Source organism: Saccharospirillum sp. (assembly GCF_039982735.1).
Lineage (GTDB): Bacteria > Pseudomonadota > Gammaproteobacteria > Pseudomonadales > Natronospirillaceae > Saccharospirillum.
In genome coordinates, this window is record NZ_JBDWXV010000008.1 from 57,672 (window position 1) to 114,991 (window position 57,320).

Below are 57,320 nucleotides of genomic sequence, written 5' to 3' on the forward strand. Positions count from 1 at the left end.
GGGTCACTTGGCCCTGAGTATCGCGCCAGATCTCCGGCCCCGTGCTTTCATAATGGGCACGGGGGTTATCCGGGTTGGCAAACTGATCGAGCACCCGACCCTTGCCTTCCGACTGCATCTGCAATGCCAGATCACGCGCGTACTCCATGCCCTGCTCCTGGGTGACGCTGATGATCTCGGCCCCATAGGCGCGCATGCTCGCACGACGCTCTTCACTGAGGTTTGCCGGCATGATCAGAATCATCTTGTAGCCCTTGATCGCGGCCGCCATGGCCAGGGCAATACCGGTGTTTCCGCTGGTGGCTTCAATCAGCGTATCACCGGGCTTGATGTCACCTCGCTCTTCGGCATGCTGGATCATACTGATCGCCGGCCGGTCCTTAACCGAACCCGCCGGGTTATTCCCTTCCAGTTTGAGCAGGATGGTGTTGGTCGTCTTACCGGCCATGCGCTGCAGACGAACCAGTGGCGTATTGCCGACAAAATCTTCAATCGTCGGATATGAGGGCATTACCTGCCTCCTAGCAAAAAAGTGCGGCTATGATACTGCGTTCGGGCGCCAGTGCGTAATAGCGCCTGCTTTTAACCAGCAACCTCAGCGCTATATCGCGGCTATTATGACACCGTAAATTGCGCGTCAGGCGCGCTCTGGCAGGGGGTTTCAATTGACCGCCTGCAATGGGCCGATTACAGTTCCTTTACTACAAAGACAGGCAGTCACATGATTTCCACGGGTATTCAAAACCGTATCCTCTTTATCGCTCTGGCGCCGGTACTGGTCTTTGGCATCGCCTTTACCGCCTGGTTTACGAAAAACGATATGGACCAGCAAACCAACGCCTTCAATAACCGGACTGAGACAGCGGTTAACCGGTTGGCAGACGCTTTGTCGCTGCCACTGCAGGAAGGCCGTACCGAGCTGGTTCATGCCCTGCTACGCCGTGCCCTGAACGAGCGCGATGCACGTGCCGTGCGCTTGTTTGACCCCTTTGGCAGTGAGTGGCTTGAATCCGGCCCGACTATGCGCGGCCCGGCTTACCCCTATTCCATTCAGGACACCAATCGCCTGACCCGTTACCGCACTCAGTCGACATTGCGCTACCTGATTCCCGTGTACCCGCCAGCCGACTTGCAATTGCGCATGAGCACCTCGGCCCCGACCGGCTGGCTGGAAATTGAGTTCGACTACGCCAACACCCAGGTTGCCCACTACCGGACCTTGCTGATCAACCTGATGATCCTTTCTCTGGGTCTGATCGCTGTGTCCGGTCTCGCTGTGTGGCTCAGCCGGGAAATTAGCCGCCCGGTACGCAACATGATTGCCACTGTAGACGCGATTCGCGAGGGCAACCTGGATGCCCGGGTCGATCTGAAAGCCAATGGCGAGCTGCATGATCTGGAAGTGGGCATTAACTCCATGGCAGAAACCCTGCGTGATGCCTACGAGGAAATGCAAAACAGTGTAGAACAGGCTACCGAAGACTTGCGCGAGACTCTGGAAACCATCGAAATCCAGAACATTGAACTGGACATGGCCCGGCGCGAAGCGCAACAGGCCAACCAGGTGAAAACCGAGTTTCTGGCCAACATGAGCCACGAAATTCGCACACCGCTCAATGGCATTATTGGCTTTGCCCGCCTGCTGGCCAAGTCCAACCTGACGCGCAAGCAGGAAGACTACATCTCCACCATACTGTCGTCATCTCAGGGGTTGCTGACCATCATCAATGACGTACTCGATTTCTGTAAAATCGAGGCGGGCAAGCTGATGCTCGACAACCGCAGCATGAACCTGCGCGAGACGATCGAGGATGTACTCGTGATGCTGGCGCCTGCATCCCAGGCCAAGCAACTCGAAGTGGTCAGCCTCTATTACTCCGATGTGCCCGAACAGCTGATCACCGACCCGCTGCGGCTCAAGCAGGTGTTGACCAACCTGGTTAACAACGCCATCAAGTTCACGCCCAAAGGCAGCATTGTGGTGCGAACCATGATCGAGCAGGCGCAGGGCAATAAACTGATGGTCCGCATCAGTGTCACCGACACCGGTATTGGCTTGTCCAAAGCCGAGCAGAAAGCCCTGTTTCATGCCTTCACGCAAGCCGATTCATCAACCGCCCGTGAGTTTGGCGGTACCGGCCTCGGCCTGGTCATTTCCAAGCGGCTGGTGGAACAGATGGGCGGTGATATTGGCCTGGAAAGCCAGAAAGACGAGGGTTCTACCTTCTGGTTCAACATCAAGGCAGAAGTGGCTCCGGCCATTCAGCAGCCGCCCAAACTGACCGATCTCAGCGGTTTCACGCTGGCCGTTGTAGAACCGCGCGAAATGTCGCAGCTTGCACTGCGCCACCAGGCGGAGCAATGGGGCATGGAATGCCTGGTCATGAAACAGCTCGATGAGTTGCACCAACACCTCAAACAGCCGGATACGGTACGTCCTGACATGGCACTGGTGGACGTTAGCGGCTTTGGCAACGACGATTCCCTCTACCGGAAAATCCTGCACATTGAACGGGAACTGCATTGTCCGACGCTGGTACTGGCCACAACGCGCGATGAAGACATCAGCTACAAATTGCTGGAACAGGGCGCCAAGCATTACCTGTCGACACCGGTGCGCTACAGTCAACTTTACCAGACGCTGGTGACTATGTTGCGTCCGGAAAAAGCCGGGCAAGTCGACGAGAACTCGTCGCTGGCGCTGGGTCTGGTGCGCTCCACAGTCCGGGTATTGGCGGTGGATGATAACCCCGCCAACCTGAAACTGATCATCACGCTGCTGGAGAGCATCGGGGTTCAGGTCGACGGCGCGCGCAATGGCGAAGATGCCGTGAAAGCCGTTCAGAGTGCGCAGTATGACCTGATCTTCATGGACATTCAGATGCCGGGCATGGACGGGAAACAGGCCACACGCCGAATTCGCCAGATGGAGCCCGCCCAGGCTCGCGTACCAATCATCGCGCTGACAGCGCACGCCCTGGCCGAGGAGCGGCAAAGCATGCTCGACAGCGGCATGGACGACTACCTGACCAAGCCGGTTGATGAAGACCAGCTACATCGAACCTTGTTCAAATGGACGGGCACAGCCCTGAGTTATGAAGATACACCGTCCGTTACGTCACCTGCCGACACCGAAGCGCCTGCATCGCTCGATATGGAAACGCTGCATGGATTGCCAGTGGTCGATTTTGTCTCAGGCCTGGAGAAAGCCAGTGGCAAGCTGGGCCTGGCGCGCGATATGTTCGCCATGCTTATAGATAGCCTGGAAAAGGATCAGAGACGCATGAACGCCCTCTATCAGCAAGGTGATTACAAGTCCCTGCTTGAAGACGTTCACCGTCTGCACGGTGCCACTCACTATTGCGGTGTACCGCGCATTCAGATGACCGCCATGTACACCGAGTCGCTGCTCAAACAGGGGCACTATGCCATTCTGGAAGACGCACTGTTTTTACTGAATGAAGAAATCAATGAATTGCAGCACTGGTCGAACGATCATGACTGGGAAAAGGTGCTGGATCAGGCGGTGAAGGTGTACGCCTATCAAATGCAGCAGAAATCGGGCAAGCGCCAGCCCAGCTGACAACACCCTCAGGCAATCACGGCAAAAGCTACTACATAGTCGTGTTCATCAGCCAGGCTGATATGAACCCGTGCCGCACCCAAAGCCTGTTGCTTCACCAGCGCCACCCCGTGCAACTGGGCCCGGGGAGCGCCCAGCTCGTCCGGCAGTATCTCTATGCCCTGAAACGTAACGCCCTGGGCTATGCCTGTACCCAATGCCTTGGCAATGGCCTCTTTTCCGGCAAAGCGATTGGCCAGAAACTTCACCGGTGCACCCCGTCTATGGTACTCGTCCTGTTCGGCGCTGGTCAGTATGCGCTTCAGAAAACGCTCGCCCTGCTGGGCAAGCACCTGCTCGATCCGCTGAATATTGACGATGTCGGTCCCAATGTTCACACCCTGAATCTCTTTAGTGGCACGTTGCAACGCTCAGCATACCCAGTTTTTACTGTGCCAGGAACGGCCTTCGAGCACATGCTGAATTCGGCTGGCATTGATCTCACGGGCCACTGACAAGGCAGGGTCGGATTGCCAGTTATTGTCGGCTATGGCCTGAATCAGACTGCCCGGCAAGTTATCGTCCCGGCTGCCCTGACAAAACCCCCGAGCCGGATCAAAACGATAGTAACTCCCCGGCTCAATCCAGTCACCGGTGTCCATGGTCTGGCGATAATCCAGCCCAAACCCAGTCGCCTCGAGCAGCCGCCGCTCGAAATAGCGCAGTGCAGGCGCCTGTTGCGATGGCTCAGCCAGCAGCAGCAGTGTACTCGCATAGACACCAAAGAAGGCCTCGTCGACCTGAAACCGGGGCACCAGACGCACACAGAGTTCATTGATGTACAACCCCTGAACCAGCGCGGCGCCCTGATGTACGGGTGCCGCCCCCTGATAGCGCCAATCGCCCAGTTGCTTCAACTCAGCAGTGCCGTGTGTTCTGACCAGACAGGGGCAAAACAGAGCAGGACGCGAGCCTCGGCCGACCGCCGTAAACCGACCCTGATTTGGGGTAAGCAACTCCAGTAACCAGTGAGATTCGCGAAACGGACGGGCATGCAGCACGTAGGCGGGCTGAGCTGGCGCACGCCGGCCGATCATGGTTCGTTAAAGTAGCCCAGGCTTTTCAAAGCGCGTTCGTCATCGGCCCAGCCACCCTTCACTTTAACCCAGAGATTCAACATCACCTTGGCGTCGAACAGTTGCTCCATGTCCATACGGGCATCCTGACCCACTTTCTTGATCCGACTGCCTTTGTCACCAATAACAATCTTCTTTTGCCCCTGGCGTTCCACCAGAATCAGGCCGTGAATGTGCAGCACCCGATCTTCAAACTTGAACTGTTCGATTTCAACCGCCATCGAATAAGGCAATTCAGCACCGAGCTGACGCATCAGCTTTTCCCGAATCATCTCGGCCGCCATAAAGCGCTCGGTCCGGTCGGTGATCTGGTCTTCGGGAAAATAGAACAGACTCTTGGGCAGACGCTTCGCGATCTGTTCAACCAGGGTGTCGAGGTTGTTGCCTCTCAGCGCCGATAAAGGAACGACCTCGGCAAAATCGAACTGCTCAGCCAGTCGTTGCATGTGAGGCAACAGGCTTTGTTTGTCTTCAAGGTGATCCACCTTGTTGATCGCCAGAATGACCGGTGCCTTGTTAGCCTTGAGTTTGTCGAGTACCCACTGATCTTCGTCTGTCCAGACCGTTCGGTCGACGACCAGTACGATCACATCGACATCAGCCAGAGCTGAATCGGCGGCCCGGTTCATATATCGGTTGATCGCCTTCTCTTCGCCGCGGTGCATCCCCGGTGTATCGACGAAGATCATCTGTACATCGCCTTCACTGTGAATCCCCATGACCCGGTGACGGGTGGTCTGGGGCTTGCGCGAGGTAATGGACACTTTCTGGCCCAGAACGTGGTTCATCAGCGTGGATTTACCGACGTTCGGGCGACCCACAATGGCCACAAAGCCACAGCGGGTATTCAATTCATAGGGTTCGTTCACTTGGCATGCTCTCCGAGCGCTTTGAGGGCCGCGCGTGCGGCTTCCTGCTCCGCAATACGACGGCTGTTACCGGCACCGACGGTCGGCTGCTCCAGCCCTTCCACTTCACAATCGACGGTAAAGGTCTGATCGTGTGCCTCGCCGCTCACTTCGCGCACACTGTACTGCGGCAAGGGGGCTTTTCGCGATTGCAAAAACTCCTGCAAGCGGGTTTTGGAATCCTTGATGTTGTCGCTCAGGTTCAGTTCCTGCAACCGTTGCTCGAACCACTGAACGATGACACTCTGTGCCGCATCCAGTGATTGATCCAGACTGATGGCACCGATGATCGCTTCAATCGCATCAGCAAGAATACTATCGCGCCGGAAGCCGCCGCTTTTCAACTCGCCGCTGCCCAAACGCAAACACTCACCGAGTTCAAATTCGCGGCCCAGTTCCGCCAGCGTTTCACCTTTTACCAGGTGCGCCCTTAACCGGGACAGCTGGCCTTCTCTTGCTTTGGGGAAACGATCATACAACTGCTGAGCAATGGTGCAGTTAAGAATGGCATCACCAAGAAATTCGAGTCGCTCGTTGTTCTTTCGGGAGAAGCTGCGATGCGTAAGCGCCTGTTGCAACAGCGCTCCGTCTTTAAACTGATAACCCAGCCGCTGGCTGAGTCGTTCAATCATTAATGACACTGGTCAGAGTCCGTATTCTTCATAAAACGTCAGCACGACATCAATGTTGGCGAAGATGTGCACCCTTTTTTCATAGTCGAGGGTGACTTTGGGCTCATTGGAGCGCAAATCGAACGTCAGATCTTTGCGCAGATCGAGCTCAATATTATTAATGCTCAGGTTTTTCGACATCCTGTCTCTGAACTCGGATTCCAGTGCCTGGTCACCGTTTAACTCCTGGGCGGTACGACTGATCATCTGGTCGATGGTGAACTGGTCATAGTAAGGGCCAGATAACTTGATGATCAGAGTGCCGAAAAAAATGACCATAAACAGCAAGATGGCCATTGAAAGAATCGTCATGCCCTGCTCACGTTTCGGAGTCCGCATTGTCATTCATCCTGTATGGGGCAATGCCGTTCGCATTGCCGGTCTTATGGGGCAGGCTGGAACACCGGTTAACGGCTAGCCACTGCTTCGGGGTAAACTCGCGCAGTCTGGCGACTTAGTCAATAGCACCAACGCGCGAGAAGGCCGGATACCAGCCCTTCCAGGTCATCCAGACGGCCACTGCTTCACCGAGAATCGCATTTTCGTCTACAAACCCCCAGGCATTATTGCCCTGGTTATTATAGTCGCTTTGCTCCAGTCGACGCTGCCCTTCCCAGTATCGGGAATCGTGACTTGCGTCACGGTTATCACCCATCACAAAATAATGCCCTTTCGGCACCAAAACGCCTTCGGCGGGCACCCATTCGTGCGGATGCCGACTCGGCCCCGCCTGATTCTGATAGATAAAATGCTCTACATCGCCCAATTGTTCGCTGTACAGCGTATAGCGGCCTTCGTCGTCAGCCGTGCGCTGTTCAAAGGCAAAGTCAATGGCTTCGCCATTGATGCTGAGCTGACGGCGACCGTAATCGTATTGAATCAGGTCTCCTGGCAATCCAACGACACGTTTGATGAAGTTCTTGCTGGGTTCATGCGGCGGCCGGAACACGATGACATCACCACGCTCGGGCCGACTCACCGGAATAACCACGTCATTGGTCACCGGCATGCGCAGGCCGTAAGTGAAGCGGTTTACAATGATGAAATCACCAATTTCCAGTGTCGGCTTCATCGACCCCGAGGGAATCTGAAAAGGTTCAAACAAGAAGCTGCGCAGCACGAACACAATGAGCAATACAGGGAAAAAGGACCGGCTGTTTTCGATCAGCCCAGGCTCTACGTTCAAATCTTCACGAACGTTTTTGAAATCCGTCATGGACAGTTCAGCCGCAGCCAGCACCTTGCGACGGTAAGCCCGTAACAGCAGGATATCTGCCAGGTACACCAGTCCGGTAACCAGCGTCGCTACCGCCAGCAACAAGGCAAAATCAAAACTCTGCTGAATGGTCTGCCAGATCAACGCTAACAGCAGAGCCAGTAGTGCGTAACCCAGCCCACGCTCCAGTATGCTGGGGGCAAACAGTGCCTCCAACTGCTCCCGACTCCAGTCGCTCTGGCCAACCGCGTCCGCCAGGCGTTGCCGCTGCCGGATAAAGATCGCCGCTGCCAACACCACCGTCATAACCAGGCTGGCCCAAAAAAGCACAATCACGTTCATTCCATACTGTCCTTATGCAAAACACTGGCACCAGAGGCCTACAGGGCCGGTCAGCCATCCACTTTCAAAATCGCCAGGAAGGCATCCTGCGGAATCGATACCGATCCGACCTGCTTCATTCGCTTTTTGCCTTCTTTCTGGCGTTGTAGCAATTTCTTCTTGCGGCTGACGTCGCCGCCGTAACATTTCGCGGTAACGTTCTTGCGCAGGGCTTTCACCGTAGTGCGCGCAACCACCTGGTTGCCAATGGCGGCCTGCACCGCCACATCAAACATCTGACGGGGAATCAGTTCCTTCATTTTTTCACACAGCAAACGACCACGACGTTGCACGTGATCCCGGTGCATAATGACCGCCAGGGCGTCCACCCGGTCGCCGTTGACCAGCACATCGAGGCGAGTCAGTTCCGATGCTTCAAAGCGATCGAAGGCGAAATCGAGCGAGGCAAAGCCACGACTGACCGATTTGAGCCGATCGAAGAAATCCATCACGATTTCAGCCATCGGCAAATCGTATTCCAGCGATACCTGCCCGCCCAGGAACTGCATGTCACGCTGCACACCCCGTTTTTCAACACAGAGGGTTATCACATTGCCGACGTGCTCCTGAGGCACCAGAATCGACGCTCTGACAATGGGCTCCCGGAATTCCTCAATGTTGTTAACGGCGGGCAGTTTCGATGGGTTATCAACAAAAACAACCTCGCCGTCTGTTTTCAGAATCTCATACACCACCGTCGGCGCCGTGATGATCAGGTCCAGGTCGTATTCGCGTTCCAACCGTTCCTGGATGATCTCCATGTGCAACATGCCAAGGAAACCACAGCGAAAGCCAAAGCCCAGTGCGTCAGAGCTTTCCGGCTCATAGAACAGGCTGGCGTCGTTCAGGCTGAGTTTTTCGAGGGCGGTACGAAAGTCTTCGTAGTCGTCGGCAGAGACCGGAAACAGGCCGGCATAGACCTGCGGCTTGCTTTTCTTGAAGCCGGGCACGGCTGCGACATTGGGTGTGCTCGACAAAGTAATGGTATCGCCGACCGGTGCTCCGCGAATCTCCTTGATGGAGGCGCAGATAAACCCGACTTCCCCCGCTCTGAGCCGGTTCTTTTCAGCCATCTTCGGCGTAAAGATACCCAGTTTGTCGACCACATGAATGCGACCGGTGCTCTTGATAATGATCTTGTCGCCCTTGTTCAGAGTGCCATGGCGAACCCGAACCAGAGAAACCACCCCCAGGTAGTTATCGAACCAGGAATCGATGATCAGCGCCTGCAAGTCGCCGTCGAGGTTGCCTACCGGTGGTGGTATGCGTTCGATCAGTTGCTCGAGCACGTCCTCGATGCCCAGACCACTCTTAGCCGAGGCATGCACCGCATCGTGAGCGTCGATGCCGATAATCTCTTCAATTTCCTGGGCGACACGGTCGGGCTCTGCCTGGGGCAGGTCCATCTTGTTCAACACCGGTACAACCTCAAGGCCCTGCTCAATGGCGGTATAGCAGTTGGCGACAGACTGGGCTTCAACCCCCTGGGCAGCATCGACGACCAACAGAGCCCCTTCACAGGCAAACAGCGAGCGCGAGACTTCATAGGCGAAGTCAACGTGCCCCGGCGTATCAATGAAATTCAACTGGTACACTTTGCCATCGCGAGCCTTGTAATCGAGGGTCACGCTCTGTGCCTTGATGGTGATGCCCCGTTCACGCTCCAGATCCATGGAATCCAGCACCTGCTCGGCCATCTCACGCTCGGTCAGGCCGCCACACACCTGAATGAAGCGGTCTGCCAGTGTGGATTTGCCATGGTCGATATGGGCGATGATGGAGAAATTACGGATGTGGGAGAGATCACTGCTCACAGAAGCAAATACTCAGCTTAAAAATGGGGTCGCGAGTTTAAACCATTTGACCTGTGAACACCATGACAGCCCCGGCCGAAAGCGACCGGCCGGGGCTTTGATTCACTCGGTGGGAATCGCCAGATAGACGATGTTGGTGCCGCGTAGAATGCGGACCGCTACGGCCCCATTTTGCGGCAATTCACGTACAATGCGGTCGAAGTCTTCTTTGTCGCGGACAAAGGAGCCACCCATCATGGTGATGACATCGCCGGATTGCAGCCCCGCTTCCTGAGCAGGCCCGGCCAGCACTTCTTCAACCAAAACACCATCGCGGTCGCCTGCATCCACCACCAGGATGTTCAGCGAGTTGTCTGAACTCGGCTCCGGAGGCGCTGCCTGGGCCGCTACGCGGGTCTCATCGAGTATTCCGATGGTGACATCAAGGGTTTCCCGCTCTCCGTTACGCAGCACAACAACGTCGACCGTGCTTTCGGGCATAACCTGGCCCACCAGGGGTGGCAGATCGGAATAGCGACGCACTGGCTTGCCGTCGAACTCGAGAATGATGTCATCGGCTCGGATGCCACCTTGCTCGGCCGGACTGCCTTCAAATACCCGGGCGATCAGCGCCCCTTCGGCACGATCCAGACCCATTGACCGGGCCAGTTCAAGATTCTCGTTGAACGGCGGGTACATTTCGACACCCAGCCAACCGCGCTGAACCTCACCATTGTCACGCAACTGGTCAGCAATGTTCATGGCAATATCAATCGGGATGGCAAAGGAAACGCCCATGAAACCACCCGAACGGGTATAGATCTGGGAGTTGATACCAACCACTTCGCCATCCAGGTTAAACAAAGGACCGCCGGAGTTACCCGGATTAATGGCAACATCGGTCTGAATAAAGGGGACGTAACGGTCTGACCCTCCCAGCGCGCGCCCCTTGGCGCTGACGATACCGGCAGTAACCGAATACTCAAAGTTAAACGGTGATCCGATGGCCAGGACCCATTCGCCTACTTTGAGGTCTTCGCTGCTACCGATGGTCACCGCGTGCAGGTCTTCCGCGTCAACTTTCAGCAGCGCCACGTCACTTTGTGGGTCAGTGCCAATCACCTCGGCCGCGTAGGAGGTGCCATTGGTTAGCATCACCCGAACGTCGTCGGCCCCGTCAATGACGTGATTATTGGTCAGAATATAACCATCTTCAGAGAGAATAAATCCTGAGCCGAGCCCCTCTCTTGGCGTTGGGCTGGGTCGCTGGAAATCGAAATTCGGTGGCAACTGATCGCCAAAGAAATAGCGGAAGAATTCCGGTACCTGCTGGTTGCTGTCCGGCTGGGCCGACCGTTCAACCGGTGCGGTTGAGGTGGTGATTTTAACCACTGACGGTGAATGTTCTTCCACCAGTTCGGTAAAATCGGGTAAGCCTTCAGCGATGGCCTGGCTGGCCAAAAACAAAACGCCCACGACTGCGGTAACAATGGATGTCCGTTGAAACATGAATGAGTACTCCACTCAGCTTTGAGTTGAACTGGGATGTTAGGCCTAAGTGTGTCTTATCAAAGCGCCCGGGGTGTTCGTTTTACATGCCATTTACGCCCTGTTAGTCAGGGCGCTGAAGCCATTAGCCGGCTTCCCGGGCGAATACGCCAACCGCTGGCTCTTCAATCGACAAAATGCGCGGCTGTGCGGTCTTGCCCGGATGGGCAAAGCGCCAGCGGGTGATGATCACCGCGAAGGCACCGGCAAGAACGGCCGCCACCAACTGAACCGGCTCAGGCAGGGACAGCCGGGTCGCCACCCATAGCGCTAGAAAAGCGGGCAGTAGTGGCCACAGATACATCCAGACGGCAGCGCGCGACAGGGCATCTTCAGGAATGCCCAGGCGAACCACATCGCCCGGCCGCAAGGCCCGAGACGCCAGGGTGTTGGCGCTGTCGATAAAAAAATGGTTTTTGGCATCCTGACGGTCGGCGCTGCCCCACTCACTCAGCACCGCCTGGCCACATCCCTGACGGGCCTTGCAACTCTTACAGGCGCTGGTTTGCACAACGGATACAACGCTCCCGGAAGCATTTACGTCAATAACCTGTCCACGCTCTTCGACCACAGGGTATCCATCTCTGCCTGATTTAAGTGAGACAGTATAACGATTCAACTGCGCTCAACAAATAACCGCAACGTTAGGGATTACCCGGGAGTGAGTAATCAATCCGAGTTTGGTTATACTGGCGCTCAATGCGCCTGGCCTACTTCGCACCGGGCCACCCCACACTGTCTACGGAGAACGCATCAATGCCTTCACGATTGTCCGCTGATGTTTTGGTTATCGGCACGGGTGCGGCCGGGCTTACGCTGGCTCTGAGCCTACCGCGCGACCTAAACATCTACCTTGTGTGCAAGGGTGAACTGGGCTGGGGCTCGACAGCCTGGGCACAGGGTGGCGTTGCGGCCGTGCTGGATAAAGTCGATTCCGTCGACGATCACGTCGCAGATACGCTAAAGGCAGGCGCCGGGTTGTGCGAGCCCAAAGCGGTGCGCCATACGGTTGAGCGGTCGGCCAGTGCCATCCAGTGGCTGATCGACCAGGGCGTACCCTTCACCCATGAAGACGGCTCTGAAGTCGACTACCACCTGACCCGTGAGGGAGGCCACCGGCACCGGCGCATCATTCATGCCGCCGATGCCACCGGCCGGGCCATATCCGAAACCCTGGTCCGCAACGTTCAGCAACGCGCCAACATTCACGTACTTGAACAGCACATTGCGGTCGACCTGATTACCCACAACAAGACCAAAGGCACTTCCGACGCGCCTGACCGCTGCCTCGGTGCCTATGTTCTGGACCGACGCAACGACCGGGTCGTGACCATAGGCGCCCGGTCTACGGTGATCGCCAGTGGTGGTGCCAGCAAGGTGTACCTGTTCACCAGCAACCCGGATGGTGCCACTGGTGACGGAATCGCCATGGCGTGGCGTGCCGGCTGCCGCGTAGTCAACATGGAATTCAATCAGTTCCACCCGACCTGCCTGTATCATCCCAAAGCCAAGTCGTTTCTGATTTCCGAAGCGGTGCGTGGTGAAGGCGGGCTGTTAAAGTTGCCCAATGGCGAACGGTTTATGCATCGTTTCGACGAGCGCGGCGAACTGGCCCCGCGGGACATCGTCGCCCGCGCCATCGACCACGAAATGAAGCGACTCGGCGCTGACCACCTGTATCTGGACATCAGTCACAAGCCCGCCGCCTTCATTCGCAGCCACTTCCCCACCATTTACGAGCGCTGCCTGAGCTATGGCTACGACATGACCCAGGAACCCATTCCCGTCGTGCCGGCAGCGCACTACACCTGTGGTGGTATTCGCACCGACCTGCATGCCCGAACCGATCTCGCCGGATTGTACGCTGCCGGCGAGTGCGCCTATACCGGCTTGCACGGCGCTAACCGGCTGGCGTCCAACTCCCTGCTGGAATGCATCGTCTTTGCGCAAATGGCCGCCGCTGACATTCTGGACAGTGACCCGTCACCCAATGACCCGGACGACCTGCCGCTCTGGGATGAATCCCGAGTGTCCGACTCCGATGAAAAAGTCGTCATCAGCCATAACTGGGATGAGATTCGCCGTTTCATGTGGGATTACGTGGGCATTGTACGTAGCGATAAACGGCTGGAGCGCGCACTGCGCCGGGTGCGCTTGCTGAAGCAGGAAATTCAGGATTATTACGCCAACTTCCGGGTCAGTTCCGACTTGCTGGAGTTGCGCAATTTGGTGGTCGTGGCCGAGTTGATCATCGAATCGGCCCTGTCTCGCAAGGAAAGCCGGGGTCTGCACTACACCCACAGCTACCCTGAACCCCAGCAGCAGACGGAAATCACTGTGCTGTCACCGGAACGAAAACGCTGAACTCTGAATTCAGGAACAACGCCTGAGTCAAGTTTCGGAGTTCGTGGCGGCCCTAGTACCAATGGTTCGCGCCAGCTGCCTGGGGTACTCCTGTAGGGGAGTACCCCAGGCAGCCACCGTTAGTTCATGTAGCGAACTTCGAAACCTGATTTACAATCTTTCTGGCTCCCGGCGTACAGGGCTGGCCTGAATTCGAAACCAGGCATTGAGACTACGCCAGCTGGGGTCGGTTACGCTGTCGCGCCAGATCATCAGGTCGCGACGGTTTCCGGTATCGGCGCATTCCAGCTCAAAACGAACATAGAGCGCGTTGCGTCGACCGAGCCCGCGCCATAAGTAGCGTTCGGCCCCTGAGGGCATCAACTGATCGTACAGCCAAAGCTCCGCCCCCACCCAACGCAGATAGACCGGCGGCGGTTCCGAGCGAACTGCCACCACCAGGCATAGGCCCAATACCAGGGCAAGCGCACCCAAAGACCAAAACGGCAACGCACTGAAACCCAGCAATAGCAGACACAGGACCAGGGGCGCTGACATCATCAGCCAGCGTAGGCGGGAGGGTTGTAACCGGCACTCAATCGGGTTGGACACGATCCAGTATCTTGCGGACCATGTAGGCCATCTCAGGGTCTTCGGGAGTGGATTTTTCCAGAAACCAGTTCCACAAATCCTGATCTTCGTTATCGATCAGGCGGCGATAAATACGCTGATCGTCCTCACCCAGGGTCGGGTACACCGATTCGGTATAGGGCACCAGCAATACATCCAGCTCGAGCATGCCACGCCGACTGTGCCACCAGAGGCGACGGTGAATCAAAGCCTGTTCTTCTGTCATTTCCACGATTAAACGCCCACACTCAAACCTATGATGAGACGCCGGATACCGGAGGTCCCGATACTCCCTGGGGAGTGAGGCAAGACACCCTTGATGAATCCGGCTGGTGAGGGCAAAGTGTAACAGCAAAGCGAGCGCAAACCGAACCTCTCACCACGCTGGTTTGTCTGGCATGCCAAGAATCATTAACCTTCACTTTCAGGACTCACCACCCACTACCCAGCCAAATACGGACACTGACATCATGCCTCCGGCTACCCAACAGACCACCGAACCCTCTTCGCCAGTCGACACCCCGATTTTTTTCCCGCTTGAACATCTGGCGATACTCGATATTACCGGCACCGACGCCCTGACATTTCTGCAGGGCCAGGGCACCCAGGACTACCTGAAACGCCTGCCACAGGCACCGCTGCCAGGGGCATTCTGCACGCCCAAAGGGCGCGTGGTTGCAAACGTCTGGAACGTTCTGCTGTCGACTGAGCCGACCACCGTCAAACTGGTGATCGAGCGCAGCGCCGCCGACACCCTGAAACGCCACCTGGGCAAATACATCCCTTTCTTTCGCGGATCAAAACTGACGGATGAAAGCCAGGCGCTGCATGGGCTGGGGTTGTCAGGCCCGGAAGCCGAGCACTGGCTAACCCGGGTGCTGGGTGAAGGCAACAATGGTGTCTGGCGTAAGGGCGGCCACTTTGCGTTCAGTCTGCCCGACGGCCGCGCCCAGATCTGGCTATCGGCGCTGGCAGACGATTACGAAACCTTAATGGAACAGATCGAAAATGCCCGGGTGCACCCTTCAGCCGACTGGCAACGGCTGGACATCCTCGCTGGATATCCCTGGGTTAACGCCAGTCTGACCGGTGAGTTCGTGCCCCAGTCGATCGGGCTCGAACAACTCGACGGGATTTCATTCAACAAGGGTTGCTACACTGGCCAGGAAGTGATTTCCCGGCTTCATTACAAGGGACAGAGCAAGCGCGGCCTGCAACGCCTGCGCTGGCAAGGCGATATAACACCGGCCGGGCCAGAGGTCTACACCGCAACGGGTAACGCCGGCACCTGGATCAACTGGGTAGCAGACGGTGAGCAATGCCTGGGACTTGCTATGGTTAAACAGTCTGTCGAGGCCCCGGCACTCTACCTGGACAGTGAGCGGCAGATACCGTTGGAGCTGCTAGACTAGGTGATAAAGAGCCCACAGGCCCGACTGCCTGGCGCAGCATGCCCGTGCTACACTGCCCAACCGATGAACGGCATCCCGGTATCAAGGAAACGTTGGCCCCATGAGCAAACTGTTAGAGACAGTCAAACAAGACATCATCGACGCGCTGAACAACGACCAACTGGTTCTGCCCAGTCTGCCTGAAGTAGCCCTGAAAGTGAGGGATACGGCTGAGGATCCGGATGCGACGATCAAACAACTGACCGACATTATTTCCCGCGACAGCGCCCTGAGTGCCCGCATCATCCGGGTGGTTAACAGCCCCCTGCTGCGCGCCCCGCAGGAGGTCAGGGACTTGTCGATGGCAGTCAGCCGACTGGGCATGAACTACACCTCAAATCTGGCGATTGGCCTGGCCATGGAACAGATGTTTCAGGCCACCTCAGACATGATCGACAAGCGTATGCGCCAACTGTGGCGCCTGACCGGCCAGGTATCGGCTATGGCAACCATACTCGCGCGTCAAACCGCAATCGTGGGCGCCGAAGAGGCGTTGCTGGCCGCACTGGTGCACAGGCTAGGGGCTTTACCCATTCTGACCTTTGCCGAAGAGCGCGATGACCTGATTCTCGATAACATCACCCTGGGTCAGATCATCGATCAATTGCATGGTCATCTGGGTAGCGTCATTCTGGAACGCTGGGACTTCTCGCCTCAGCTCAGCCGGGTACCGCGCGACTATCGCAAATTCGACCGTAACCCGGCCGAGGCTGATCTGACCGACATCATCACCGTCGCTAACCTGATCGTGCTCAAAGACAGCACCAGCGGCTGGTCCCGGATGGACTGGACCAAGGTCTCGGCCTTTGAGCGATTGGCCTTGCCGAACGATCGCGAAGACCCACTCTATGCGGAGTTGGAGCGCGAAGCGGCAACCGCACAGGCCGCTTTCCTTTAGGGAGCCGGCCTGGAGCTTACCTCCAGATCATCCAGTATCTGCAGGGCTTCTTCACGGCTCGCCCCGCAAAACGCCGCCTCGGCCTGAAAGGCCGAGCACACTGCAGGCCGCTCGGGTCGCCCGAACAGGGCACAACGGGCATCGTCCAATAAATGGACGCAGCGTACACCGGCGGGCTTGCCAGCAGGCATCCCATAGAACGCCTGGTTGATCGATGGTGCGATGCAGCAGGCACCGCACCCGGAACGACATTGCATAACCCACCTCTGGTAACATTAACGAATTGATAACCCCACAACCCACTGCAGGAGACTCCGAGGCATCATGGAACTGTACAGCGACACCCTGGGTTCAGGACCCGATCTGGTCATTCTCCATGGCTTGTTTGGCAGTGGCGACAACTGGCGCAGTATTGCCAAATCGTTATCGGAGCAGTACCGGGTTCATCTGCTGGACTTGCCCAACCATGGGCGTTCGCCCTGGGTAAAGCAACAGTCATATCCGGTTTTCGCCAGGGCAGTAACCGACTGGATGTCGTCACAAGGCATCGACAATACGGCCTTGCTCGGTCATTCAATGGGAGGCAAGGTGGCCATGCAAATGACCTTGACCGACGCCCAACCCCAAATCAGCAAACTGATTATTGTCGACATCGCGCCAAGGGCCTACCCGCCACATCATCAGGACATCTTCCGTGCCCTGGCAAACACGGACCCGAGTCAGTTCAAGAACCGCTCAGAGGTCGACGATGCACTGAAAGACGGCATTGAAACCACGGGTATACGCCAATTCATTTTGAAAAGTCTATATCGAAACGACGAGGGTCAATTGGCCTGGCGCTTCAATCTGGAGGCGTTGCAACAACAGTACGACAGCATCGCCAACGAACCCGATTTCGATCATCCCTTTGAAGGACCAACGCTCTTCATCAAAGGCATGAACAGCCAGTACATCCAGACCAGTGATCAGCCCGCCATTACCGAACGTTTCCCGAACGCGACCGCGAAGATCATTGAGGGAGCTGGCCACTGGCCCCATGCCGAAAAACCCGCTGCGTTTCTGAGAATTCTGGAACGATTTCTGGAAGCCGACTAGCTCAAGTTTCGGAGGTTTGATTTTACAGCCAAGTCACGAGCCCGCACCGGGTGCCGGGCATGCCTCTGTGGGGTCGGCGTTAATCCTTCCATGGAGCCTAGGCCGCAGCATCCCTGCTGCGGACTCCCCCACAGAGGCATGCCCGGCACCCAGCGCTAGTCTGTCGAGCGAACTCGGACACTTGAGCTAAAAAGACTTGGAACCGCCCTGCTCCAGGCGGCTCAGAAAGTGGCGCAACCGGATCTGGCCCGCCTCCTTGAACCGCACCTTGCCCGCCCGGGGCCGCAAGCCTTGCTCGTCGTGCAGCTGAGCACAGTCTTTGCGCAACGCTTCCAGATCCGGGTCGTGGCGTATGGGCATATCCAGAAAGAACTGCCACTCATCCTCACCCGCCTCACCTTCCAGCGCCCTGGTAAGCAGTGCCTGAACGCTATCCTGGGTCGGGCGATACACCGGGGCCTTGCCCCAGATCATCGCCAGCGTAACGCCGACAATCACGACGAGCGTGATGGCAAAGACGAGCAGAAATTCAGCCACCTCTACCCTACCCAGACCCGGGCATTGCGGAACATCCGCAGCCAGGGGCCGTCTTCCTGCCAGTGGTCCGGCCGCCAGGAATTAGTGACCGACCGGAATACCCGCTCCGGGTGCGGCATCATGATGGTGATGCGACCGTCGCTGTTGGTAAAACCGGTCATCCCGGCAACGGAGCCATTGGGGTTGAACGGATAGCGCTGCGTTACTTCACCATAATTGTCGACGTAACGCAGGGCGACCAGACCACTGTCGATCGCATCATCGGCATGCGCCTGATCGCGAAACTCGGTCAGGCCTTCGCCATGGGCAACGGGTATCGGCAAACGCGACCCGGCCATGCCCGCCAGGAAAATGGACGGCGATTCGGGAATTTCAACCATGACGGTACGGGCTTCGAATTGCTCCGATTCATTGCGCACGAAGTGCGGCCAGTGGTCTGTGCCGGGCATCAGATCGCGCAAGTTCGACAACATCTGGCAACCGTTACACACGCCGAGCGAGAAGGTAGAGGGGTCGTGAAAAAACGCCTGGAACATGTCGCGAACACGATCGTTAAAGCGGATAGTCTTTGCCCAGCCCTCCCCTGCACCGAGAACGTCTCCGTAGGAGAAACCACCGCAAGCAACCAGACCGCGGAACTCGGTCAGCGAACGACGGCCCGTCAACAGGTCGCTCATGTGAACGTCGACGGTATCAAAACCGGCACGATCAAAAGCGGCGGCCATTTCAACCTGGCCATTAACGCCCTGCTCCCGCAGTATGGCGACTTTCGGGCGTACGCTCGAATTGACAGACCGGGTGACATCGCTGTTCGGGTCAAACGTCAACTGGGCATGCAAGCCCGGGTCGTTGGCGTTCAGCCAGGCATCGTATTCCTGCCGGGCACAGGCCTCGTTGTCGCGCAGGGCCTGAATGCGGTAGCTGGTTTCGGTCCACAGGCGCAGTAAATCCGTTCGCGGTTTGACCAGCACTTCCTCATCGTCATCAGAAAAACGAATGAAATCATCGTCATTGCACTGGCCAATCACCGCCGAACAATCACCCAGGCCTGCCGCCGTCAGTTGCTGCAGGACATCTTCGGTCTGCGCCTGTGCAACCTGAATGACGGCACCCAGTTCTTCGGAAAACAAGGCGGCGGTGACGTCATCACCGGCAAAACGCTCGACTTTGATGTCGATGCCGGTGCGACCGGCAAACGCCATTTCACACAGCGTTGCAAACAAGCCGCCATCGGAACGGTCGTGATAGGCCAGAAGCTTGCCATCGGCAACCAGCCCCTGCATCACCGCCCAGAAGGCTTTCATGTCTTCGCTGTCGTCCAGATCGACCGGCTCAGAACCGACCTTGCGATAGACTTGAGCCAACGCCGACCCGCCCAGACGGTTCTGGCCACGGCCCAGGTCGATCAGTATCAGATCAGTCTCGCCCTTGTCCGTCCGCAATTCGGGCGTAACGGTTTTACGCACATCCTCCACCGGCGCAAGGCCCGACACGATCAGACTGAGCGGCGCGGTGACGGCCTTGGTGCGCCCGGCTTCGTCCCAGGTGGTGCGCATCGACATGGAGTCTTTGCCGACCGGTATGGTCAGACCCAGGTCGGGGCAAAGTTCCAGCCCCACTGCCCTGACGGTGTCATACAGGGCCTGATCTTCGCCAGGGTGGCCCGCGGCTGCCATCCAGTTGGCCGACAAGCGAACCAGCTCCAGCTCGCCAATCGACACGGATGCCAAATTGGTCAGCACCTCGGCTACCGCCATACGGCCAGAGGCCGGGGCGTTCAACAGGGCCAGAGGTGTGCGCTCACCCATGGCCATGGCTTCGCCGGTGTAGCCGGAAAAGCCGGTCGTTGTCACCGCCGCATCCGCTACCGGAATTTGCCAGCGGCCTACCATCTGTTCGCGAGCAACCATACCGGTAATGGAGCGGTCGCCAATGGTGATCAGAAAGCTCTTGCTGGCGACGGCCGGCAAGCGCAGCACCCGCTCGGCCGCTTCATGCAAATCAATGCCCCGGGTCGAGAACGGGCTGGGCTCAAAACTCTGGCGCTCAAACTGACGCTCCATGCGCGGCGCCTTGCCGAGCAGAATATCCAGGGGCATATCAACCGCTTTATTGCCAAAATGCCGGTCATTCAACACCAACTGGCGTTTTTCAGTTGCCGTACCGATAACGGCAAAGGGGCAGCGTTCGCGCTGGCAAATGGCTTCAAATTCGGCCAGTCGCTCCGGAGTAACCGCCAGCACGTAGCGCTCCTGGCTTTCGTTGCTCCAGACCGCAAGAGGTGACATGCCCGGTTCGTCGTTGGGGATATCGCGTAACTGGAAGTCGCCGCCACGCCCGCCGTCATTAACCAGCTCCGGAAAGGCGTTCGACAGACCGCCGGCGCCTACGTCGTGAATAAAGGCCACCGGATTCTTGGCGCCCAGTTGCCAGCAGCGGTCGATCACTTCCTGGCAGCGCCGTTCCATTTCGGGGTTGCCACGCTGGACGGAGGCGAAATCCAGATCTTCATTGCCCTCCGCGCTGTCCATCGACGAAGCAGCACCGCCACCCAGACCAATCTGCATGGCCGGGCCACCGAGCACGATCAACGCCGAATCGGCCGGAATGGCGTCCCATGCCTTGTCGACGTGGTCTTCGCGAATGTTGCCGTATCCGCCGGCAATCATGATTGGCTTGTGATAACCGCGCACTTCGGTACCGTTGACACCGGCCGCCGACATTTCATAGGTCCGAAAATAGCCCAGCAGATTGGGTCGGCCGAATTCATTGTTAAACGCTGCCGCACCCAAGGGGCCATCGATCATGATATCCAGCGCTGAAACAATGCGCCCCGGCTTGCCATACTGACTTTCCCAGGGTTGCACGAACCCTGGGATATTCAGGTCCGACACGCTGAACCCGGCCAGGCCCGCCTTGGGCTTGCCACCGGTTCCGGTTGCGCCTTCGTCACGGATCTCGCCACCAGCACCGGTCGCAGCCCCGGCAAAGGGGGCGATGGCTGTGGGGTGGTTATGGGTTTCAACCTTGAACAGGATGTGCACATTTTCTTCGTGATAGCGGTACTGATGATCAGCATCGGGGTAGAAGCGGCCCGTGCGGAAGCCTTCAACTACGGCCGCATTGTCCTTATAGGCCGAGAGCACACCCGCCGAATTATGCTGATAGGTGTTCTTGATCATCTTGAACAGCGACCAGGGCTGCTCCTCGCCGTCAATCGTCCAGGTCGCATTGAAAATCTTGTGTCGGCAGTGCTCTGAGTTGGCCTGGGCAAACATCATCAGTTCAACATCACTTGGGTCGCGCTCAAGGCGCTGATAGGCCTCAACCAGATAATCCATCTCATCATCAGCCAGCGCCAACCCCAGCGACTGATTAGCCTCGGCCAGCGCTTCCCGTCCACCGGTGAGAATGCCTACCTGACTGAGGGGTTGGGGCTCGTGGTGGCTGAACAACTGAGCTACATCGGGCGTGCCGTACACTACCGATTCGGTCATCCGGTCATGCAGCGCCTGACCAACCTGACGCACCTCGTCCTCGCTCAGAGGGTTATCGGTACGAACGCAAAAACGGACGCCTCGCTCCAGCCGCCGTATGGACGACAGGCCACTGTTTCTGGCAATGTCGGTGGCCTTGCTCGACCAGGGCGAAATGGTACCGAACCGCGGCAATACCCAGATCAGGGCACCGTCGGCCGGTTCGACGTCAACCCGGGGGCCATAGTGCAGCAATTGCTCCAGTGTGCTCTGTTCGCCAGACGTCAGATCATCAGAGATGTCAGCAAAATGCATGTACTCTGCGTAGACATCCCGAATTCGGGCGGCAAGCCCGGCTTCCAGCACAGTCGGCAGGCGGGCCAGCAAGCGCTGACGGCGAAACGTGGATAAAACGGGATTTCCTCGGAGTATCAGCATATCGGGGCCTGTTCTGGATGCGGGCAAAAATCGGCGCGTATGGTAGCCGAAAAACAGGTAAAATGGCACTGCAATCAAAGCCGTATCAAACCCCGGGGACCGCGCTTGTTACTGACCAGACGTTCAATTTTTTCTTTCTGCCAAGCCGCAATACTGGTGCTCTTGCTGGCGGGCATAGGCTTCTGGGTAGCCACCGGTTTCAGCTGGCACAACCACTGGCAACGGGTGCAGGCACGAGACACCCTGATCATCGCCATACGGGAAACGGACGGCGTCTATGTACAGTACGACCAGACCATGGCGGGCCTGGAGTACGATCTAGCCCAACTGTTGGGCCGGCAACTGGGCCTCGAGGTTCAACTGTTCGCGGTCAGCGAACTGCCCGATCTTTATCGTGCACTGGCGGCCGGGGCCGTCGACATGGCGCTCACTGGCACCACCTATAACGCCAGCCAGCAAGATTTTACACCCGGACTACCCTACCTGATGACCCGTGTCGGACTGGCCCGGGAGATGGCCAGTACAGCGCCAGAACTCGATCAGCAGCGCATTGCAACGCTCGACCCGGTCAGCCACGGCGGCCTCAGCGACCGCCTGACCACAGACAACCCGGCACTGGACATGACGCTGACCAGCGCCGGTCCGGCCGAACTGATGACCCGAATCGACATGGGCGAGCTCGATATGGCGCTGCTTGATGAACGTGATTTTCTGGTGATGCGTCCGTTTTTCCCCAACCAGCGCTTCGACCCGCTGACCGAGCACCCGCGCCCCGTCGCCCCGCTGTTTCGTAACCAGCGCGATCGCTCACTAATCGATGCGGTTAACAACGCCTTACGCGAACTCGAGAAGACCGAACTGATCCCCCGGCTGGAAGATCGTTATCTCGGCCACACCCGTGATTTCGACTATGTAGGCAACCTGACTTTCGAACGCCACATTGGCTCTCGATTGCCGGAGTTTGAAGCCGACTTTCGGCAACAGGCCGACCTGCACGGACTGGATTGGCGCCTACTGGCAGCCGTGGCCTATCAGGAAAGTCACTGGCGGCGTAATGCGGTTTCGCCAACCGGCGTGCGAGGATTGATGATGGTCACGCTAACGACCGCCCGCGAAATGGGGATAGATAACCGGCTCGACCCACAGCAGAGCATTCAGGCCGGCAGCCGCTATCTGGCTAGCCTTCACCGGCGCGTCCCCGAACGGATACAGGAACCGGACCGCACATGGATGGCCCTGGCATCTTACAATGTCGGCGCCGGGCACCTCGAGGATGCTCGCATTATTACCGAAACCCTGGGTGATGATCCGGATTCATGGCTCGACGTTCGCCGGCACCTGCCCAAACTGGCACTGAAAGAATGGCACCCCTATACCCGCTTTGGGTATGCCCGGGGGCGGGAACCGGTGGTGTACGTCGCGAACATAAGGCGCTACTACAACGTACTGTTACGCGCCTTCCCCGAACAGCAGCCAGAGACTGGCGTCTTCTTCACGGACCGGCTCGAAACCCTGCCGATGCCGGGCCTGACCGTCACCCCCGGCCCCTGATTTTGAAATCAGAACGTCAATTTGAAACCGGTCATCCAACGCCACTGTTCCGGCTCCGGCTGCCAGCGAATTTCTGAATAGTTGAGTATGGCATCACTGAAGACCTGGTCGATGCCAAAGGCCCAATAGCTGGCCTCATCCGACGCGCTTTGCAGGTTATCACGGCCATAACTCAACTTGCTGACGACCGTACCGGCCAGATAGGCACCCACCAGATCCCAGGCAACCAACTCCTCCCGATACAGGGCACTGCCACCCAGTTGCAGACCGTCGCTTTCCCACAGAATGGAACTGCCGAAAAGGCCGGCATCGAAAGCATCGTTACGTCGATAGGTCAGCGCCACACTGCCTTCCGGGGTGTCGAGACCCGCCGCAACTGCCCACTGCTGCAACGTAGAGGAAGACGTTTCATCCTCAAAGGTCCACTGACCACTGATGTACATCAGTTCACCGTTACTTGCGGTGAACTCAAGGCTGGGCTGTTCGAGGCCAAGTCCGTTGCGGGCACTGTAGGTATCAATGGCCATCGCATCGGTGAACCGGTCAGCACTGGTCGATTGTGTGCCATCGAAGCCATGCATCTGGTCAATCGGATCAGCCAGCAAGCGTTGCTCCAGGCTGCGCAACTTGCCACCCCGTATGCTGTATAGCGGTTGCAGCCATTCAATAAACACCTGCCGGCTGGAAACCGGCTCGTCCAGAAACAGTGGATCAATATCCGCCTCCATCACCGCGCGATACTGGCTGCCGCTTACCGATTCCAGCACTTCCAACCCGAGCCAGCTATTGGGTGCTTGGAGGTACCAGCGCCCGTCACCATCCAGTGCCGGCTCAAGGTAGGCACCTTGCACCTGCAACTGGCCGGTTACCCGGGATTCCGCGCCCCAAGCCAGGCCAGACCCGGCCAATAGTACCAGCGCTACATTGACGTGTTTTTGCATCAGTTGAATACCACCGTTTTATTGCCGTGAACCAGAACCCGGTCTTCCAGATGCCAGCGCAACCCTCGGGCCAGCACGGTACGCTCGCAGTCTTTTCCAAGCCGAACCATATCCTCAATCTCATCCCGATGAGACACCCGAATCACATCCTGATCAATAATGGGGCCAGCATCGAGGTCGGCAGTCACATAATGGCAGGTCGCCCCAATAAGCTTGACGCCGCGTTCATAGGCCTGATGGTAGGGCCTGGCACCGATAAACGAGGGCAAAAAGCTGTGGTGAATGTTGATGACCCGATACGGCATTCGAGCGCACAGGTCTGCGGGCAGTATCTGCATATAACGCGCCAGCACTACCGTGTCAGCCGCATGCTGTTCAATCAGCCGTTCGACTTCAGCAAAGTGCGGCGCCTTGTCAGCAGGGTCGACCGGTACGTGAAAGAACGGAATGGCGTGCCACTCGGCCAGACTGCGCAGTGAATCGTGATTGGAAATAATACAGGCAATGTCACAATGCAAATCACCACTGTGCCAGCGGTTCAGAATGTCGGCCAGGCAATGGCTGTCGCGACTCACCATTAAAGCCAATCGCGGCCGCTGGTCACTGTCTGTTACGCGCCAGGTCATACCCAGCTCTTCGGCGATGGGTGCAAACTGACGTGCCAGCTCTTGCGCATCGAACGGCAATGAACTGGCTTTGATTTCATTGCGCATGAAAAACCACCCTTGCTCCAGATCGGCGTGGTGATTGGCCTCCAGAATGCTGCCATTGTGGTCGGCCAGAAACCGGCTGACCCGGGCAACAATGCCAACACGGTCCGGACAGGACATCACCAGGCGAAAAACGCGTTCCATTCAGTTCTACTCCAAGGGCTTGAATTTGCAGAAAAAAAGCTATTTTAACCGAATGGGCGATGATATATGATGTGCCCTCTTTTGACGACACTGGCTATTATTTAACCATCCAGGCGCACCTGCAGGGTGGTCAACATCAGGTTTGATCAGGGTCTGGCTTACTGTGACTCACGCAGTGTCAAAGCTCTCAACTCTGGAGCACCCACCCGATCATCGCCTCGATCAATAACCGGCCAGGTTGCAAGATCGCAACACAGTTCGCATGGGTTTTATCCCAGCGGCATCACAGCACAGGAATCGCTTTATGCTGACTCAAGAACAGCTGTTGGCAGCCCCAGATGACGAGTACATGAACGACGCTCAACTGGAGTTTTTTCGCAACCTTCTGCAAGAGCAGGCCGACGAAGTACGCGCCTCACTGAAAGAAGCCCGCGAGACGCTGGCTACCTTCGAGAACGAACCCGACGAGCTGGACAAAGCAAGCATCGAGGAAGAACGCCGCATGAACCTGCGTTTCCTGGATCGCCAGACCAAGCTGCTGCCTAAGATCGACGATGCCATCAAACGCATCAACACCGGAGATTTCGGCTATTGCGCGGTGACCGGCGAACCCATCGGTGTACGTCGGCTGCTGTTACGGCCCACAGCAACGCTCTGTGCTGAAGAAAAACAACGCCAGGAACGTCAGGAACGCAACTTCCGCGACGCCTGATCCTGCCAGTCTTTTCTCACTAACAGACCAAAAAAAGCGCCCGAAGGCGCTTTTTTAGTTTTGAACTTCCTGCTCAACATCTGCATCAGCCAACTGATTCAGGCACGAAGCTTGCTGATAGTCAGTAACCTCATCAACTGCGGCAATGCCTTACCATGAGCCTGAACATCAGTGGCCTCGAACATTACCAGGCACATCAACAGTTTCATCGCGCCGACACCGGTACCGGCGCGGTCGATCAAACGAACAAAACCGGCGATTCATCACTACCGGATGGTGGAGACGATGCCGTATACGTTAGCGATGCCGTCGCTGTACTTGAATGGGTTGCCGCTCAGGCGCCGGATATTGCTTCAGCTCAGGCTACTGAACCGGCTAACCTTGGCCGGTTGACCGGACATCTACTGCAATACAATCTCATTACGCTTCAGGATGCCGGTCGACTAATGCAGCTGGCCGAGCCAGCAGAACCGACCGGCGAAGACTCCCTCCTGGCCCGCATCCAGACTCACAGCGTCCGGACAGACCACTATCAGGAATCACAAAGCTGGCAGAAGCTGAACCGCATTGTCAGTAACGTACATGCGGCCCAGTAACCAGCCTCAGGGAAGGAGTTGGTTGATCAGTGCGATCAGCTCGCTTTCATCGACTGGCTTAACCAGGAAACCTTTGGCGCCCTGGCGCTCTCCCCAAACCTTATCGGTCGGCTGATCTTTGGTGGTCACGATAATGACCGGTATATGCGCGGTCTGCGGATCATTGGTCAGCTTGCGGGTGGCCTGAAAGCCATTCAGCTCTGGCATCACCACGTCCATCAGTACCAAGTCCGGCAGGATACTCTTGGCTTCCGCCACGCCAGTTGCGCCATCCTCGGCAATCACCGGTGTGTGGCCGTGCTTTTCCAGTATTTTCTTGAACAACGTCACTTGACTCGGTGAGTCATCGATGACCAGGATGGTAGCCATACAGTCAATCCTCTTAGAGCTCAGGCACAGACCACCGATATCACCGGGCTGGTGGCGTGCGATGTTTACAAGACGCTGATTATAGCGCGCAATCGCAAATGACCGCCAGAAGGCGTCAGAAGAATTCGCACAGAGTTCCGGCATTAGGGGATATTGGCGGTATTTAACCAGGGTAAATGCGACAAACCCTGACCATTTCCGGCACCTCTCAGGCAGCAGGTTACAAAATGACACGAAGCGTGGCATAGCGTAGAACCTGAACCACTGCTAGATTTTAAAACGCTGTTTACTTGGATGACTGACGCCATGATTAAAAAAGAGAACATACTGGAATCAGCTAGAAAGGTGCTGTCCGAACAAGGCATCAGTAAGTTGTCGTTGCGCAAAATAGCGGCGGAGACGGGCTGCGCGGCCCCTTCCATCTACTACTATTTTCGCAACAAGCAAGAAATTGTCGCAGGGCTATGGGAAGCCATTGCACCGGACCTGTTGCGCCAATTGAACCAGGGGTTCGACAAGGGCGACGCCTACCGGCAGTTCTGGAGGCAACGACCGGATGACTTCAAGCTCTTCATCACTCATCCGGACTACTATCCGTCGGTCTGTCAGACCGATGCCTATCAGTCTCTGAGCACCACTCTGGGCGACCAGCTACACACCCTGAACGGCCAACTGATGGACCAAATCTATCGCTCTGCCTAAAACTCTGCCTGCGATAAAGTACTCGCCTCGTGAGAGGCGAGTCAGGGGACGGGAACATTCTCCTTGACCGGTCCGCCAGCACAGCGTGCGTGCTGACAACACCTTTGCCACTTCCCTGCAACAGCGCCAGAAATCCCTTCAGCGCCCCTGTATTCTGCCCCACACTAATTCATTGAAACAGCCATAAATGTGACCAAATTTCGACAGAATATGGTCACATTTATACGGGAACCGGAAATGCCCGGGCGATAAACCGCAAAAAATTAACGCCCCAAACCTACGTTGTTCTTCTGCAAAACCTGTTCGGCCCGGTAACTGGAGCGGACAAAAGCGCCGGATACCACTTCCAGAAATCCCTTTTCAAGCCCGATATCGCGAAAACGATTGAATTCGTCCGGGGTCACATAACGCTCTACCGGCAGATGGTTTATTGACGGCTGCAGATACTGGCCCAGCGTTAAAATGTCTACGCCGGCCGCCCTCAGATCGTCCATCGTTTCCAGAATTTCCTCATCTGTCTCACCCAGCCCCAACATCAGGCTGGTTTTGGTCAGTACGTCCGGCTTGTAGCGTTTGGCGTGGGCCAGGACATCCAGCGTTTGCTCATAAGTGGCTCGCGAGTCACGCACCGGGTGCGTCAGCCGCTTAACGGTCTCAACGTTCTGGGCAAAGACTTCAACACCGGAATCGACCACGGCCTCAACATCGGCATGCTTGCCCTGAAAATCGGGCGTCAGTGCTTCGACCGCAGTATCCGGATTCACTTCCTTGACCCGACGGACCGTTGCGGCATAGTGACCAGCACCACCGTCAGCAATGTCATCGCGGTTCACGGAGGTTAGCACCACGTACTTGAGACCCATCAGTGCCACTGACCGGGCTGTGTTGTCAGGCTCTTCAGCATCCAGCCAGCCCCTGGGGTTACCCGTATCAACCGCACAGAACTTGCACGCCCGGGTGCAGACGTCCCCCATCAGCATGATGGTTGCCGTTCCGGCACTCCAGCACTCACCAATGTTCGGGCACATGGCTTCTTCGCAAACGGTACTCAGCCTATGCTCATGGACAATGGTTTTGACACTGTCGTATTTGGGGCCGCTGGAAAGCTTGATGCGCAACCATTCCGGCTTCTTATCGGTGGAACGACGAGCATTGGAGTGCTGTTTGACCCCGTTTTTAATGGCTCTGACACCCTTTTCGTTAACAAACTTGGTGCCGCTGCTCACCTGAACTACGGGAATTCGATTGGTGTCGCTCATCGCTTCGCACTGCCTCTTAACTGTAGGGAAGGTTGATCACCCGGCAAACGGGCTGTTCAGGCGTTTTCAGGCACTCTCGGCCTGAAGCGCTGAACCTTCATTCGGATTCACTGGCCGCAAATTATACCCTGTACAAAACTCGGTCAGCCATTGCTGTTTGATGGTGTCGATATCCGCCACCTCGACCCAGTCGGCCACCTGCGTCATTTTCAGGCCCTGATAACCGCAGGGGTTGATACGGGCAAAGGGTTCCAGATTCATATCAATGTTTAAGGCCAGGCCGTGATAACTGCACCCGCGCTTGATGCGCAACCCCAGCGAGCACACTTTGTCAGCGCCAATATAGACACCCGGGGCATCTGCCCGCGGCGCCGCTTCAACGCCATAGCTGCCTAGCACGCCGACCACACTGGCTTCGAGTGCCGATACCAGCTTGCGAACATCCGACTTTAGACGGCGGATGTCCAGCAACACATAGGCAACCAGCTGGCCCGGACCATGGTAGGTGACCTGACCTCCCCGGTCAGCAGAAACCACCGGAATATCTCCCGGACTGAGCAGATGCTCCGCCTTTCCAGCCTGGCCCTGAGTAAATACGGGATCGTGTTCCAGAAGCCATATTTCGTCCAGCGCGTCATCATCCCGATTCAGCGTAAAGGCCTGCATGGCCTCCCAGGTCTGCTGATACGGAACACGCCCCAGATCACGGACAATCACTGCGCGAGGTTCCGCAGCAAACCCTGCCCCGGTATCAGCGGCCGTCATCAAAGCACCATGCGCACCCGTTCGTCGGCTTTCAGTGCCTCAAACAGCTCCGTCAGATGATCTTCGTGTTCGATGCGCATGCGCACAGTCAAACTCTCAAAACGGCCGTTCCGACTGGTGCTAACCGAAAAGGCCGACACTGTCAGGCGGTCATCGTAGCGCACCAGCACGCTGTGCACGAAAGACTTGAACTCTTCGTGTACATCCCCTACGACCTTGATCACATAGTCATCGCAGGGAAAGGTGATTTTAGGGGGGTCTTGCCGGGTCACCCATCAGCTCCCGTTAAACAAATTAAAGAAAAACAGCAGAATGTAATCCCAGATACGGGCAAAGAACCCTGCCGGTTCAACCGCTTCAAGCGCCAGTAAGGGACGACGGGCCACTTCTTCATCGCCGTGCGTCACAACCAGCTCACCCAACCGTTGCCCCGCCTCTATGGGGGCTTTCAGCACAGGATCAATGTTCAGCACGGTGTTCATGCTGGATTCATCGCCACGGGCAATCGTCAGCATGAGGTCTGCTTCCAGTCCCAGACGGACGTTGTCGGCCCGTCCGCCCCAGACACGACCCGAGTAGAGTTCTTCACCACCGTCATGAAGTTGCGCTGTCTGAAAATAGCGAAACCCGTAGGTCAGCAGCTTCTGCGTCTCCTGTACCCGGGCCTCCTCCGAGGCTGTACCCATAACCACACTGATCAGACGCATGCCGTCTTCAATGGCAGACGCAACCAGACAGTAGCCCGCTTCTTCAGTGTGACCGGTCTTCAACCCGTCAACAGAGGGGTTGCGCCCGAGCAGCGAATTGCGATTGGCTTGTGAAATTCCATTGTAGGTGAAGCTGCGCTCAGCATAGATGGGGTAGAACTCTGCGTTATCTTCAATGATATGCCGACTCAGGATGGCCATGTCGGCTGCTGAGGAATAATGCTCGTCCGCCGGCAAACCGGTCGCATTCTGGAACTTTGAATTCTCCATGCCCAGTCTATCGGCGTATGAATTCATCATCTGGGCAAACATGGTTTCACTGCCAGCCACATGCTCAGCCATGGCAACAGAGGCGTCGTTGCCCGATTGAATGATGATACCGCGCAACAAGTCTTCAATACTGACAAACCGGCCTTCCTGAATGAACATGCGTGAACCGCCGGTCTGCCAGGCATTGACGCTTATCAGAGATTCGTCATCCAGAGCGATCCGCCCTTCAATAATTTCCCGCTCGGCAATGTAACTGGTCATCAGCTTGGTCAGACTGGCCGGTGGCAGGCGCTCGTCGGCATTGTGCGAGACCAGAATGTGACCGGTAGTCGCATCCATCAGAATATAGGAACTGGCGGCCAACTGGGGGGGAGAGGGAATGATCGTTTCGGACATGGCAGCGCCCGAAAACAGGGCCAGTCCGGCAACACACAAAGACGTCCAACGCTTAAAACGATGCTTCAACACTGAGATAACCTTTTTTATGAGCGGCGCCATACCCGATTACCCGGTATCACGCCAACGTTGTCCAACGGTAGACGGCCAGACAGTCAGATTTGATGCGGCCGAGCCCGGGCATTGTATCAACCCATGGCAAAATTTCATCTACGGGGCGAAGCGAGCTGCGTATATGAAACGTATAGCCAGGCACCCTGCCCCCGGCAAAGTGCCGTGCCTAGTTCGGCACGACCAGCAGCGGCTTGCCCAGCTCGGGGGTAGTCAGGGCGCGCTGCAGCGCTTCTGCGCGATCGTACTGAACGGGCCCGATGCGAACCCGATAGAACTCGCCCTCACTGATATTCACATCGTCATCGATCTGCCGCGCAATCTGGTCTCTGAGGTTTTGCGCTGACTGACGCTGACTGAAGGCCCCAAGCTGAACGTAATAGACGGGCTGATCGAGCTCCTGACCGGCCAACGCCTCTACCCGCACCCGGGCTGTGCCTTTGTGGACGAAATCGAGTTTAACCGCCGCCGCATAGGACATATCGATAACGCGCCCTGGGTGAAAAGGCCCACGATCATTAACACGTGCCACGATACTCAGGCCATTATCGAGATTGGTAACCCTCACCCAGGTCGGCAATGGCAGGCTCTTGTGCGCTGCGCTGATCTGGTACATATCGAACACTTCGCCATTGGACGTGGTATGGCCGTGGAACTTGGCCCCGTACCAGGACGCCAACCCCTCCTCGGAATACCGGTCGGCACTGGCCAACACCTGATACTGGCGCCCATTGACGGTGTAGGGGCTGGCATTGCCCTGGCGGCTGCGCGGTTCAACCCGGGGAGTGACCTCACTGATTTCATCGGCCGTCAGTGTCTGGCTGGGCCCCCGATCCTGATCCATCGAATACCGCCCGGCATTACTGACCTGGCTACTGCCGGTTTCATGAGACACGTACTGCCCGGCACACCCTGCCATGATCAGAGCCGCCAACACGGTTATTCCGCTCGCCCGGGCTGACCGGTAATTCATACTCACCATCGACCATCCTCTTACCGGTCATTATTGTGTTCAGATCTGGCCTTTGACCCTGATAACCTCTATTTCAGAGGCTATTGTGACAACCGTAAGGCTTCTGACAATTGAAAGATTGCCATACTGTAAGCAACCGACCGGTTGTACCGGGATATTACCCAAAAATTCCGATAACCCAACCAAAATTCCGCACCTTCGTCACCATCCAGCCGGATGGGATGCACCTGGGCGTCGTCCTGTGCAGCAATCAGTGGATCCCACCCCAGAGCAGCGACGTCCGCCAGTGTTCGGTCGCGATCAAAGCTGTTCAATTCGACTTGCCGGTATTCACCGCTGACGTGCGCCCGGGTCGCAATAGGTGCGTCCCGTTGCCAGCCATGCTCACTGAGATAACGGGCAATGGACCCGATTGCATCAACCGGATCGTTCCAGATATCGATATTACCATCGCCATCCAGATCGTCGGCATAGGCGAGGTAGCTGCTCGGCATAAACTGAGGGTACCCCATGGCACCCGCATAAGAACCTTTTACCGACAGGGGATCAAACGACTGATCACGACTGATCAGTAGAAAGTTAATCAATTCTCGCTGAAAGTAATCAGCGCGACGCCCTTCTGTGACAGCCAGTGTGGCCAGAGCATCGAAGGTACGATGCACGCCGAGAAAATTACCATACCGGGTTTCAACACCCATGATTGCGGCAATCACTTCAGCGGAAACACCGGTTCGTTCTTCGGCCAGCAACAACCATTCGGCCTGATCCTCCATAAAGCGCTTGCCGTTTTCTACGGTTTCGTCCGACACAAAGAGGGGGCGGTATTCGGCGTAGGTTCTGGTTGTCTCGGCGGGCTTGGCCAGAGATTCGACATTGCGTGCAATGTACTCACCTTCGGCAAACCAGGCCTCAACCTGGGCGGCGTCAAATTCATGCTCGTTCACCAGGACGTCGATGATGGCGGACGTGCGGGGAAACTCGGTCAGCTGCTCAGCCTGAGCAGCGGTGACAGCCACCAGGGCACTGGCGAGTAGTGCGCCCCAAAATCGTTGCATGACTATTGATACTCCTATCCGGATTCTGAATCGAAACTGATGGTCTGCGAATTGAAAAAGAAAGCAGAAAGGCGGTATACGCTTACCCTGATCTCCCTGTCACCGCGATGCCGACCGGGGAGGCCTGACCACATCACACCTGGATCCCTAGTTTCGCTGATGGGTACTGATGGACATTAACATTCCGAAGCCAGTGAGCAGTGTCACGATGGACGTTCCGCCATAACTGACAAGAGGCAAGGGTACACCGACCACTGGCAGGATTCCGCTGACCATGCCAACATTTACAAAAACGTAAATGAAAAACGTCAGGGTTAAACTGCCGGCCAGAAGCCTGCAAAAATTGTCGCGACCACGAATCGCAATCAGCATTCCGCGCAGAATAATAACGGCATACAGTGCGATCAAAATCACGGCACCAATAAACCCAAACTCTTCCCCCAATACCGCAATGATGAAATCGGTATGGCTTTCCGGTAGAAAATCGAGCTGTGATTGGGTACCCAGCATGTACCCCTTGCCAGTTAACCCACCCGAGCCGATGGCGGTCATCGATTGAATAATGTTCCAACCCGCCCCGAGCGGGTCGACGTTAGGGTCGAATAACGTCAGTACTCGCTGACGCTGATAATCACGCATGACCCAGATCCACAGCACCGGAATCATGGCAATGGCCATGGTGGCGAAGCTGACAATCAACTTCCAGCTCAGGCCCGCTAAAAAAATAACGAACAGACCGGACGACGCGATCAGCAGTGACGTTCCCAGATCCGGTTGCTGAATAATTAAGGCAACCGGTACAAACAACAGTACTGCGGATACGAGTAAATCGCGATAACGGGGCGGCAGTCCGTAGCGTGAAATATACCAGGACAACATGACCGGCACCGCCAGTTTCATCAGCTCAGAGGGTTGAAACCGAAACAGGCCTGGAATCTGCAACCAGCGCTGAGCACCCATGGCCTGGGCGCCACTGACAATAACCGCCACCAATAACAGAACACCAACCAGGTAGACAGTCCCTCCCCACTGCTGAAACCAGCGCGGGTCGAACTGGGCGACGATGATCATCGCCATAAAGCCAATGCCAAACCGAATGGCCTGCCGATACACCGCGCCCAGGTCACCACTGGTCGCGCTGTACAGTACGACCATGCCGCCTACGGCAACCGCCAGCAAGGCTGCGAACAGATAAGGATCCAGATGCAACCGGGTCCAGATACTTTGCCGGCGGTCCATGCTGCCCTGAGGCAACTGGCGAACGTATTCCGTGAAATTCATTGTTCGAGCTCGCGCGTCAGATAGAAATCAAACAGCGAACGCGTCATGGGCCCTGCAACGCCACTGCCACTGCCACCGTTTTCCACCAGCACGGCGACGGCTATTTGAGGGTTTTCGAGTGGCGCAAACCCCATAAACCAGGCGTGGTCGCGAAACTGCTCAGGCACATCGCCGATCGGGTCACCATTTTCGTCACGCTCTATTCGAATGACCTGCGCCGTGCCGGATTTTCCTGCGTATTCGTAGGTTGCCCCCAGTCCCGAGGCACGCGCTGTACCTCGTGCGCCCTGCACTACGTCCTGCATGGCGGCATGCATCCGGTCCCAGTTGGAATCATTGTTCAGGTGCACATCGGGTGGTGGCTCGGGAATACTGTCCAGCAAGCTTTCGTCGTTGCTGTGCATCAGCAACCTGGGTGTGACCCAGCGACCCCGGTTGGCCAGCACCGAAGTGGCAATGGCCAACTGCATTGGCGTCGCCAGCATGTAGCCCTGCCCAATACTCAGGTTGATGGTGTCCCCGGCATACCAGGAAAACCCGTGCCGGTTTTGTTTCCATTCCCGGCTGGGGTTGATCCCGGTAAAGGGGTTGTAGATATCCGCGGTCGTGTTCTTGCCAAAGCCAAACTGATCGTAAATGTCATGAATGGCTTCGAGTTTCATGTCGTAGGCCAACTGATAGAAATAGGTATCGCAGGATTCGGCGACCGCTTTACGCAGGTTCACGCGGCCATGCCCGCCGCGTTTCCAGTCGTTGTAGATCCGGTCATCGGTCGGTAACTGGTAGTAGCCCCGGTCGTTGATGGTGTAGTCCCAGGTAACGAAGCCCTGATCAACCCCCGCCAGCCCCAAAAAGGGCTTGATGGTGGATGCTGCCGGGTACTGGCCGCGAATGGCCCGATTCAGAAAGGGGTTATCCGGGGAGTCCCTCAGGGCGTTGTAAATCTCCGTCGGGAAACCGCTGACGTATAAATTGGGGTCGAAGCCCGGGTTGCTGACCATGGCCAGAATACCACCTGTTTCGGGCTCAATGGCGACAATCGAGCCCCGCTGGTCGCCCAGCAGGTCGTACGCCATTTTTTGCAGCTCCTGGTCGAGATACAAATGCAGGTTAGAACCGGGCTTGGGCGCCTGTTTCTCGATAACCCGAATTATCCGTCCCCGCGCATTGGTTTCTACACGCTGAAACCCGGGCTCACCGAGCAGCGCATCTTCATACTGCCGCTCAACCCCTTCCTTACCGATAAAGCGAGTCCCGGCGTAGGCACCGACATCCAGATCGCGCAGTTCTTCCTGGTTGATGCGCCCCACAAATCCGAGCGCATGGGCAAATTCCTCGCCAAAGGGGTATTGACGAATCAGCTCGGCGTCGACCTGAACGCCTTCCAAAAAGATCCGGTTGGCCGACACCCGGGCAACTTCTTCTTCCGTCAACCGCACTTTGAGAGGAATGGGTTCAAAGGGCCGACGATAACCACGAACACGGTCAAAAAAACGCGACACCTGATCTTCTGACAGGTCAACCAGGGCGCCAAGCTCCTGGACCAGGGCGTCCAGGTCTCCACTTCGCTCCACCACAACGCTCAGTGTATGGCTGGGCTCATTGCGCGCGAGCAATTCACCATAGCGGTCGTAGATAAGCCCGCGAATGGGTGGAATTGGCAGTACTTCCAACCGGTTGGTTTGCGATCGGGCTTCATGGCGTTCATTTTGCACCACTTGCAGATAGAACAATCGCCCCACCAGCGCCAGTATCAATATGGCAATAAATATAAACGAAGCGGTCATCCGGCTCAGGAATAGGCGCCGTTCTTTTTCGCGATTGTCGAGTGAGCTGTTCAACATGCCTTCAGTACTCTACCCCGGCACTGGCTGCCAGGTCTTCTGCGAATGCGTTGCTGGCCCGGGCGGCTCAAAGCAGCCCGAGTCGTCATTTATGGTAGGGGTGATTTTGAGTAACGGTCCAGGCTCGATACAATTGTTCGGCCAGCAATACGCGCACCAGCGGGTGCGGCAACGTCAGGTTTGACAAACACCAGCGCTGAGCGGAACGCGCCAGACACCTGGGATCCAAACCGTCCGGCCCGCCAATTAACAACGTAAGATCACGCGCTTCAAGCCGCCATTGTGTCAGCTGGTCGGCCAGTTGTTCGGTTGACCAGGCTTTGCCGGAAAGGTCCAGGGCAACGACCTGGTCTTCCGGCTTAATGGCCGCCAGCATGGCATCCCCTTCCTGTGCAATGGCCTTATCTGTCGAGGCATTGCGACCGCGCTGCCCGAGCGCCAGCGGAACGAAGTCTACCGGCAGTTCCCGGGGCATTCGTTTCTGGTACTCGGCAACGGCAGCATCAACCCAGGCTGGCATTTTAGGGCCAATGGCCAGAATTCGGATCTTCATGCCTGTCAGTCTGGCTCTGCTTCTGACTCAGCCCCCATCGGACCCGCACCAGACCACAGCCGTTCGATGTCATAATAGGCCCGGGTTTCGGGGATCATGACATGCAACACCAGGTCAGTCAGGTCGATCAGGACCCAGTCGGAATCACTGCTGCCTTCCTGTGCACGTACCACAAATCCCTGTTTTTTGAGGTCTTCTGCAACGCTGCTGACAACGGCACTCACGTGCCGCTTCGAGGTGCCGGAAGCGACCACCAGTGTGTCCATCAATGCGGTTTTTTCGTGCACATCAATCACTTGAATGTCTTGCGCTTTAATGTCTTCCAGAGCGCGGATAACCGCCTCGGTCAATCCTTCAGGTTGTGCATTTCGATCAGTTGTATCGGTCATTCGTACCTTGTCCACCTGTTTAAGTTAACTCACGTTTTTTAACAGCAGCTGTGCTGAGTGTCGGCAGCCGGGTAGGCCTGTCCGGGGAAGTCCGCAGCAAGGATGCTGCGGTCTAGGCCCCATGGACGGGTTTACGCCGACCCCGGACAGGCCTAACCGGCTGCCGGCACGTATTCCCGCCACCGGTGCCAGACCAGGCCGCATAACGCGAGTGGCCGAATACAGCAATAATCGCCATATTCTAAAAATTGAAAACGTTGAATCCGGACATCGTCTTATTCATCGACATCCAGATACAGTCCCTGCTGTTGAATATAGTCCTGAATGGGCTTGGGAATCGCGTATTGCCAATGCTGTGTGTTGTCGCGCAAATCCCGGGATGCCCAGTCACGCTCTGACGACGGACCGGCAATCCAGAGCCCTGAAGGTTGTCGGCCGAGACCTGCCAGAGATTGAACCCGGGTCAATGGCAAATCGGGCGGGTCGATAGGCTGAGAACCTCGGCCAAACACCCAAAAGTGCGTCTCCCGAATTAAATCGTCAATGCCCTGCCACTGGTCCATACCGGCAAACGCATCGGCTCCCAGCACGAATACCGTCTGGTATTCCGGGTACTCCCGGTGCAGATCCCGAATGGTATCGAGCGTGTAACTCGGACCCGGGCGTCGCAACTCACGATCATCGACCTGCAAGCGTTCACCGTCAGTGCGCGATGAAACCCACCGCTCCAGCATAGCCAGACGGTGCTCGGGGCTTGCCTGAGCCGCCGACTTCAACGCCGGTATCTGGCAGGGTATGACCCGAAGCTGGGCCACCTCGTGATGAGACAGCACCAGATCGCACAACCGCGCATGGCCATCGTGAAACGGATCGAAGGTTCCGCCAAACAGAGCCATCAGTGGCCGTTGAGAATCACTCACGAATCTGGCCGTCTCCGAGCACCACATACTTCTGTGACGTCAGCCCGATCAAACCGACCGGGCCTCGAGCGTGAATCTTGTCGGTCGAGATACCAATCTCGGCACCCAGCCCATATTCAAAGCCGTCGGCAAAGCGCGTAGAGGCATTGATCATCACCGAGGCCGAATCAACTTCCGTCAGGAAACGGCGCCCCCGAGTGTAATTCTCGGTCACTATGCTGTCGGTGTGCTGACTGCTGTAGGTGTTGATGTGATCGATGGCTTCATCCAGGCCCGCGACGACGCGAATGGCCAGTACAGGCGCAAGGTACTCGGTGGACCAGTCAGCGTCGGTTGCCGGCACACAATCGATCAGCTCGGCAGTGCGCTCACAACCCCGCAATTCGACGCCTTTGTCTGCATAGGCCCGGGCCAGTTCCGGTAGCATTTCTGCAGCGCGGGATTCCGCGACCAGCAGGGTTTCCATCGCGTTGCAGACACCATACCGATGTGTCTTGGCATTGACGGCAATGGGAATGGCCTTGGCGACGTCGGCGTCGTCATCGATGTACACATGGCAAATGCCATCGAGATGTTTGATGACCGGGACCCGGGCATCCTGGCTGATGCGTTCGATCAGCGCCTTGCCACCGCGCGGCACGATAACGTCTACATAGTCGGGCATGGTAATGAGTGCACCCACAGCGTCACGATCGGTGGTTTCGACCACCTGTACCACGGTGCCCGGCAGTTGCGCCTGGTCGAGACCAGCGTGAATGCAAGCCGCAAGCGCCTGGTTCGATTCGATGGCTTCGCTGCCACCGCGTAGAATAACGGCATTGCCGGATTTGATGCACAGGCTCGCAGCTTCAACCGTCACATTGGGGCGGGATTCGTAAATAATGCCAATCACACCGAGGGGGACGCGCATTTTGCCGACCTGAATGCCACTCGGGCGAAACTCGAGGTCGGTGATACCACCGACCGGATCGGCCAGGCCGGCGACCTGATGCAGGCCTTCTATCATGGTGTCGATGCGAGCGTCGGTCAGTTCCAGCCGGTCCAGCATAGCCGGTTCAAGCCCCTTGGCACGACCGGCCTCCAGATCGCGCTGATTGGCTTTCTTCAGGCTCTCGCGCTGGTCGTCGATAACCTCTGCCATGGCCAGCAACGCCTGGTTTTTCATGCCCGTATTGGCTTTCGCCAGTGCCTTCGACGCTTGCCGGGCTTGTCGGCCCAGTGTTGTCATGTAGTCTTGAACGGTTGTCATGCCTTGCCACACAGCTCGTTGTTGATGCAATTCCGCGATTATAGCGACTTGAAGCCGCTGCGACTATGAGGGATACCGGCTGTTTATCCGCCTGACAAAGATTTACCATCCGGCCTGGACCCAAGTTCGATAACAGAGTAGCCCAACCGCCACGATGATTGCCTGGATACAGTCTCACCCTGAAGGCGTCTTAATCGCCATTGCCCTGACCGCTTTTGTTGAATCCTTTGCGCTCATCGGCGTCTTTGTACCCGGCGTGGTCGCCCTGTTCAGCCTTGCCGCAGTAGCGAGCAACCTCAATATTCCGGCAATCTGGGTTCTCGCAGCGGCCGCGCTGGGAGCGACGGCGGGAGATTTGGGCAGTTTTTTTCTGGGTTACCGGCTCAGGCATCGGCTCTACGAGCACCCCTGGTTCAAACGCCACACCGACTGGCTGTCGCACGGCATCTGGTTTTTCAAACGCTGGGGGTGGCTTAGCGTGGTCATCGGTCGCTTTGTTGGCCCTATCCGCCCGGTCGTGCCGTTGATTGCCGGCAGCTTATCGATGCCCGCCCGGGTGTTTGTTAGCGTCAACGTGATCACCGTTTTGTTCTGGGCACCTGCTTACATGCTGCCGGGGTACCTGGCGGGCGAGGCCAGTTTTCTTCTGACGACGCAGAGCCTGGCGGTTCGAACGCTTATGCTGTTGCTGGTTTCAGGCTTGGCGATTCTGCTTGCGCTACTGGCCATTTATCATCACCTCCACCCCGAGCACCCCAGAATGGCCCGGTGGGTGCCGGCCTTCAAACGGTTACCCGATCGATTTCCGTTTGCTGCACTGTTGCTGGTAATCGTCACCGCCGCCGGATTCATCGTAACCGCGCTCACTCGTCCCTGGGCCCTGGATTTCCTGCTGGCAGGTCAGGTTGGCGCCTGGCGTGCAACCGCATTTGATGGTGCTGCGATTGGCCTGACGCTATTGGGAGACCCGGGCGTTCTGGTGTTGACCGGAATGATGATCACGTTCTGGTTAAGTCTGAGCAGGCAATTCCGACTCAGTGCAGTGGTGCTGATCAGCGCTGTTGCCGTGCTTTGGAGTATTTCACTATTAAAAACAGCGTTCGGTGTCGATCGACCTGACTGGATGGCGACGCCTCTGGCTTCTGAAGCCTTTCCCTCCGGCCATGCCGCAGGTGCTGCGCTCTTCCTCGGGCTATTAACGGGCTTCGCCAATCAGCGACGACCTGCGATGAGTCGCTGGCCGCTTTATTTGTCGGCAGGTGTTGGGATGCTGGTCATAGCGCTGAGCCGGGTCTGGCTGGGTGTTCACTGGTTGTCGGATGTTGTGGCCGGCGTGTGTCTGGGTTTGTTAGCGGCCGCACTGGCACAGGCGGCTCACAGGCTGACGGGGCAAACACGGGCTGATTTACGCAACAGCCTGGCGCTCTGGTTGCTTGTCCTACTGGCCGTGGCGGCTTATCTGATTATAGCCTGGCCAACTGCGTCCATGACCTACCGCCTTAATTGACCGACCTCAATCAGGCATCACGGTCACCGGGCGAATCGGGCGACCCGGATAACTCCGCCAGGGCGGATTCCAGCAAGGCGCATCGTTGCAGAAAGCTGTCTTCAACCAACAGCCTGCGTTTCAACTCCGACTCAAGAGGCAACCACACCATTAACTGGTGGACGCTGCCCCGGGCTGAGTCGAGCTGGAGACCTACCTGATCCGCCAGATAGGGGTGCTCAAGCAACGCGTCCAACAATGGCTGGTAGCGCAAGGCCGCTCGCATCTCAAGCTCGGGGTCGGCCAATGGTTCATCACTGGCCTCACAGCCGCCCCACCACAGCCCCGTCACATCCTTGGCGGCGGCACTCACCCTGACCCTCTGTTCACCGACGATGGTAATGCCCAGTAAACCATTTGCCTGCTGATTGAAATCAACGATGCGGGCCAAACACCCATGACCACTGCGGTCTTTGCCGGGCTCCGACAGCATAATCACGAAGGGCCGGTTATCCCGGGTGCTGCTCGACACCATCATCAGGTACCGGGGTTCAAAAATCTGCAGCGGCAAGGATGCGTCCGGGAGCAACAAGGCCCCCATGGGAAACAATGGGTAGCGTGCTGTAGTGCTGTCCGGTTCGAATTGAGTCATGATCAACCTGTCCGAGAGTGATTTACCTGCCGTGGAAGGGACCGTATGTTCACATACGCACTTACCGATACGAGGCGGGTGTCAGTACCAGATTAGCCATCTCGCAAGGCGGGCGTTGATCAGGCCGTTTCGTCAAGCAACACAAAAGACAAAAACGTCAGAATCAACACCCACACGACGGCGAACGCTGGTACCGGAACGGCTAGCACAACTAACAGCCCTGCTGACCACATCCATCGCACCCACACCACCTTGCGACCGTGCTTTGCCGTTGTAACGCGATCCGAGGCCGCGGTTTGCGGTAAACGCCAGAACCCCCACCAACGCAGCACCCAAAGCGTGCACCAATACGCCATAACCCCCTCCCAGCCGACTCAAGTCGTTTCATCGCAGTGCGCTGGCCCAACAACAGGGTCCCTGCATCGCCGCTCACTGATCAATGTAGACCAATATGAGCGGTAAATTGACCTACATCAGGGTACCTGACGCACTGCGGCGCATACTGACAGGCGTAAACCCAGCGTATGGAGGCTGTATGAACGAGCTCAACACTCACCACAAACCCACGGCCAGCGACACCTCAGTGATTCGCTGGGCACCGCTAATCCTGGTTTTATTCCTGATCGCACTGAGCCCTGTCGGCACCGCGTTTTACTGGGCGTTTACACGGTAGTCAGCAGAGCCGGCCAGCCCTGGCTGGCCGCTGCTCGCCTTCAGCCAACCGGGCTGCGCCAGCGGCGGCCTGGCGAACCCAGGGTGCGATCTGATCAGTATCCTGATACACCGACTCTGGTAGCAAATACCACTGCTCATACACCCGTCCATGGGCAATCCAGTGTTGGTCGCCGCAGGCTTGCTGCAGCTGCGTTTCGAGTTCGGGATCAGTCGCGCGGATACCCACCTGCCCCTTCAGTGTCACCACCAGGCACAGCTGCCCTTCAACACGAATGACGTGTTCACCAAAGTACAGGCCAGTTTCGGGTTCCGGGCGTTCCGGCAAGAGTTGCAATAACGAGTGTAAACGACGGGATCGATTCAGTTTGTCCATTCGCCTTTCCTTAGTGAATGAATGATGGAATTCTGCGAAAACGCCTGAACTGGACGCCGTTTATCCTTCGGTGACCAGTGGCAAGCCAGTACTCGTCTTGAGCACCGGAACTGCAGAATGTGAAGTCTATCAAACTACCCCTATAAAAACAGCCGATCTGTCAATTTTTCCAACACTCAGCCAACAATTTCCTACCCCCCTCCCACCACCCCGGGACAAAGCCATTTGAAAGCTGGCAGGTAATTGACGATCTGAACGCCCCGCTCAAGGCGCGGCTCACAAGGCACCACCGGGCAACTCCCGCGAACCCGCATTGTTTTGCACCGGTCACCTCTTTAGAATGCGCAGGCTATTTCGCTCACCGCGAACTTGGAAGGGTTATGCAAATCAACAGTGAGAGCCTGAGATTCATTCTCGGCATTAAAGTCAAACAACATCGCCAGGCGGCCGGTTTATCGCTCAAGCAACTGGGCGAGCGAACCTCACTGTCCATTTCCTATCTGAGTGAAATCGAAAAGGGCAAAAAGTACCCCAAACCGGAAAAGATCATTCAACTGGCCCAGGGGCTGGGCGTTTCCTTTGACGAACTGGTATCGCTACAGCTGGATGACGAGCTGAACCCGGTTACGGCTCTGCTGAATTCACCCTTGTTCAACGACTTCCCGCTGAAACAGTTTGGCATTGGCCTCTCGGATGTGTTCGATCTGGTGACCGACTCACCCAGTAAGGCAGGCGCCTTCGTTCGTACGCTGCTAGAAATTGGCCGGGGCTACGACATGCAGGTTGAACACTTCCTGCTGGCATCGCTGCGTTCTTACCAGAAGATGCACCTGAACTACTTTGAAGAAATCGAAGGCCAGGCCGAGGCTTTTCGAACGCAATTCCCGGCAGCCGAGCCGTTGATCAGCCTTGCCTGGCTGGAGTCCCTGCTGTTGGAGCAGTACCAGTGCCGGGTTATTTACGACGATTTCTCCGCCACGCCCGAACTTCAGACCCTGCGCTCGCTTTGCGTTTCACCGGGCAAACTGGTGGTCAATTCCCGCTTAATGCCGCAACAGCAAAAGTTCGTACTGGCCAAGGAGATTGGCTATCGCTTTCTCGAACTGCAGGAGCGCGCGCTGACATCATCCTGGATCAAAGTAGAGTCGTTTGAGCAGGTGCATAACAACTTCAGGGCGTCTTACTTTGCCGGGGCCCTGCTGATCCCCGAGACAGCGCTATTGACCGACCTGAGAGCCTGGCTGGCCAATAAAGAATTTGATGGCGATGCACTCAGCCGGATGATGGACCAATACGATGCAACCCCCGAAATGTTCGTATACCGCATGTCTCAGTTGATGCCCCATCACCTCGGCCTGCACAAAATGCACTACATGCGCTTGCACAACAAAGCCGGCGTCGACAAATTCCACATCGCCAAGGAACTGAACACCACCACCGTCTTTACACCTCGCGGTATCGGCCCGAGCGAGCACCATTGCCGGCGCTGGGTCGCCATCGGCCTGCTCAACGAAGTCGGCGAACGCCAGGCTGCGGGAGAGACGCCCAAACTGGCCATCGCCGCACAACGCAGCCATTTCATTGCCCAAAATCAGACCTTTTTCAACATCGCCGTTGTGCGCCCGTTGTCACTGGGGCAAAACAGCAATACCGGCATGGCGCTCGGGTTCTTGATGGATGAACGATTCAATGACACCGTAGCCTTCAGTGAAGACCCGGCCGTCCCACAGATGGACGTTCACGAAACCTGCGAGCGCTGCCCGCTGACCGATTGCGCCAGCCGCGTCGCCGAGCCGACCCTGCACATCAGCCAACAACAGCAACTCGACCGGGAGCAAGCCTTGCAGACCTATCTGGATCACCACCAAGCTCAATCAACGCTGCAGGATTCGCACTAAATGACAGACACCAAGCCCATGACTGTGCGCGCACGCATGCTGCCCATTCAACGCCTGATCATCGACGACCTTGACTCATCAGGCTTTGCGCAAAGGCTGACTGACAAACTGGAACAGGCACCCGCCCTCTTCAACCGGGCACCGGTAGCCCTCGATGTGGGCGCCGTGCTAGCCGAGCTCACCGATAGTACCCTGCAACAGATGCTCGACTTCGCCCGCGAACAGCGCCTGGTCGTGTTCGCCCTGGCCGGCCCAAAAGAAGCCCTGACACCCTGGTGTGAGCGATTCAACCTGGCGTGGGTAGACGATAAAGACCGGGCAACCCGGGCAAGTAAAGCCGAAGCGGCCGCTGCAGGACTGGAAACCCAGGTTATCCGCCAGCCTGTTCGTTCAGGCCAGCAAATATACGCCCGCGGTGCTCACTTACTGATCATGAACCAGGTCAGCTCCGGCGCCGAAGTCATAGCCGATGGCAGCATCCACGTTTACGGTGCACTGCGTGGCCGGGCCATGGCCGGGGTACAAGGCGATACGTTAGCTGAAATTGTCTGCCAGAACCTCGATGCCGACTTGCTGGCGATCGCTGGTAATTATCAGGTTCGGGATGATTTAAATGCGGAGCTAAATCGGCCGACTCGGGTCAGATTGGAAAACGGACAGTTGGTGATCGAGCAGTTTTGAAAGCAGCTAGGTGCCTCCGAATTGAGTGAAGGGTAAGGGGTTTGCCTGTCTGGGGTAGTTCGTAGCAAGGACTAAAACGCAGGGAGCGTTTTAGCATGAGCGCAGCGAGCCCGAAGGGTGAATCCCATGGACGGGATTCCTATCCTGCGATCTAGGCTCCATGGATGGATTCACGCCGACCTCAGACAGGCAAACCCCATACCCGAAACGGACCTCCGGCATCCAGGCATAAGTGGCGATCTCTTGCAGTAGGCTGGAAGCCTCTGAGACACTGGCAGGCAACATCATGAAATGTCGACACTGAGATAGATTGGCCGGTGCCAGCAAAAAAGCGGATAATCGGTCCAATGCTGTTTTAGGCAACTCTTAATTGTAAAACGTTAACGTCAAAAGGAAGCGTCATCTTGGCAAAGATCGTTGTCATCACCTCCGGCAAGGGCGGCGTCGGTAAAACCACCTCCAGTGCCGCCATTAGTATGGGCCTGGCACTGCGTGGCCACAAAACCGTTGTTATCGACTTTGACATCGGCCTGCGAAACCTGGATATCATCATGAACTGCGAACGCCGCGTCGTGTTCGATTTCGTCAACGTCATTCAACAGGAAGCCAGCCTCAACCAGGCCCTGATTAAAGACAAGCGTTGTGACAACCTCTATATCTTGCCTGCGTCCCAGACCCGCGACAAAGACGCTCTGACCAAAGAAGGCGTGAAAAAGGTACTGGACGACCTGGCCGAGCAATTTGACTACATTGTCTGCGACTCCCCTGCTGGCATCGAGCAAGGCGCACAAATGGCGCTTTATTACGCCGATGAAGCCATTGTCGTCACCAACCCCGAAGTCTCCTCAGTGCGGGATTCCGACCGCATTCTGGGCATACTGCAAAGCAAGAGCTTCCGGGCCGAGAACAATCAGCCACCGGTTCGCGAACACCTGCTGATCACCCGCTTCGATCCCGAACGGGTCGCCCGGGGCGATATGCTCGATGTACCCGATATCGAAGAGATTCTGGCCATCCCACTGCTCGGCATCATCCCCGAAAGCCAGGCCGTGCTGAATGCCTCGAACAAAGGCATGCCAGTGGTTCTGGACGAAAAAAGCGATGCCGGCCAGGCTTATCTGGACACCGTTGCCCGGTTCCTCGGCGAAGACAAACCGCACCGGTTTCTGGAAGCCCAACGTAAAGGCTTCCTGAAACGCGTCTTTGGAGGCTGAGATGTCAATTTTTGACTTGTTCAGAGACAACAGCAAAACGCCCAAGTCTGCGCATGTAGCCAAAGAGCGGTTAAAGGTCATCGTCGCCCACGAGCGCCACCAGCGAAACGCGCCCGACTACCTGCCTGCACTGCAACGCGACATCATGGACGTTATCCGGAAATACGTAGACATCGGCCCGGAACAGCTCCAGGTCGATATCAATGAAGAAGGGAATTACTCAATACTGGAAGTGAACGTTAACCTGCCGAAGTAAAGCATGCCATTGCTCAAGCATCGGAGTTCGGGATGCTACGGTGGCTATAGTACGCGCCGGTTACCGGTAGTACCTCAGCGGGGTCGGCGTAAATCCGTCCATGGAGCCTAGACCGCAGCGTCCTTGCTGCGGACTACCCCGCAGAGGTACTACCGGCACCCGACGCTCGCTCAATAAGAACTCCGATGCTTGAGCAATTAAAAGGTTCACTCAACGGAGCCAACCCTAAAAACTGTTTCAGCCAGCGTGCTTCAGATTATCGAGATATTTCTCAGCATCCAGCGCAGCCATACAGCCAGTACCGGCTGAGGTAATCGCCTGACGATACACATGGTCCATCACATCGCCAGAAGCAAACACACCCGGCACACTGGTCGCCGTCGCATTGCCTTCCAGACCTGATTTCACCTTGATGTACCCACCGGCCATATCCAACTGACCTTCAAAGATCTGGGTGTTCGGCGTATGGCCAATTGCTACAAACACGCCATCCAGCTTCAGCTCTTCAGTTTCTTCATTCTGAGTGCTCTTGATGCGAATCCCGGTCACGCCCATTTCGTCGCCCAGCACTTCATCCAGCGTGCGATTCCAGTGCAACACCACCTTGCCTTCCTTTACCTTGTCCATCAGACGGTCAGCCAGAATCTTCTCGGAGCGGAAGCTATCACGACGGTGGATCACGTGCACTTTGCTGGCGATATTCGACAGATACAACGCTTCTTCAACGGCGGTATTACCCCCACCGATCACACTGACTTCTTTGTTGCGATAGAAAAAGCCATCACAGGTCGCACAGGCCGACACGCCCTTGCCTTTGAACGCTTCTTCACTGTCCAGACCCAGGTAACGGGCGCTGGCGCCGGTACTGATGATCAACGCGTCACAGGTATAGGTGCCCTGGTCCCCCACCAGCGTAAACGGCGGTTTAGCCAGATCAGTGGTGTGAATGTGATCGAAAATGATTTCGGTGCTGAACCGCTCAGCGTGGGCCTTCATCTCTTCCATCAACTGCGGGCCCTGCAACTCCGCATGGCCACCGGGCCAGTTTTCGACTTCGGTGGTGGTCGTCAGCTGACCTCCCATCTGCATACCGGTGATCAGCACCGGCTTAAGATTGGCCCGTGCTGCATAAACGGCCGCAGTGTATCCCGCCGGGCCAGAGCCCAGGATGATCAGTTCGTGGTGTTGAGTACTCATAGACTGTATATCCACTAATAACGAAGGGTTAATAAAACGATAAAATCAAACTGCGCTAAGGATGGTGGTTTCACCCGCCAAATCAACCCCGGCGGCACTATGGCCGCCATAATAAATAGTAATGAGGGGATTTACTGGCAGGAGCATCTCGGCAGATGTGTATTTAGAGCGGATTACCCGAAGATCGTCGCCAGTGCGATCACTACCATCCACAGAACTTGAGCGCGCTTAACCAGCGCCAGCACATCTTCAGGTCGCTGGGCGTCTGGGTTCTCGGGAAGCGACACTTTCAGGGACGATTCCAGCAACGACCGATCGACCAGCTCAAAATCCCGGACTCGCCGCAGCCAGATGGCGAAACTCTGGGAGAAATCCCCTACCAACGCCAAAGACAATGTCAGCAAGCGAGCCGGAATCCAGTTAATGGCATGATGCACCTGAACCGCGAGCGACGCTGCGGAGCTGGCCTCTGAGGGCATTTGCAGCAAGACAGAACGGGCATGTCGCACCAGCACCACCAGCAAGACCCCGGGCGCACCAAAGGCCACAAACCAGAAAAGTGCCACAAAAAACCGCTCTAACAGCTGATAAGCGATACTGAGATTCAACGCTTCATCCATTTGCTGTGGTCCCCCTTCGTAGAGGCCTTCAGGCAAACCGAAGGTGTTTACCGCATGTTCATAAGCGCTATCTGTCTCGTCATCCGCCTGGTATTCGCGATATTGCTTAAGTTGATCGGCCTGGTCACCCGAACCAAACACCAATACCAAGCCGCCCAGGCTGACCAGGAAAGTCACCAGCCAAAGGTCAAACCAGCCCAGCACAGCAGCTAAAAGAACAACCGGCACAGCGACGACCACAGCGTAGACCCAGATGCTTCCGCCCAAGCGTGTAAACACCTGCTCCAGGGGCCCTTCCAGCCAGTCCCGCCCCGGCACTCGGCTATCCGTTAAACTCAGCGACACCAACCAGGCCAGAATGGCCGCCAGAAAGGTCATTGTTGCGTCTCCGTCCGTAAAGTGGCCTCAGGTTAACACTCGAATGAGCTGCAGAACAATTTCCGACTCGAAAGACCTCAGGCGTCAGCCATGCTGCTCCAGCATCTTGAAGAAAACAGCTTCCAGTGAGACAAGAGGCTTCACTTCGAGCAACTGACCTTGCTCACCATTCAATCGACCCAGCCACTCGGGTAAATCCTGCTGCGAGACCTGTACCTCATACTCACCAGGGCGCACGGCTTGCCCCTCGGTAATGGCGTCACTCTGGTACCGAACCAGAAACTCTTTAGCGTGCTCAGCCATCAGGTCCCGTGGAGACTGGGTAGTGAGCAGTCGGCCTTGGTTAATAAAGCCAAACCTATCAGCAATTCGCTCTACGTCGTGCAGTACGTGAGAGGTAAAGAAAATAGCCCCGCCCTGCTGTTTGTACTCCTGCAGGATGTCGACCACATCTTTCCTACCCACAGGGTCGAGCCCGGACAACGGCTCGTCCAATACCAGCAACTTGGGCTCTACCACCATGGCATGTGCGAGCGCTACCCGCTGCACATTGCCCTTGGAAAGCTGGCGGATTTTGCGTTTTGCATTGCCAGCTACCGAGAACCGTTCAAGCCAGTACATGCACCAGTCAAGCTCATCCGCTCGCTTGATACCGTACATACGGAGAGCAGTTCTTAAGATATCAAGCGGTGTGAATTGCTCGTATAATGCGGCCGCTTCTGGCAAATAGGCAACATGCTGGCGACTGCTGGCTTGGCGAGCGGATTGGCCAAACAATCGTACCTCACCCTCATAATCACTGATGATATCGAGCAGGACCTTGATCGTTGTCGACTTACCTGCACCGTTAGGGCCTACAAAACCAAATACTTCGCCTTCCTCTATAGAGAACGAGACCGAGTTCAGTGCCTGAAGTGTTTGACGGCGCTTTGTGTAGGATTTGGAAACAGAGGAAAACTCGAGGATAGACGTCATTGCGGGCGCTCCACTCCTTGAATACGTAACCGGCGCAGCTTGAACTGCCCGTCGACAAACTCATATCCGATACCTAAAGGGTCATTCGGAAAAGCCTCCAAGTAGCCTTTGTCAATAAGTGCTTGAGGCGAATTCAATGACTCCTCTAACTCGATCTCATACCTCTTTTGCGCATCGCGGAGTTGAATCAGGCCCTCCAGTCGCACCACTCTGTCCTGGAGGGATTCGGCGAGAGCTGGATCAGATACCTGCTTTTGCTGATCTTTGAGGTAGGCCAATGCCATTGCTTCGTCATCAAGCTCCTCTGCAGCAATCATAATAGAAAACCGACGGATTGCTTGGGCATTTTCTTCATAGCGCTCTGCGGCTAGGTCAAGACCACGCTGAGCTTCTATTACATTGCGATTAAAAAAATACTGGTTGAACCCATACAGGAAAGCGGGAAGAAAGTCCCAGTGTCGACACTGGGCTGCCGACCACAAAATGTTATTGGCTTCCTGGTCTGCACCGGCCCACGCTAAAATAGCGTTTGCCAAATAATAATTATCTTCATGACAAGGGTTCAATCGCGTCGCGGCCTGGTGCGCTCTGAGCAGATACTTCCCATCAATCGTTTCAGTAAGGGGGTTAACTTCCATCCCGGTTGCAGCCAATCTTATCACTTCAAAGTTCGCGGCCAGGAATCGATCGCCAAATGCCAGCACAACCTGCAAAGGCGCCGAAACCACAATACGATCCTGCGCTGCAACCGACTCACGACCTTGCTGAGAACTCGTCGCCACTAGCATAACGTACATGCTTATAGCGATACCCAAAACCAGCTTTAACGCCACCACCTTCATACTAAGCGATGGACCTGTTGTTAAACAGTAAGGTCGCTAAACTCATCGCTACAACGGAGAACACAACCGATGTAACGGATATATGCAAAAGCCCAGAAGATAGAAAACTCCAGTCGTTGTACAGAGCTATTTGCCTGATATCCAATGCACCCAGGTCAGGAATAATATAAGTCACCCAGCCCAAACCGCTGCTATATTGCTCAGGGTCGTCAACGACCAAATTGTCGCCACTCAGCAATTGGAGAACAGCGCTATAGGAGCGGCCAACTATGGTTAACCCGATTGTACCAATCAACACGAAACCGGGAGATTGTGCAACAACGGCTAGCAGCGTGGCGATGGTAGAAACAGCGAGGATATCAATCGCACCAAAAGCAATAACCACCCAGTATTTCCCATCCAATGAAACGGGAGTGGCCTGTGAATAGCCCAGAGAAATAAAATAGACAATAATTAAGAGTAAGAGTGCAGCAGAAAAATAGAATACCAGCACAGTCAGTAGCCCGGCCAGCCATCGATTAATAAAAAAATTGATACGGTCGTGAGGATAAGCAAGGGATTGCAAAAAACTCTTTCTTTCTGACTCTTTTACTATGAGTTCCTGACAGAAGAGCGCAAAAAGTATTGGAATCATGATCTTGATGGCAGACAACCCAACATCCAATGAAACCGTTGCAGGCTGACGCCCACTAAACTGAGCCGAAAGTACGGCAATGAATGCAATGCTGGCTAGCAAAGCCAGTAACACTTTACCAAATTTGGCCTTATACAACACCAACAGGCTTAGCGAGAGATGAGATGACACAATAGTTATGCCTAGCTAGAGAATTAACAGGTGGACCACTTTAGCTCAATCCGACTTGCAGGTCACTTGACATGAGGCACTTTCTGAAAGCTAGACGCGCTATTTTTGAGCTGCGACCATAATGGAAATCACGTTTTTGGCATCGGAAAACGCTGTACTATCGCTTGCCGAAGCTCTGTATTCGTAAAACAGTGGAACAGCGATAGCTGCCAGAGCCCCTATGATGCCGACTACTAGCATAAGCTCCAAGAGCGTAAAACCGCTTGATCGATCAATCATAATGGGTACCACGAAATCAGACAAAAAAGAAATCACTGTTATAAATGTTTGGGTGACAGAACTCCCATCACCCAAACACATCATTAAAGCTTATTCAAAAACAGGCAACGCTACGACAGTAGTGTCGCTACATGCACCGCCCAATTGCTGAGGAGAGACACTACCGCCTATACTGGTAGCCGTATATCCCCTGAAATCAGCGATCTCATACGTATCTGTCGGTCCGGTACCACTACAATCGTCACCACCGTTATATGTTACAGGAGTGACACCATCTTCACTGGTTATGGCGCATTGAACAGTAAGCGACTGACGGCTTCCCGCAGCGTGGCAGGTACCAATACGAATTGAATTCGTTATCGTGTCACACCGCCAGGCACCAGTCACATTCGATGACAAGTTAACCCGAACATCACTAACCAGAAGTGGGCAAGCACCAGCAGCGCCACCTGTAACTGTGCCGTTGGAAGCTGAAAACAGTGCTTCAGCAGAAGCGCTAGTTGCGAATACGGACCCTACAAATGCGGCTACTAACAGAAATTTATTCATTTTCTCTCTCCTACCTGATCAAAGCTGGTTAGCAGTCATTACACTAATGGCGTTACGAGCATCTGCTTGAGCAGTTGAATCGTTAGCCTTAGCGCGATACTGGTTAAACTGAGGAATAGCCACAGCCGCCAGGATGCCGATGATAGCAACAACGATCATCAGTTCGATCAGAGTAAAACCTTTTTGAGTTTTCTTCATCTTGCACTCTCCACAGGGTTATCAGAACACTTAACTGGACTGGCACCTGCCAAGACCAACGTGCCTTGCGGTAGTGTAAGCAGAAAGTATGCCAGCACAACCAAAGATCCATAAACCGGCGATAATCGTGACTTGTGTCTCACTTGAGCCTAAAAACCCAAACACCAATGTAGCTACTTCACAGCTTGTGGGTGACGTATTTGGTCAGTTTCGTGCCTCTCATGGGCAGAAGCCCAATGTTAATTGAATCGCTCGTCAGTCTTTGGATTGATTTATAGCTCACAGGCTGGGCTGGCACTGTACTTTAACCGCTTGCTACACCGAGTAGAATTGACTAAGTTACTGAAATGGCTCTATAAATGCATGTAACCGAGGCGTCACAGCCTGGGGTTTGCAAGCAATAGCGATTTCCGGGATTTAATCGTAGAGGCGCATTTTGACTGCAAGTGTCGCTTTGAGCATACATTAGCCTAAGCCCATCTTTTAGAGGGCGAGACGATCCTAGTCTGAGTGAGTTATAGTGGAACCCAGAGGGCGAAACCGATGCCCCACAACCCATGCGGGTAAAAATTATCTATTTCGTCTGTCCGACGGGCAAGTACAGGAATTGACATTATGGCAACATCCCTCGGTGGCCTGGCCAAACGGCTGGTCCGGGACGATCTGATCAACGAAGACGAGGCGCTGACAGCAACTCAGAACTCCGAAAAGGAGAAGAAAAGCCTTGTCGCCTACCTGGTTGAAACAGATCTGGTCAGCGCCCAGCAACTGGCCAATGTCGCCTCTGAAGAGTTTGGCACCCCCATTTTCGACCTGACGGCCTTCGACCTCGAAGCCCTACCACGGGATTTGATCGCCAACAACTTACTGCAAGCTCACCATGTGATCCCGTTGATTAAGCGTGGGAACCGCCTGTTTATTGGTGTCTCAGACCCGACTAACCTGATTGCCATAGATGAGATCAAGTTTCACACCGGACTCAGCGTTGAAGCGGTTCTGGTGGAAGAAGACAAGCTCAACCTGGCTCTGGAAGCCCTACTGGACGACTCCTCTGATGCCTTTGGTGACCTGGGCGACGATGAAGGGCTAGATGATCTCGACGTTGTCGATACCAAGAAGGAAGACGACGCGAATGTAGCAGACGGTGCCGATGACGCGCCTGTAGTCCGCTTTATCAACCAAATGCTGCTTTCTGCCATCAAAAAAGGCGCATCGGACCTTCACTTCGAGCCTTACGAGAAGTCGTACCGCGTCCGGTTTCGGGTTGACGGCGTTTTACAGAACATCGCCAAACCCCCTATTGGCCTGGGCCCAAAGCTGTCGGCTCGCTTGAAGATCATGTCGAACCTCGATATTTCCGAGCGTCGGGTGCCTCAGGATGGCCGGATCAAGCTGAAAATCTCCAAGACCAAGTCCATCGACTTCCGGGTAAACACCCTGCCGACCCTGTTTGGCGAGAAGATCGTACTTCGTATTCTGGATTCCGCCGCAGCCAAGATGGGCATTGACGCCCTTGGCTATGAGGACGATCAGAAAGATTTGTACATGACAGCCTTATCGAAGCCGCAGGGTATGATTCTGGTAACCGGGCCGACCGGGTCAGGTAAAACCGTGTCGCTCTATACCGGCCTCAACATCCTGAACCAGGAAGGCACCAACATCTCTACTGCAGAAGACCCGGTAGAGATCAACCTCGATGGCATCAACCAGGTCAACGTAAACAACAAAGTCGGTCTCGACTTCGCGGCGGCCCTGCGCTCCTTCCTCCGCCAGGATCCGGACATCATCATGGTTGGTGAGATTCGCGACCTGGAAACGGCATCGATTGCGATCAAAGCCGCTCAGACCGGCCACATGGTGTTATCTACACTGCACACCAACAGTGCGGCAGAAACGCTGACTCGAATGCTGAACATGGGCGTCCCCTCGTTCAACCTGGCCACCACGGTCAACCTGATTATTGCTCAGCGCCTTGCCCGCCGGCTGTGCAGCAACTGCAAGCAACCGGCTGATCTGCCCGTTGATGTACTCATGAAAGAAGGGTTTACGGATGAAATGGTCAAAACGTCAACCGTCTACAAACCCGTTGGTTGCGGCAATTGTAATAAAGGGTATAAAGGGCGAGTAGGGATCTATGAAGTGGTTCGCATCACACCGGCCATTTCCCGTATTATCATGGAAGAAGGCAATTCGATCGATTTGAGCAAAGCCTTCGCTGAAGAAGGCTTTAATAGTTTACGCAAATCAGGGCTGATTAAGGTTGCCAAGGGCATCACCAGCCTGGAAGAAGTGAACCGCGTAACCACAGACTGAGGACGGCACTGAATGGCCACCAAGGCACAGAAGATTTCGATGTTCACCTACGAAGGCACCGACCGTAATGGACGGGTGCAAAAAGGTGAGATATCCGGCACCAATCCGGCGCTGATCAAGGCCGATCTTCGCCGAAAAGGCATTGTTAAGATCAAAAAGCTGGCCAAGAAACGCGGCGACATTCAGTTGTTTCAGCCCGGCATCAAGTCTTCCGACATTGCCCTCTTCACCCGCCAAATGGCAACCATGATGAAGGCCGGGGTCCCACTGATGCGGGCCTTTGAAATCGTTGCGGAAGGCCTGGAAAATAAAAAAATGGCCGAGCTGGTCATGCAATTAAAAAATAACGTAGCCGGGGGCGGTTCATTTGGTGCAGCTCTACGAGAACACCCAAAGTACTTCGACGACCTTTTCTGCTCTTTGGTAGAGGCGGGCGAGCAAGCCGGTGCCCTGGAAACCATGCTAGACCGGGTAGCGCTCTACCAGGAAAAAGCAGAAAGTTTGCGCAAGAAAGTTAAAAGCGCAATGAAATACCCCGCAACCGTACTTACCATCGCAGCCATTGTTACCATCATTCTTCTATTAAAGGTTGTACCGGTTTTTGCGGAAATGTTTTCGGGTTTTGGCGCTGACTTGCCCGTACCTACTCAGGTCGTTATGAACATGTCGACCTGGATTCAAAGCAACGGCATTGTGGCGCTAGGCGTCTTGATTGTTGCGGTATTTCTATTTCAACAGGGCATGCAACGGTCAAAACCTTTCAAGCACGCTGTACAGCGAATGGTCGTGAAACTGCCCATTTTCGGGCCTATTCTGTACCAGTCTGCTATGGCCCGTTACGCTCGCACCTTGTCTACAACTTTTGCCGCCGGTGTACCGCTGGTCAGCGCACTCGAATCAGCGGCAGGTGCATCCGGCAACATCATTTATGAGACGGCCATTTTGAACGTTCGCCGGGATGTAGAAACCGGTACTGAGCTGGCTGTGTCGATGAAAACTCAGGAGACGTTTCCGCCGATGCTGATTCAGATGGTATCGATCGGTGAACAATCTGGCTCATTGGACGACATGCTGGCCAAGGCTGCGGTGATATATGAAGAGGAAGTCGATAACCTTGTTGATGGCTTAACCTCGATGATGGAACCTTTGATCATGTCATTCCTGGGCGTCGTGGTAGGCGGTCTGGTCATTGCCATGTATCTGCCCATGTTCCAGATGGGTAACGTTATCTGATGGCATTTTTCGAACTTCTGCAATCCAACACGGTCGCCCTGCTGGCGACCGTTTTAGTATTGGGGTTGCTGGTGGGCAGCTTCTTGAACGTGGTGATCTACCGCCTACCAGTGATGATGCAAAACGCCTGGGCGCGCGAAGCCGCCGAGATGGCTGGTGTGGATGAGCCGGAACAGACTAGATTTGACCTGATCAAGCCAGACTCCACCTGCCCGTCATGCGGTCACCAGATACGTGCCTGGGAGAATATCCCCGTTATCAGCTACCTGGTGCTGGGCGGTAAATGCTCACAGTGTAAAACCCGGATTTCGCCCCGCTACCCTATTATTGAGCTTACGACTGGCCTGCTCTCGCTGGCACTGGCTTGGCAGTTTGGGGCCACTGTTCAAACGGCCGCCTTACTGGTCCTTTTTTGGGCACTGATCGCAATGACGATGATTGATGTCGATCACCAGTTGCTGCCAGATTCGATCACCCTGCCGTTATTGTGGCTGGGGCTGCTGCTTAACCTTGGGAACACCTTCGTTCCGTTGGAGCAAGCCGTCATCGGCGCCGTTGCTGGCTATCTGTCGCTTTGGAGCATCTATTGGGCCTTTAAGTTGCTGACCGGCAAGGAAGGCATGGGCTACGGTGATTTCAAGCTGTTTGCCGCCTTTGGCGCCTGGTTTGGCTGGGGGGCCTTGCCGCTCATTATTCTGCTGTCTTCGCTGGTGGGTGCTGTTGTTGGCATTGCTCTCATTGCCTTTATGGGGCGTGAACGGCAAATTCCCATCCCGTTTGGCCCCTATCTGTGCGGGGCGGCTCTGGTCTATGTATTCTGGGGCAATACCATCACCGCCTGGTATCTGGGCAGTTTTGCATGATTGTAGGGTTAACCGGGGGCATTGGTTCCGGAAAATCAGCGGCCAGCAGGGTATTTGAATCACTGGGCATTGGCTGTGTGGATGCCGATGTCGTCGCCCGTGACGTGGTCGCCAAAGGCTCACCGGCACTGAGTGCCATCGCCGAAAAGTTCGGTTCGGACATTCTGACCCCTGAAGGCCAGTTAAACAGGGCCTTGCTGCGTGAGCGAATATTCACCTCACCAGCCGATAGAGTGTGGCTTGAATGCTTGCT

Annotated in this window: 59 protein-coding genes and 1 pseudogene (2 of these 60 cut by a window edge); 19 read left to right on the forward strand and 41 right to left on the reverse strand. The window is 55.9% G+C overall.

The features are described 5' to 3' along the window. Positions 1 to 511, reverse strand: partial view of a cysteine synthase CysM gene (gene cysM / locus ABJT94_RS04900; protein WP_348477244.1) — the 5' portion only. 389 nt of this gene lie to the left of the window's left edge; the window shows 511 of its 900 coding nt (coding positions 1–511); its start codon is at positions 509 to 511; its stop codon lies off the left edge, out of view. A 210-nt stretch (positions 512 to 721) separates the two neighbouring features. On the opposite strand from cysM, the gene ABJT94_RS04905 reads away from it, so the two are divergent. Then, entirely contained in the window at positions 722 to 3,583 is a 2,862-nt protein-coding gene (locus tag ABJT94_RS04905; protein ID WP_348477243.1) for a response regulator, read from the forward strand. Positions 3,584 to 3,591: 8 nt separating this feature from the next. On the opposite strand, the gene acpS is transcribed toward ABJT94_RS04905, so the two are convergent. The 9 genes from acpS to ABJT94_RS04950 all read right to left on the reverse strand — a co-directional run bounded on the left by acpS (position 3,592) and on the right by ABJT94_RS04950 (position 11,786). After that, positions 3,592 to 3,960 (reverse strand): holo-ACP synthase, encoded by a 369-nt coding sequence (acpS, locus tag ABJT94_RS04910; RefSeq protein ID WP_348477242.1) that lies wholly within the window; start codon positions 3,958 to 3,960, stop codon positions 3,592 to 3,594. A gap of 33 nt (positions 3,961 to 3,993) precedes the next feature. Beyond that, positions 3,994 to 4,659 carry a DNA repair protein RecO C-terminal domain-containing protein gene (locus ABJT94_RS04915; RefSeq protein ID WP_348477241.1) on the reverse strand — a complete coding sequence of 222 codons (666 nt, stop codon included), beginning with the start codon at positions 4,657 to 4,659 and terminating at the stop codon, positions 3,994 to 3,996. Next, the gene (gene era / locus ABJT94_RS04920) at positions 4,656 to 5,567 is read right to left on the reverse strand and encodes a GTPase Era (RefSeq protein ID WP_348477240.1); all 912 of its coding nucleotides are present in this window, start codon (positions 5,565 to 5,567) and stop codon (positions 4,656 to 4,658) included. The genes ABJT94_RS04915 and era overlap by 4 nt, the downstream gene beginning before the upstream one ends. Further along, positions 5,564 to 6,238 carry a ribonuclease III gene (gene rnc, locus ABJT94_RS04925; protein ID WP_348477239.1) on the reverse strand — a complete coding sequence of 225 codons (675 nt, stop codon included), beginning with the start codon at positions 6,236 to 6,238 and terminating at the stop codon, positions 5,564 to 5,566. The genes era and rnc overlap by 4 nt, the downstream gene beginning before the upstream one ends. A 12-nt stretch (positions 6,239 to 6,250) precedes the next feature. Next, a complete protein-coding gene (locus tag ABJT94_RS04930) occupies positions 6,251 to 6,616 on the reverse strand; it encodes a DUF4845 domain-containing protein (protein ID WP_164743866.1) in 366 nt (121 codons plus the stop codon). Positions 6,617 to 6,731: 115 nt separating this feature from the next. After that, on the reverse strand, positions 6,732 to 7,835 hold the full coding sequence (gene lepB / locus ABJT94_RS04935) for a signal peptidase I (protein WP_348477238.1): 1,104 nt from the start codon (positions 7,833 to 7,835) through the stop codon (positions 6,732 to 6,734). Between the two features lie 50 nt (positions 7,836 to 7,885). After that, positions 7,886 to 9,688: a translation elongation factor 4 gene (gene lepA, locus ABJT94_RS04940; protein ID WP_348477237.1), complete on the reverse strand. Its 1,803-nt coding sequence runs from the start codon at positions 9,686 to 9,688 to the stop codon at positions 7,886 to 7,888. A 102-nt stretch (positions 9,689 to 9,790) separates the two neighbouring features. Beyond that, on the reverse strand, positions 9,791 to 11,176 hold the full coding sequence (locus tag ABJT94_RS04945) for a Do family serine endopeptidase (RefSeq protein ID WP_348477235.1): 1,386 nt from the start codon (positions 11,174 to 11,176) through the stop codon (positions 9,791 to 9,793). 124 nt (positions 11,177 to 11,300) lie between these two features. Then, positions 11,301 to 11,786, reverse strand: coding sequence for a SoxR reducing system RseC family protein (locus ABJT94_RS04950; protein WP_348477234.1), 486 nt, complete (start codon positions 11,784 to 11,786; stop codon positions 11,301 to 11,303). A 185-nt stretch (positions 11,787 to 11,971) separates the two neighbouring features. Between ABJT94_RS04950 and nadB the strand changes: the two genes are divergently transcribed. Continuing rightward, positions 11,972 to 13,579, forward strand: coding sequence for an L-aspartate oxidase (gene nadB, locus ABJT94_RS04955; RefSeq protein WP_348477233.1), 1,608 nt, complete (start codon positions 11,972 to 11,974; stop codon positions 13,577 to 13,579). 150 nt (positions 13,580 to 13,729) lie between these two features. Here nadB and ABJT94_RS04960 read toward each other — a convergent pair whose 3' ends face one another. Both ABJT94_RS04960 and ABJT94_RS04965 read right to left on the reverse strand, forming a co-directional pair. Then, complete coding sequence (locus tag ABJT94_RS04960) at positions 13,730 to 14,170, reverse strand: hypothetical protein (protein ID WP_348477232.1); 441 nt, start codon at positions 14,168 to 14,170, stop codon at positions 13,730 to 13,732. Further along, the gene (locus ABJT94_RS04965; RefSeq protein WP_127557849.1) at positions 14,154 to 14,414 is read right to left on the reverse strand and encodes a succinate dehydrogenase assembly factor 2; all 261 of its coding nucleotides are present in this window, start codon (positions 14,412 to 14,414) and stop codon (positions 14,154 to 14,156) included. Before ABJT94_RS04965 ends, ABJT94_RS04960 begins: the two co-directional genes overlap by 17 nt. Before the next feature lie 244 nt (positions 14,415 to 14,658). Between ABJT94_RS04965 and ABJT94_RS04970 the strand changes: the two genes are divergently transcribed. Continuing rightward, positions 14,659 to 15,600: a hypothetical protein gene (locus tag ABJT94_RS04970; protein ID WP_348477231.1), complete on the forward strand. Its 942-nt coding sequence runs from the start codon at positions 14,659 to 14,661 to the stop codon at positions 15,598 to 15,600. A 100-nt stretch (positions 15,601 to 15,700) separates the two neighbouring features. After that, on the forward strand, positions 15,701 to 16,537 hold the full coding sequence (locus ABJT94_RS04975; protein ID WP_348477230.1) for an HDOD domain-containing protein: 837 nt from the start codon (positions 15,701 to 15,703) through the stop codon (positions 16,535 to 16,537). Here the strand turns inward: ABJT94_RS04975 and ABJT94_RS04980 are convergent. Then, a complete protein-coding gene (locus ABJT94_RS04980; protein ID WP_348477229.1) occupies positions 16,534 to 16,794 on the reverse strand; it encodes a YkgJ family cysteine cluster protein in 261 nt (86 codons plus the stop codon). The genes ABJT94_RS04975 and ABJT94_RS04980 overlap by 4 nt on opposite strands. Positions 16,795 to 16,861: 67 nt before the next feature. Between ABJT94_RS04980 and ABJT94_RS04985 the strand changes: the two genes are divergently transcribed. Beyond that, positions 16,862 to 17,632, forward strand: coding sequence for an alpha/beta fold hydrolase (locus tag ABJT94_RS04985; RefSeq protein WP_348477228.1), 771 nt, complete (start codon positions 16,862 to 16,864; stop codon positions 17,630 to 17,632). A 186-nt stretch (positions 17,633 to 17,818) separates the two neighbouring features. Here ABJT94_RS04985 and ABJT94_RS04990 read toward each other — a convergent pair whose 3' ends face one another. Then, the gene (locus ABJT94_RS04990; protein ID WP_348477227.1) at positions 17,819 to 18,169 is read right to left on the reverse strand and encodes a hypothetical protein; all 351 of its coding nucleotides are present in this window, start codon (positions 18,167 to 18,169) and stop codon (positions 17,819 to 17,821) included. Between the two features lie 2 nt (positions 18,170 to 18,171). After that, complete coding sequence (gene purL / locus ABJT94_RS04995; RefSeq protein WP_348477226.1) at positions 18,172 to 22,083, reverse strand: phosphoribosylformylglycinamidine synthase; 3,912 nt, start codon at positions 22,081 to 22,083, stop codon at positions 18,172 to 18,174. 105 nt (positions 22,084 to 22,188) lie between these two features. On the opposite strand from purL, the gene mltF reads away from it, so the two are divergent. Next, positions 22,189 to 23,634 carry a membrane-bound lytic murein transglycosylase MltF gene (gene mltF, locus ABJT94_RS05000; RefSeq protein ID WP_348477225.1) on the forward strand — a complete coding sequence of 482 codons (1,446 nt, stop codon included), beginning with the start codon at positions 22,189 to 22,191 and terminating at the stop codon, positions 23,632 to 23,634. A gap of 8 nt (positions 23,635 to 23,642) precedes the next feature. Here mltF and ABJT94_RS05005 read toward each other — a convergent pair whose 3' ends face one another. Further along, a complete protein-coding gene (locus ABJT94_RS05005; protein ID WP_348477224.1) occupies positions 23,643 to 24,575 on the reverse strand; it encodes a hypothetical protein in 933 nt (310 codons plus the stop codon). Next, entirely contained in the window at positions 24,575 to 25,429 is an 855-nt protein-coding gene (gene purU / locus ABJT94_RS05010) for a formyltetrahydrofolate deformylase (protein ID WP_127556353.1), read from the reverse strand. The genes ABJT94_RS05005 and purU overlap by 1 nt, the downstream gene beginning before the upstream one ends. Before the next feature lie 304 nt (positions 25,430 to 25,733). Between purU and ABJT94_RS05015 the strand changes: the two genes are divergently transcribed. Further along, a complete protein-coding gene (locus tag ABJT94_RS05015; RefSeq protein WP_348477223.1) occupies positions 25,734 to 26,141 on the forward strand; it encodes a TraR/DksA C4-type zinc finger protein in 408 nt (135 codons plus the stop codon). 155 nt (positions 26,142 to 26,296) lie between these two features. Next, positions 26,297 to 26,737, forward strand: coding sequence for a hypothetical protein (locus tag ABJT94_RS05020; protein WP_348477222.1), 441 nt, complete (start codon positions 26,297 to 26,299; stop codon positions 26,735 to 26,737). 6 nt (positions 26,738 to 26,743) lie between these two features. Here ABJT94_RS05020 and ABJT94_RS05025 read toward each other — a convergent pair whose 3' ends face one another. Further along, the gene (locus ABJT94_RS05025) at positions 26,744 to 27,106 is read right to left on the reverse strand and encodes a response regulator (protein ID WP_348477221.1); all 363 of its coding nucleotides are present in this window, start codon (positions 27,104 to 27,106) and stop codon (positions 26,744 to 26,746) included. Between the two features lie 306 nt (positions 27,107 to 27,412). Between ABJT94_RS05025 and ABJT94_RS05030 the strand changes: the two genes are divergently transcribed. Next, positions 27,413 to 27,808: a helix-turn-helix domain-containing protein gene (locus ABJT94_RS05030; RefSeq protein WP_348477220.1), complete on the forward strand. Its 396-nt coding sequence runs from the start codon at positions 27,413 to 27,415 to the stop codon at positions 27,806 to 27,808. A gap of 263 nt (positions 27,809 to 28,071) precedes the next feature. Here ABJT94_RS05030 and lipA read toward each other — a convergent pair whose 3' ends face one another. The 12 genes from lipA to ABJT94_RS05090 form a co-directional block, all read right to left on the reverse strand. Continuing rightward, positions 28,072 to 29,067 (reverse strand): lipoyl synthase, encoded by a 996-nt coding sequence (gene lipA / locus ABJT94_RS05035; protein WP_348477219.1) that lies wholly within the window; start codon positions 29,065 to 29,067, stop codon positions 28,072 to 28,074. Positions 29,068 to 29,133: 66 nt separating this feature from the next. Next, complete coding sequence (gene lipB, locus ABJT94_RS05040) at positions 29,134 to 29,832, reverse strand: lipoyl(octanoyl) transferase LipB (protein WP_348477218.1); 699 nt, start codon at positions 29,830 to 29,832, stop codon at positions 29,134 to 29,136. Beyond that, the gene (locus ABJT94_RS05045) at positions 29,832 to 30,104 is read right to left on the reverse strand and encodes a DUF493 domain-containing protein (protein WP_348477217.1); all 273 of its coding nucleotides are present in this window, start codon (positions 30,102 to 30,104) and stop codon (positions 29,832 to 29,834) included. The genes lipB and ABJT94_RS05045 overlap by 1 nt, the downstream gene beginning before the upstream one ends. Before the next feature lie 3 nt (positions 30,105 to 30,107). Then, positions 30,108 to 31,277 (reverse strand): D-alanyl-D-alanine carboxypeptidase family protein, encoded by a 1,170-nt coding sequence (locus tag ABJT94_RS05050; protein ID WP_348477216.1) that lies wholly within the window; start codon positions 31,275 to 31,277, stop codon positions 30,108 to 30,110. A gap of 208 nt (positions 31,278 to 31,485) precedes the next feature. After that, positions 31,486 to 32,298, reverse strand: a complete 813-nt coding sequence (locus ABJT94_RS05055) for a septal ring lytic transglycosylase RlpA family protein (RefSeq protein WP_348477215.1) — start codon at positions 32,296 to 32,298, stop codon at positions 31,486 to 31,488. A 71-nt stretch (positions 32,299 to 32,369) separates the two neighbouring features. Next, complete coding sequence (gene mltB, locus ABJT94_RS05060; RefSeq protein WP_348477214.1) at positions 32,370 to 33,344, reverse strand: lytic murein transglycosylase B; 975 nt, start codon at positions 33,342 to 33,344, stop codon at positions 32,370 to 32,372. 147 nt (positions 33,345 to 33,491) lie between these two features. Next, positions 33,492 to 34,625, reverse strand: a complete 1,134-nt coding sequence (gene rodA / locus ABJT94_RS05065) for a rod shape-determining protein RodA (RefSeq protein WP_348477213.1) — start codon at positions 34,623 to 34,625, stop codon at positions 33,492 to 33,494. Then, positions 34,622 to 36,469, reverse strand: coding sequence for a penicillin-binding protein 2 (mrdA, locus tag ABJT94_RS05070; protein ID WP_348477212.1), 1,848 nt, complete (start codon positions 36,467 to 36,469; stop codon positions 34,622 to 34,624). The genes rodA and mrdA overlap by 4 nt, the downstream gene beginning before the upstream one ends. An 85-nt stretch (positions 36,470 to 36,554) precedes the next feature. After that, entirely contained in the window at positions 36,555 to 37,022 is a 468-nt protein-coding gene (rlmH, locus tag ABJT94_RS05075; RefSeq protein WP_348477211.1) for a 23S rRNA (pseudouridine(1915)-N(3))-methyltransferase RlmH, read from the reverse strand. 5 nt (positions 37,023 to 37,027) lie between these two features. After that, positions 37,028 to 37,411: a ribosome silencing factor gene (rsfS, locus tag ABJT94_RS05080; protein WP_127556366.1), complete on the reverse strand. Its 384-nt coding sequence runs from the start codon at positions 37,409 to 37,411 to the stop codon at positions 37,028 to 37,030. Positions 37,412 to 37,686: 275 nt separating this feature from the next. Then, positions 37,687 to 38,331 (reverse strand): nicotinate (nicotinamide) nucleotide adenylyltransferase, encoded by a 645-nt coding sequence (nadD, locus tag ABJT94_RS05085; protein WP_348477209.1) that lies wholly within the window; start codon positions 38,329 to 38,331, stop codon positions 37,687 to 37,689. After that, positions 38,324 to 39,580, reverse strand: a complete 1,257-nt coding sequence (locus ABJT94_RS05090; protein ID WP_348477208.1) for a glutamate-5-semialdehyde dehydrogenase — start codon at positions 39,578 to 39,580, stop codon at positions 38,324 to 38,326. Before ABJT94_RS05090 ends, nadD begins: the two co-directional genes overlap by 8 nt. Positions 39,581 to 39,734: 154 nt before the next feature. Here ABJT94_RS05090 and ABJT94_RS05095 point away from each other — a divergent pair, with 154 nt between their 5' ends. After that, positions 39,735 to 41,087 (forward strand): bifunctional DedA family/phosphatase PAP2 family protein, encoded by a 1,353-nt coding sequence (locus ABJT94_RS05095; protein WP_348477206.1) that lies wholly within the window; start codon positions 39,735 to 39,737, stop codon positions 41,085 to 41,087. 10 nt (positions 41,088 to 41,097) lie between these two features. On the opposite strand, the gene ABJT94_RS05100 is transcribed toward ABJT94_RS05095, so the two are convergent. Then, positions 41,098 to 41,718, reverse strand: a complete 621-nt coding sequence (locus ABJT94_RS05100) for an LON peptidase substrate-binding domain-containing protein (protein ID WP_348477205.1) — start codon at positions 41,716 to 41,718, stop codon at positions 41,098 to 41,100. Positions 41,719 to 41,837: 119 nt separating this feature from the next. After that, complete coding sequence (locus ABJT94_RS05105; protein ID WP_348477204.1) at positions 41,838 to 42,074, reverse strand: hypothetical protein; 237 nt, start codon at positions 42,072 to 42,074, stop codon at positions 41,838 to 41,840. Positions 42,075 to 42,253: 179 nt separating this feature from the next. On the opposite strand from ABJT94_RS05105, the gene ABJT94_RS05110 reads away from it, so the two are divergent. Next, the gene (locus ABJT94_RS05110; RefSeq protein ID WP_348477203.1) at positions 42,254 to 42,391 is read left to right on the forward strand and encodes a hypothetical protein; all 138 of its coding nucleotides are present in this window, start codon (positions 42,254 to 42,256) and stop codon (positions 42,389 to 42,391) included. Here ABJT94_RS05110 and ABJT94_RS05115 read toward each other — a convergent pair whose 3' ends face one another. Continuing rightward, positions 42,392 to 42,766, reverse strand: coding sequence for a TfoX/Sxy family protein (locus ABJT94_RS05115; protein WP_348477202.1), 375 nt, complete (start codon positions 42,764 to 42,766; stop codon positions 42,392 to 42,394). Positions 42,767 to 43,146: 380 nt separating this feature from the next. Between ABJT94_RS05115 and ABJT94_RS05120 the strand changes: the two genes are divergently transcribed. The 4 genes from ABJT94_RS05120 (at position 43,147) to minE (ending at position 46,815) form a co-directional block, all read left to right on the forward strand. Continuing rightward, positions 43,147 to 44,664: an XRE family transcriptional regulator gene (locus ABJT94_RS05120; RefSeq protein ID WP_348477201.1), complete on the forward strand. Its 1,518-nt coding sequence runs from the start codon at positions 43,147 to 43,149 to the stop codon at positions 44,662 to 44,664. Further along, positions 44,665 to 45,345, forward strand: coding sequence for a septum site-determining protein MinC (minC, locus tag ABJT94_RS05125; protein ID WP_348477200.1), 681 nt, complete (start codon positions 44,665 to 44,667; stop codon positions 45,343 to 45,345). Between the two features lie 404 nt (positions 45,346 to 45,749). Then, entirely contained in the window at positions 45,750 to 46,559 is an 810-nt protein-coding gene (gene minD / locus ABJT94_RS05130; protein ID WP_348477199.1) for a septum site-determining protein MinD, read from the forward strand. Between the two features lies 1 nt (position 46,560). Continuing rightward, the gene (minE, locus tag ABJT94_RS05135) at positions 46,561 to 46,815 is read left to right on the forward strand and encodes a cell division topological specificity factor MinE (protein WP_127556375.1); all 255 of its coding nucleotides are present in this window, start codon (positions 46,561 to 46,563) and stop codon (positions 46,813 to 46,815) included. A 237-nt stretch (positions 46,816 to 47,052) separates the two neighbouring features. Here minE and trxB read toward each other — a convergent pair whose 3' ends face one another. The 8 genes and pseudogenes from trxB to ABJT94_RS05175 all read right to left on the reverse strand — a co-directional run. Then, positions 47,053 to 48,012, reverse strand: a complete 960-nt coding sequence (gene trxB, locus ABJT94_RS05140) for a thioredoxin-disulfide reductase (protein ID WP_348477198.1) — start codon at positions 48,010 to 48,012, stop codon at positions 47,053 to 47,055. A gap of 173 nt (positions 48,013 to 48,185) precedes the next feature. Beyond that, complete coding sequence (ampE, locus tag ABJT94_RS05145; RefSeq protein ID WP_348477197.1) at positions 48,186 to 49,010, reverse strand: regulatory signaling modulator protein AmpE; 825 nt, start codon at positions 49,008 to 49,010, stop codon at positions 48,186 to 48,188. Positions 49,011 to 49,094: 84 nt separating this feature from the next. Continuing rightward, positions 49,095 to 49,985, reverse strand: coding sequence for an ABC transporter ATP-binding protein (locus ABJT94_RS05150; RefSeq protein WP_348477196.1), 891 nt, complete (start codon positions 49,983 to 49,985; stop codon positions 49,095 to 49,097). Continuing rightward, positions 49,982 to 50,827, reverse strand: coding sequence for a hypothetical protein (locus ABJT94_RS05155; RefSeq protein ID WP_348477195.1), 846 nt, complete (start codon positions 50,825 to 50,827; stop codon positions 49,982 to 49,984). The genes ABJT94_RS05150 and ABJT94_RS05155 overlap by 4 nt, the downstream gene beginning before the upstream one ends. A gap of 1 nt (position 50,828) precedes the next feature. Next, positions 50,829 to 51,632 (reverse strand): hypothetical protein, encoded by an 804-nt coding sequence (locus ABJT94_RS05160; RefSeq protein ID WP_348477194.1) that lies wholly within the window; start codon positions 51,630 to 51,632, stop codon positions 50,829 to 50,831. Between the two features lie 99 nt (positions 51,633 to 51,731). Next, entirely contained in the window at positions 51,732 to 51,995 is a 264-nt protein-coding gene (locus tag ABJT94_RS05165) for a prepilin-type N-terminal cleavage/methylation domain-containing protein (RefSeq protein WP_348483165.1), read from the reverse strand. Positions 51,996 to 52,001: 6 nt separating this feature from the next. Further along, positions 52,002 to 52,460, reverse strand: a complete 459-nt coding sequence (locus ABJT94_RS05170) for a hypothetical protein (protein ID WP_348477192.1) — start codon at positions 52,458 to 52,460, stop codon at positions 52,002 to 52,004. 105 nt (positions 52,461 to 52,565) lie between these two features. After that, positions 52,566 to 52,658, reverse strand: a pseudogene (locus tag ABJT94_RS05175) (prepilin-type N-terminal cleavage/methylation domain-containing protein); the annotation flags it as partial. Between the two features lie 615 nt (positions 52,659 to 53,273). On the opposite strand from ABJT94_RS05175, the gene pilB reads away from it, so the two are divergent. The 4 genes in view from pilB to coaE are tightly spaced (at most 12 nt apart) and all read left to right on the forward strand, a layout consistent with a single transcriptional unit that may run on beyond the window. Next, entirely contained in the window at positions 53,274 to 54,971 is a 1,698-nt protein-coding gene (gene pilB, locus ABJT94_RS05180; protein WP_348477191.1) for a type IV-A pilus assembly ATPase PilB, read from the forward strand. A gap of 12 nt (positions 54,972 to 54,983) precedes the next feature. After that, positions 54,984 to 56,204: a type II secretion system F family protein gene (locus tag ABJT94_RS05185; RefSeq protein WP_348477190.1), complete on the forward strand. Its 1,221-nt coding sequence runs from the start codon at positions 54,984 to 54,986 to the stop codon at positions 56,202 to 56,204. Continuing rightward, positions 56,204 to 57,067: an A24 family peptidase gene (locus ABJT94_RS05190; RefSeq protein WP_348477189.1), complete on the forward strand. Its 864-nt coding sequence runs from the start codon at positions 56,204 to 56,206 to the stop codon at positions 57,065 to 57,067. Before ABJT94_RS05185 ends, ABJT94_RS05190 begins: the two co-directional genes overlap by 1 nt. Next, positions 57,064 to 57,320, forward strand: the beginning of a protein-coding gene (coaE, locus tag ABJT94_RS05195) for a dephospho-CoA kinase (RefSeq protein ID WP_348477188.1). Its footprint extends 334 nt past the window's final position; 257 of the gene's 591 nt are visible here — the first part of the coding sequence; the start codon lies at positions 57,064 to 57,066; its stop codon lies beyond the right edge, outside the window. Before ABJT94_RS05190 ends, coaE begins: the two co-directional genes overlap by 4 nt.

Coding starts and splice junctions, on each gene's coding strand:
- ABJT94_RS04905 (WP_348477243.1), top strand. CDS start 722: ATGATTTCCACGGGTATTCAAAACCGTATCCTCTTTATCGCTCTGGCG.
- ABJT94_RS04915 (WP_348477241.1), bottom strand. CDS start 4,659: ATGATCGGCCGGCGTGCGCCAGCTCAGCCCGCCTACGTGCTGCATGCC.
- rnc (WP_348477239.1), bottom strand. CDS start 6,238: ATGATTGAACGACTCAGCCAGCGGCTGGGTTATCAGTTTAAAGACGGA.
- ABJT94_RS04930 (WP_164743866.1), bottom strand. CDS start 6,616: ATGCGGACTCCGAAACGTGAGCAGGGCATGACGATTCTTTCAATGGCC.
- lepB (WP_348477238.1), bottom strand. CDS start 7,835: ATGAACGTGATTGTGCTTTTTTGGGCCAGCCTGGTTATGACGGTGGTG.
- ABJT94_RS04945 (WP_348477235.1), bottom strand. CDS start 11,176: ATGTTTCAACGGACATCCATTGTTACCGCAGTCGTGGGCGTTTTGTTT.
- nadB (WP_348477233.1), top strand. CDS start 11,972: ATGCCTTCACGATTGTCCGCTGATGTTTTGGTTATCGGCACGGGTGCG.
- ABJT94_RS04965 (WP_127557849.1), bottom strand. CDS start 14,414: ATGACAGAAGAACAGGCTTTGATTCACCGTCGCCTCTGGTGGCACAGT.
- ABJT94_RS04970 (WP_348477231.1), top strand. CDS start 14,659: ATGCCTCCGGCTACCCAACAGACCACCGAACCCTCTTCGCCAGTCGAC.
- ABJT94_RS04975 (WP_348477230.1), top strand. CDS start 15,701: ATGAGCAAACTGTTAGAGACAGTCAAACAAGACATCATCGACGCGCTG.
- ABJT94_RS04980 (WP_348477229.1), bottom strand. CDS start 16,794: ATGCAATGTCGTTCCGGGTGCGGTGCCTGCTGCATCGCACCATCGATC.
- ABJT94_RS04985 (WP_348477228.1), top strand. CDS start 16,862: ATGGAACTGTACAGCGACACCCTGGGTTCAGGACCCGATCTGGTCATT.
- purL (WP_348477226.1), bottom strand. CDS start 22,083: ATGCTGATACTCCGAGGAAATCCCGTTTTATCCACGTTTCGCCGTCAG.
- ABJT94_RS05005 (WP_348477224.1), bottom strand. CDS start 24,575: ATGCAAAAACACGTCAATGTAGCGCTGGTACTATTGGCCGGGTCTGGC.
- purU (WP_127556353.1), bottom strand. CDS start 25,429: ATGGAACGCGTTTTTCGCCTGGTGATGTCCTGTCCGGACCGTGTTGGC.
- ABJT94_RS05015 (WP_348477223.1), top strand. CDS start 25,734: ATGCTGACTCAAGAACAGCTGTTGGCAGCCCCAGATGACGAGTACATG.
- ABJT94_RS05020 (WP_348477222.1), top strand. CDS start 26,297: ATGAGCCTGAACATCAGTGGCCTCGAACATTACCAGGCACATCAACAG.
- ABJT94_RS05025 (WP_348477221.1), bottom strand. CDS start 27,106: ATGGCTACCATCCTGGTCATCGATGACTCACCGAGTCAAGTGACGTTG.
- ABJT94_RS05030 (WP_348477220.1), top strand. CDS start 27,413: ATGATTAAAAAAGAGAACATACTGGAATCAGCTAGAAAGGTGCTGTCC.
- lipA (WP_348477219.1), bottom strand. CDS start 29,067: ATGAGCGACACCAATCGAATTCCCGTAGTTCAGGTGAGCAGCGGCACC.
- lipB (WP_348477218.1), bottom strand. CDS start 29,832: ATGACGGCCGCTGATACCGGGGCAGGGTTTGCTGCGGAACCTCGCGCA.
- ABJT94_RS05055 (WP_348477215.1), bottom strand. CDS start 32,298: ATGGTGAGTATGAATTACCGGTCAGCCCGGGCGAGCGGAATAACCGTG.
- mltB (WP_348477214.1), bottom strand. CDS start 33,344: ATGCAACGATTTTGGGGCGCACTACTCGCCAGTGCCCTGGTGGCTGTC.
- rodA (WP_348477213.1), bottom strand. CDS start 34,625: ATGAATTTCACGGAATACGTTCGCCAGTTGCCTCAGGGCAGCATGGAC.
- mrdA (WP_348477212.1), bottom strand. CDS start 36,469: ATGTTGAACAGCTCACTCGACAATCGCGAAAAAGAACGGCGCCTATTC.
- rlmH (WP_348477211.1), bottom strand. CDS start 37,022: ATGAAGATCCGAATTCTGGCCATTGGCCCTAAAATGCCAGCCTGGGTT.
- rsfS (WP_127556366.1), bottom strand. CDS start 37,411: ATGACCGATACAACTGATCGAAATGCACAACCTGAAGGATTGACCGAG.
- ABJT94_RS05090 (WP_348477208.1), bottom strand. CDS start 39,580: ATGACAACCGTTCAAGACTACATGACAACACTGGGCCGACAAGCCCGG.
- ABJT94_RS05095 (WP_348477206.1), top strand. CDS start 39,735: ATGATTGCCTGGATACAGTCTCACCCTGAAGGCGTCTTAATCGCCATT.
- ABJT94_RS05100 (WP_348477205.1), bottom strand. CDS start 41,718: ATGACTCAATTCGAACCGGACAGCACTACAGCACGCTACCCATTGTTT.
- ABJT94_RS05105 (WP_348477204.1), bottom strand. CDS start 42,074: ATGGCGTATTGGTGCACGCTTTGGGTGCTGCGTTGGTGGGGGTTCTGG.
- ABJT94_RS05110 (WP_348477203.1), top strand. CDS start 42,254: ATGAACGAGCTCAACACTCACCACAAACCCACGGCCAGCGACACCTCA.
- ABJT94_RS05115 (WP_348477202.1), bottom strand. CDS start 42,766: ATGGACAAACTGAATCGATCCCGTCGTTTACACTCGTTATTGCAACTC.
- ABJT94_RS05120 (WP_348477201.1), top strand. CDS start 43,147: ATGCAAATCAACAGTGAGAGCCTGAGATTCATTCTCGGCATTAAAGTC.
- minC (WP_348477200.1), top strand. CDS start 44,665: ATGACAGACACCAAGCCCATGACTGTGCGCGCACGCATGCTGCCCATT.
- minE (WP_127556375.1), top strand. CDS start 46,561: ATGTCAATTTTTGACTTGTTCAGAGACAACAGCAAAACGCCCAAGTCT.
- trxB (WP_348477198.1), bottom strand. CDS start 48,012: ATGAGTACTCAACACCACGAACTGATCATCCTGGGCTCTGGCCCGGCG.
- ampE (WP_348477197.1), bottom strand. CDS start 49,010: ATGACCTTTCTGGCGGCCATTCTGGCCTGGTTGGTGTCGCTGAGTTTA.
- ABJT94_RS05150 (WP_348477196.1), bottom strand. CDS start 49,985: ATGACGTCTATCCTCGAGTTTTCCTCTGTTTCCAAATCCTACACAAAG.
- ABJT94_RS05155 (WP_348477195.1), bottom strand. CDS start 50,827: ATGAAGGTGGTGGCGTTAAAGCTGGTTTTGGGTATCGCTATAAGCATG.
- ABJT94_RS05165 (WP_348483165.1), bottom strand. CDS start 51,995: ATGATGTGTTTGGGTGATGGGAGTTCTGTCACCCAAACATTTATAACA.
- ABJT94_RS05170 (WP_348477192.1), bottom strand. CDS start 52,460: ATGAATAAATTTCTGTTAGTAGCCGCATTTGTAGGGTCCGTATTCGCA.
- pilB (WP_348477191.1), top strand. CDS start 53,274: ATGGCAACATCCCTCGGTGGCCTGGCCAAACGGCTGGTCCGGGACGAT.
- ABJT94_RS05185 (WP_348477190.1), top strand. CDS start 54,984: ATGGCCACCAAGGCACAGAAGATTTCGATGTTCACCTACGAAGGCACC.
- ABJT94_RS05190 (WP_348477189.1), top strand. CDS start 56,204: ATGGCATTTTTCGAACTTCTGCAATCCAACACGGTCGCCCTGCTGGCG.